A 57,671-nucleotide genomic window follows, 5' to 3' on the forward strand; every position below is an offset into this window, starting at 1 on the left:
TCCATGTGCGGACATGAAGTACTCCAATACTTCAAGACCTTCACGGAAGTTTGATTTGATAGGCAGCTCGATTGTTCTACCGGTTGTATCAGCCATCAAACCACGCATACCTGCTAACTGTTTAATCTGTTTATCAGAACCACGGGCTCCGGAATCTGCCATCATGAAGATGTTGTTGTATTTATCCAGACCGGAAAGCAGTGCTTCTGTCAGCTCATCATCAGTCTCTTTCCATGTTTCAACAACTTCTTTGTAACGCTCTTCCTCTGTAATAAGACCACGTTTGTACTGTCTTGAAATGCGGTCTACCGTATCCTGAGCCTTTGCAATCATTTCCGGTTTCTGAGGCGGTACTGTCATATCTGAAATAGATACGGTCATAGCTGCTCTTGTAGAGTACTTGTAACCCATGGACTTAATATCGTCTAATACTTCAGCGGTCTTGGTTGCTCCGTGTGTATTAATAACTTTTTCCAGAATCTGTTTTAACTGTTTCTTTGCCACATGGAAATCGATTTCCAGTACCAGTTCATTTTCAGGCTTGCTTCTATCTACAAAACCTAAATCCTGAGGAATGATTTCATTGAAGATAAATCTTCCCAGTGTTGACTCAACGACACCAGTCTTAACAGTTCCATCCGGCATTGTCTTATGAACACGCACATGGATTCTGGAATGCAGTGTAAGTGCCTGATTCTCATATGCCAGAATTGCTTCGTTTACGCTCTTATAGTATCCACCTTCTCCTAAGGAACCTGGTCTTTCCTGTGTCAGATAGTAGATACCAAGAACCATATCCTGTGAAGGAACGGCTACAGGGCCTCCATCAGAAGGTTTTAACAGGTTGTTCGGTGAAAGCAGCATAAAACGGCATTCTGCCTGTGCTTCCTGTGACAGTGGTAAATGGGCAGCCATCTGGTCTCCGTCGAAGTCGGCGTTGTATGCGGTACATACCAATGGGTGAAGCTTAATTGCTTTACCTTCTACCAGGATTGGCTCAAATGCCTGAATACCGAGTCTGTGCAGTGTAGGAGCACGGTTCAGCATAACCGGATGCTCTTTGATGACGTCTTCTAAGACATCCCAGACTTCCGGCTGTAATCTTTCAACCATCTTCTTTGCACTCTTAATATTGTGTGCAGTTCCGTTTGCAACCAGCTCTTTCATAACAAACGGTTTAAACAGCTCGATTGCCATTTCTTTTGGCAGACCACACTGATAAATCTTAAGTTCCGGTCCTACGACGATAACGGAACGTCCAGAGTAGTCTACACGTTTTCCAAGAAGGTTCTGACGGAAACGTCCAGATTTACCTTTCAGCATATCGGACAGAGATTTCAGAGCACGGTTACCAGGTCCGGTTACCGGTCTTCCTCTTCTACCGTTGTCAATCAGGGCATCTACTGCTTCCTGCAGCATTCTCTTCTCGTTACGAACGATGATATCAGGTGCACCTAACTCTAACAATCTTCTCAGACGGTTGTTTCTATTGATAATTCTACGATATAAATCATTTAAATCAGATGTTGCAAAACGTCCACCATCCAGCTGTACCATAGGACGTAAATCTGGTGGGATAACCGGGATAACGGTCATAATCATCCACTCCGGTTTGTTTCCGGATTCACGGAAGGATTCTACCACTTCCAGTCTCTTGATGATTCTTGCACGTTTCTGTCCGGTAGCATCTTTTAATTCTGCTTTCAGCTCTGCTGCGTCTTTTTCCAGGTCAATTGCCTGTAATAACTCAAGAATGGCTTCTGCACCCATTCCAACACGGAAAGAGCTGCCATATTTTTCCCTTGCATCCTGATATTCCTGCTCGGATAATACCTGCTTTACAGATAAATCTGTAGAACCTGCATCCAGTACGATATAGGAAGCAAAGTACAGAACCTTCTCCAATGTTCTTGGAGAAAGATCTAAGATTAATCCCATACGGGATGGAATTCCTTTGAAGTACCAGATATGGGATACCGGAGCTGCAAGCTCGATATGTCCCATACGCTCCCTACGAACGCTGGCTTTGGTAATTTCAACACCACAGCGGTCGCAGACAACACCTTTATAACGAATCTTTTTGTACTTACCACAATGACATTCCCAGTCTTTGCTCGGTCCAAAAATCTTCTCACAGAATAATCCGTCTTTTTCCGGTTTCAAAGTTCTATAGTTAATGGTCTCAGGTTTCTTAACTTCTCCTCTGGACCACTCTCTGATTTTCTCAGGTGATGCCAGACCAATCTGAATTGCATCAAACTGTATCGGCTGGTAAGTTTCCTGTTTTACTGTTCCTGGCATTAATGACACTCCCTTCCTATTTATTCTTCGTCAAGAACTTCATCGGCAGCATCGTCAAAATCGAAGCCTGCGTCATCATCCTCTTCCTCTTCTTCTACGTTGTTGAGTTCTCCACTCTCAGAATCAAATTCCTGTTTGGTGAAGCCCATCTTTCCGAGGACTCGCTGTCTTCAAACGCGAAATCTTTATCGCCTGAGATAATGGAATTCAAATCTGTGTTACCATATTCGCTGGTCTCCATCAGTTCAACTTCGTTACGGTCTTCGTCTAATACTCTGACATCAAGACCAAGGGACTGAAGTTCTTTGAGAAGTACCTTGAAGGATTCTGGGATTCCCGGTTCAGGGATATTGTCACCCTTAATGATTGCTTCGTATGTCTTCACACGGCCAACCACGTCGTCGGACTTCACAGTCAGAATCTCCTGTAATGTGTAAGATGCACCATAAGCTTCCAGTGCCCAAACCTCCATCTCTCCGAAACGCTGTCCACCAAACTGAGCTTTACCACCCAGAGGCTGCTGTGTTACTAAGGAGTAAGGACCGGTAGAACGTGCATGAATCTTATCATCTACCAGATGATGCAGTTTCAGGTAATGCATGTGGCCAATGGTAACCGGTGAGTCAAATTCTTCTCCGGTACGTCCGTCACGAAGCTGAACCTTTCCGTCACGGGAAATCGGAACGCCCTTCCATAATTCTCTGTGGTCTCTGTTATCGGAAAGATACTGCATTACATCTTCACGCAATGTATCTTTATATTTTGCTTCAAATTCTTCCCAGGTGGAGTTGACATAATCATTTGCCAGTTCCAGGGTATCCTGAATATCAATCTCTCGTGCACCGTCAAATACAGGAGTCTCAATGTTAAATCCAAGTGCTTTCGCTGCAAGACTTAAGTGAATCTCCAGGACCTGACCGATATTCATACGGGAAGGTACACCCAATGGGTTCAATACAATATCCAGTGGACGGCCGTTCGGCAGGAATGGCATATCTTCTACCGGAAGTACACGGGAAACAACACCCTTGTTACCATGACGTCCAGCCATCTTATCTCCAACGGAGATTTTTCTCTTCTGTGCAATGTAAATACGAACTGCCTGATTTACACCAGGGGATAATTCGTCACCATTTTCTCTTGTAAATACTTTCGCCTCTACAATGATACCATATTCACCATGTGGTACTTTCAAGGAAGTATCTCTTACTTCTCTTGCTTTCTCACCGAAGATGGCACGTAACAGTCTCTCTTCTGCGGTAAGCTCTGTCTCTCCCTTTGGAGTAACCTTACCTACCAGAATATCACCGGCACGAACTTCTGCACCGATACGTATGATTCCTCTTTCGTCAAGGTCTTTCAATGCATCATCGCCGACACCTGGAACGTCTCTTGTAATTTCTTCCGGTCCTAATTTGGTATCACGGGCTTCTGCTTCGTACTCTTCAATATGAACAGATGTATAAACATCATCCTGTACTAATCTTTCACTCAGAAGAACAGCGTCCTCGTAGTTGTAACCTTCCCATGTCATGAATCCGATTAACGGGTTCTTTCCAAGAGCAAGCTCACCATTAGCAGTAGATGGTCCGTCAGCAATTACTTCGCCAGCTTCTACATGATCACCTTTGAACACGATTGGTCTCTGGTTGTAGCAGTTGGACTGGTTACTTCGTGAGAACTTGGTCAGTTTGTATACGTCTCTTGTTCCATCATCATTCTTCACGGTAATCTGGTTTGACTCAGATTTCTCAATAGTACCGGATTTCTTTGCAACTACACATACACCGGAGTCTACTGCAGTCTTGGTTTCCATACCGGTTCCTACTACAGGAGCTTCTGTGGTAAGAAGAGGTACTGCCTGACGCTGCATGTTAGATCCCATCAGCGCACGGTTCGCATCATCGTTCTGCAAGAACGGAATCAATGCGGTAGCAACAGAGAATACCATCTTAGGAGATACATCCATATAATCAAACATCTGCTTGTCATATTCCTGTGTCTCATCTAAGTAACGGCCGGAAACGGAATTTCTTACGAAATGTCCTTCTTCATCCAGTTTTTCATTCGCCTGTGCTACATGGTAATTATCCTCTTCATCTGCGGTCATGTATACAACATCTTCTGTAACACGCGGATTCTTAGGATCTGTTTTATCAATCTTACGATATGGTGCCTCAATGAAACCATATTCGTTAATTCTTGCATAACATGCCAGTGAGTTGATAAGTCCGATGTTCGGTCCTTCAGGAGTCTCAATCGGGCACATTCTTCCGTAATGGGAGTAGTGTACGTCTCGAACCTCGAATCCGGCACGGTCTCTGGACAAACCACCTGGTCCTAATGCGGATAAACGTCTCTTATGTGTCAGCTCACCCAGCGGGTTGTTCTGATCCATGAACTGCGACAGCTGGGAAGATCCGAAGAACTCTTTCACTGCTGCGGTTACCGGTTTGATATTAATCAGGCTCTGTGGAGAAATTCCTTCCTGATCCTGGGTGGTCATACGCTCACGAACCACACGTTCCATTCTGGAAAGTCCGATTCTGTACTGGTTCTGTAATAACTCACCTACGGCACGGATACGACGGTTGCCTAAGTGGTCAATATCGTCATCATTTCCAATGCCCCACTCCAAGTGCATATTGTAGTTAATGGATGCAAAAATATCTTCCTTGGTGATATGCTTCGGAACCAGTTCAGATACGTTTTTACGAATTGCTTCCTTGATATCTTCCAAGGATTCATTTTCATCCAGGATTTTCTTTAATGCCGGATAATATACCAGCTCAGTAATACCAACTTCCTTCGGTACTACATCAACATAGGTAGTGAGGTCTACCATCATATTGGAAAGAACTTTTTCATTTCTTTCTTCTGTAGCAATATATACTGCCGGAACAGCTGCGTTCTGAATCTCTTCTGCAAGCTCTCTGGTCAGCTCTGTTCCTTTTTCGATTACCTCTCCGGTAGTCTCAAGAACAACATCTTCAGCCAGCACTTTTCCGCGTAAACGGTTCTTAAATGCCAGCTTCTTGTTAAATTTATAACGGCCTACTTTTGCCAGGTCATAACGTCTTGGGTCGAAGAACATTGCGGTAATCAGGCTCTCTGCACTATCAACAGAAAGAGGCTCGCCCGGACGAATCTTCTTATATAATTCCAGAAGACCTTCCTCGTAGCTTGTAGCAACGTCTTTTCCAAAAGATGCTAAAATCTTTGGCTCTTCGCCAAATAAATCTATAATTTCCTGGTTGGTTCCCAGTCCTAATGCACGCAGTAATACTGTGATTGGCACTTTTCTGGTACGGTCAACACGTACATAGAAAATATCATTAGAGTCCGTTTCATACTCTAACCATGCTCCACGGTTCGGGATTACGGTACAGGAATAGAGTTCCTTACCTACTTTATCATGCGCAATGCCATAGTAAATACCAGGGGAACGAACCAACTGGCTTACGATAACACGCTCTGCTCCATTGATAACGAAGGTTCCTGTCTCTGTCATGAGAGGTAAATCGCCCATAAAAATCTCATGTTCATTAATTTCATCTGTTTCTTTGTTATACAGTCTGACTTTTACCTTCAAAGGAGCTGCATAAGTTGCGTCTCTCTGTTTACACTCCGGAATTGTATACTTCACATCATCCTCACATAATGTGAAATCCACAAATTCCAAGCTAAGATGTCCGCTATAATCCTCAATCGGAGAGATATCTGCAAACACTTCTTTCAGGCCCTCGTCTAAGAACCACTGATAGGAATCCTTCTGGACCTCAATCAGGTTTGGCATTTCCAATACCTCTTTTTGTCTTGAGTAACTCATACGTATGCCTTTTCCAGCCTTCACCGGACGTATTCTGTTTTTCTCCATTGACGTTTCACCTCTCGTTTTTTATTCTCAATCCACTAAATTTCAGCAAATTATATTCTTTGGGCTTCATTTCCTAAAAAAGGATATAGTAAAGCCACCTCACCACAATAGTGCAACGTATATGATACCACAAGTAGTTTTCTAAAGTCAAGCATTATTTTCGCACAATATGCATATATTTTTCAATATTGGGGAATAATTTTCATTCTCGCAGTGATGCAGCCTGCCATCTGCGTTTTTTTATAGCTGTCTAATATCAGAAAAAGCAGCCATGAAATGCTTTTTCTTTGCATCCCATAGCTGCTTTTTTCTTTACCCTTTTTTCTTTATTTTTCTATTCTATTACATATTTCATTATCTATTTTATTGATTCCGGTTTTATTTTAAGTCCACATCCAGTTCTGCAATACTTTCACCTGCACCATTTTTGTTGGTTACGGATATATGGATTGTACTCTCTCCATTATAAAGCAGCATAATCCGTTCACTCTGGCTTCCATCCTCATTTGGGGTAAACCGGTCGCCTAACCACCACATTGCATTGCCTGCTTCGTCGGTAATAAATATATCCGGGTCATTATATGGGTCATTGTACGGTGCGCCGGTAATATCCGGGAGCTGCATGTCAACGATCAAGACGGCACCGGTTTTGATCACCTGATTTACTGCAACACCATTATCTTCTTTATTTACTGCGATGGTCTCATTCTTGGAAGTATCCACATGCACCGGGAAGGAGAGCTGCCAGTCTCCGCTTACTTTTGTGGTGGTCTGATATTCTCCATTTTCATCCCATGCATCGGAAAGATAGCCTTCTAATGTGTCTATGCTCCAGGTTACGGTAAAATCTTTCAAGTCCGAAATATCAATCGGATTATCATTTTCATCAGTCAATGTTGATAAATCAATTTGTTCCATCTTCACATAGCTTCCGTCCTCTGCCTTTTCAAAAGGCTGCCCGATTGCCGACTGAATCAGGGTTTCATTGATAGAAACATTTTCCATCACCTTATCACTCTGCGGTCCCATAATCCAGTCTGATTCATTCAGTTCTGCATTGTCTGTGCTAAGGGTGGTTGTGTAGTAAAGCAGGTAGCCATCGCAATACACATCCGAAACGCTTATCTTTACTCCACTCCGGTCTGTTTCCAGCACACACTGATTATCCGAAACCAATTCCGTGGACTCTTTTCCAATGGTAGAATAGATATCCGAAAGTTCCTTTTCATCTTTATCTCCCTGTGTTGCGCCAATCAGTTTTCCGATTGTGTTGCTGTAGATGCTGTCTGCCAGTGCAGAATTAGAAAATCCTGCTACTCCTACTGCAACCGCACAGGCTGCTGCCATTCCTGCCGCAATTTTTCTTATATTTTTATTTTTCTTATTCCTTGTTTCCATGTTCATACGTTTTACCTCCATCCGGATTCTCGTTTTATACCGTTCCTTTTCTTCAGAGGATAACTCTTCTACTTCATATTCATTCAAATCAATTTCCGCATCATTTAACATTTCATAGATTTTATCGTCTTTCATCTCTTCATGCCTCCTTCTGTTTCAAATACATGTTTCTCATTTTCCGCTTTCCTCTGGATACCCGGTTGTAAATGACATCTCTCGGAAGTCCGGTATCTTCGCTTATCTGCTCTACAGATTCTTCCTCTACAAATAATTTCATAAATATTTTCCGGTCAAGAGGTTTCAGACACAAAAGCAATTGTTCTACTTCATGGCTTAATTCCCCTTCTATCAGTTGTTCTAACATCCTGTCATTTTCCGCCGCTGTCACATCATCCATACAAAGCTGTTCCAAGTCCCGCTTATATTTTCTAAGATAGTCGATGGCTTCGTACCGGGCAATGGCTGCTGCCCAGTTCTTGAAGCTGTTCTTCTTATCATCAAAGGATGCTGCGTGTTCCCAGATGGAAAGCAGCACATCGTTCATACATTCTTCCTGTTTCTGTGGCATGGTAAATAAGTGTTTCCGGATGACTGCCTTAAGCAATCCACCATACATATCTATGACATAAATCAATGCTTCTTCATTATGCAATTGTAATTGCTGAATATAATTCTTCTCTGTTATCTTCATTGTTATCCTGCCTTTTGCTTCATGCACCATGGTTTGCATTTTTGCAGCTACACTTATTATTACGAATCTGGTGTCTTAAATCTATCACTTTTATAAAAATATTTTCTATAAAACAAAGAACCTTCCAGCATTTCTGCCAGAAGGTCTCTTCATTGTCCATCATCCATAAAAGCTGCCAGTGCCAGCTTCTTCAGGTGGAGTTCATTTTTACCGGAAGCTGTCCCAGTCTTTCTGCATAAATAAGTATGTAATTAGTGGGCACAATACTGCGCTGATGATACTTTTTACCACTCCAACCCCGCCAAAGATATTGATTACCAGACCGATTGCTGCACATGCAATCATCAGATAGAATCCAACCTTCTTCTGTGCAAACAAAATCAGGCCGGCACCTACGATAATAAGCACTTCTGCAATGAGGCTGACAATCAGCAGTGCTGAATGAGCATTAACGGAATCATCATTACTCCGGAAATGATATTGATTACAAATACAATCCAGAGCCATACCTTAAGTCCTGTGTTCATAACTAATCTCCTATTCTTATATTGTTTTCAAGTTACGCTACTATTATTACATATTTTCTTTTTACGTCAATAGGTCTAAAGTCCTATAAACCACAAGAAAATCGGATCCATATTTCTATGAATCCGATTCCTATCATTTCTAATTCAGTTGTGAATTAAAAATTATTTTAATGTTACTTTAGCACCTTCAGCTTCTAATTTAGCTTTGATGTCATCAGCTGTAGCTTTGTCAGCCTGCTCTTTTACGATCTTTGGAGCGCCATCTACTAAGTCTTTTGCTTCTTTTAAGCCTAAGCCAGTAGCTTCACGAACTACTTTGATAACCTTAACTTTGTTTGGTCCAACTTCTGTTAACTCTACGTCAAACTCAGTCTTCTCTTCTGCTGCTGCTGCGTCTCCACCTGCTGCTGCAACTACAACGCCTGCTGCTGCGGATACACCGAACTCTTCTTCACAAGCTTTTACTAATTCATTTAACTCTAATACGCTTAACTCTTTGATAGCGTCAATCATCTCAGCTGTTGTTAATTTAGCCATTTTAATTTACCTCCGTTTTTGGTTTTGTTTTCAATAAAATTGGTTTGCAGATTATTCTGCTGCTGGAGCTTCCTCTGCAGGAGCTTCTACTGGAGCTTCTTCTGCAGGTGCTGCCTCTTCTGCCTTAACTTCTACGTCTGCTGCGCCGCCTTTTTCAGCGATCTGATTAATAACACGAGCGAAGTTTGTAATAGGAGACTGAATACTTCCAAGGAATTTGGAAAGTAATTCTTCTCTGGATGGGATTGTAGCGATTGCTTTCATTCCATCTGCATCATAGAAGGTTCCTTCTACTACGCCGGCTTTAATCTCAAGTGCAGGAGCTGTCTTTGCAAATTTAGCAATTACTCTTGCAGGTGCTGTTGCATCTGTTGTTGAAATTGCGAATGCGTTTGGTCCTTCCAATACGTCGGAAAGGCTTTCGAAATCAGTTCCTTTGATTGCAAAATTAACTAATGTATTCTTATATACTTTATAAGCAACACCAGCTTCTCTTAACTGCTTACGCAGCTGAGTATCTTCTGCAACGGTAAGTCCACGGTAGTCAACGACTACTACTGACTGTGCATCTTTAATCTGCTCAGAAATTTCCTGTACGATAGGCTGTTTAAGTTCTACTTTTGCCACGAATCGTGCACCTCCTTCTTTATTTTTCATCTTGCGAAAGACAGGTACATTACCTTAAAAAATCCTCTCTGTGGAAGACAGAGAGGATTTGAAATCTCATTTACAAATACATAAGTATCTGCATTTCCTCGGTAGGTTCTCTACGGTTACGCCTTACGGCACCTACTGTCTTCGGCAATATGCTTTGCTATTATAGCAATTAATATCTTGGATGTCAATAACAAAAACTAAACAAGCTTCAGTGGGTTGATTTTTACACCCGGTCCCATGGTAGGAGCTACAGAAACGCTCTTCATGTACTGACCTTTTAATGTAGCCGGTTTTGCTTTGTTTACGGCATCAATAAGAGTCTGGAAGTTGTCCGCTAATTGTTCTTCACTAAAGGATGCTTTTCCAATTGGCACATGGATAATATTTGCTTTGTCTAATCTATACTCGATTTTTCCGGCTTTGATATCGTTTACTGCCTTGGTAACGTCCATAGTAACAGTTCCAGCTTTTGGGTTTGGCATTAAGCCCTTCGGTCCAAGTACACGACCAAGACGTCCAACAACACCCATCATATCAGGAGTTGCAACAACAACGTCGAAGTCAAGCCATCCTTCGTTCTGGATCTTCGGAATTAATTCCTCTCCACCAACGAAATCAGCACCTGCTGCCTGAGCCTCGTCTAATTTGGTTCCCTTTGCGAATACTAATACTTTTACAGCTTTACCAGTTCCGTGTGGTAATACAACTGCACCACGGATCTGCTGATCTGCGTGACGTCCGTCACATCCGGTACGAATGTGAACTTCGATAGTCTCATCAAATTTTGCAACGGCTGCTTTCTTTGCAAGTCCGATTGCTTCTGCCGGATCATATAAAGTTGCTCTATCAATTGATTTTGCAGCTTCTAAATATTTCTTTCCTCTTTTCATTCTAAATAACCTCCTGTGGTATTATCGGGAGTGGTACCCTCCCACGTTTCCATCTAGTCCTCTACTTCGATTCCCATACTTCTTGCTGTTCCTGCAATCATGCTCATTGCAGCTTCAACAGATGCAGCATTTAAGTCTGGCATTTTCAGTTCAGCGATTTCCTGAAGCTTAGCTTTAGAAATCTTTGCAACTTTTGTCTTGTTCGGAGTTGCAGATGCACTCTTTAAGTTGCAGGCTTTTTTCAGCAGTACTGCTGCTGGAGGAGTTTTTGTAATGAAGCTGAAGCTTCTGTCTGCGTAAACAGTGATAACTACAGGAACGATTGTATCTCCCATATCTGCTGTTTTTGCATTAAACTGTTTTGTGAATTCCACAATATTCACACCATGCTGACCTAAAGCAGGTCCAACAGGTGGTGCCGGAGTTGCTTTGCCGGCAGGAATCTGCAATTTGATATATCCTTCTACTTTCTTTGCCATTTGAGGTTGCCTCCTTTAATTCATCTTCTTTACATCTGAAAAACTAATCTCGACCGGAGTCTCCCGGCCAAATAAATCCACATTAATCGTACAAATCTGTTTTCCGTGATCCATACGCTGGATAACACCGATGGTGTCCTTCCACACACCACCGATTACAACGACGGTATCGCCTTCATCGAAATCTACGACAATGTTGTCTGACTTGATTCCCAGTGGTCTCATTTCAGCGTCAGTGAGTGGTACCGGCTTAGATCCCGGTCCAACAAATCCGGTTACGCCTCTGGTATTTCTTACCACATACCAGGTATCATCATTCATGACCATATTGATAAGCACATATCCCGGGAACATTTTCTTCTGAACCTGCTTTTTCGCACCGTTCTTAAGCTCGACAACATCCTGCATCGGTACTCTGACTTCGAGTATCTGCTCTTCTAAATGCCGGTTCTCGATTGCCTTATCGATGTTCGCTTTGACCTTATTCTCATAACCTGAATAGGTATGAACTACATACCAGTGTGCCTCTGCCATAATCACCTATGCCTCCATTATAAATTCACTAGAAAATTCACACCGTACTGGATGATTGTATCCAGAAGTGTAATTATCAGACCAAGTACAACTGACACAATAACAACTGCTGTTGTCTGACGGGCAAGTGATTCTTTTGTAGGCCAAATGATTTTTTTGAATTCAGCCTTAAGACCGGCGAACCAGCTTTCTTTTACTGCTGTGTTCTTGTTTTCGGTTTCTCCCATTTTGTCACTTCCTTTTCTTTTTGCTCATTGTCACGCATTCACAAATTATTTTGTTTCTTTGTGTAATGTATGAGTCTTGCAGAATCTACAATACTTCTTTGTCTCCATTCTGTCTGGATGAGCTTTCTTGTCTTTTGTCATGTTGTAATTACGCTGCTTGCATTCTGTGCATGCTAATGTAATCTTTGTGCGCACAACTTCCACCTCCATTACTTTCTTTGTGTTTTCTATGCCTATTTTTAGGCATAAAAAAAAGACTTACTTCCAAGCTAGTCTATGATAGCACAAACCACATGGAGCGTCAACTCTTTTTTCATATTCTCTGTAAACTTGTAATCCAGTACATATATTACCACAAAATCTAGCGTTTTTACAACATTTTTTGTATATCTTGTAGATGACTTTTTCTTATTTTTATGCTATATTAGATATGTATAAATGGATTTTACTATACCCCGGCATCAAGAAGATGCACATTTCATGGAAGAAAGGAGGGGGTTATTTATGGCATCTGCTATTCTTGATAATATGTATAATTATTATCTTACAACTTATGGCAAGTCTACCGTTTCCCGGTATGATTCCCACAAGAAGAGTGAGTTGCGCTCTGTTTACAATAATATTGTAAAAATCAATAAAGAATCCCCTCTTTACAAAATAAAAGATTCTGCTGATGCACAGAAGTTTGCTATTGATATCAAAGAGCATGCCCGTGATTTAAAAAATGTCATTGCTTCTTTATCCACCGGTGACAGTCTTGCAGAGGCTTTTCAGAAAAAAATTGCCGTTTCTGATCAGGATGATATTGTTGATGCAGATTATATTGGAAACGGAGATTCCGGCGAGAATACCAACAGCTTTCAGATGGAAATCAAGAAGCTTGCTTCTCCGCAGTTAAACTACGGTAATTACTTAAAGGATGACCAGCTTGCTTTTAAACCAGGCAGTTATTCCTTTGATCTGAATACCAGCAGTGCTTCCTATGAGTTCCAGTTCAATGTAAATCCGGATGATACCAACCGGAGTGTCCAGGATAAGCTGGCAAAGCTTTTCAATACTGCCAGCATTGGCATTCATGCAGATGTTAAAGAAGATGACTCCGGCCACAGTGCCCTGGTCTTAACTTCCAGACAGACCGGTCTTAAGGATGACGAAGATTTTCTGTTCCAGATTCTGCCGGGAACTTCTAACGAATCCATACAGGCAATGGATAAGCTTGGTATTAACAAGGTTACGGATGCAGCTTCCAATTCCGTTTTTCTGTTAAACGGTACGGAACACAGTTCCTATTCCAATACGTTTACCATCAACAATACTTTTGAAGTACACCTGAAAGCGGTCAGCCCGGAAGGCAGACCTGCTACCCTTGGTTTTAAAGCAAATGTGGATGCCGTTGCCGATAATATTCAGGAACTGGTGGATTCCTATAATTCCATGGTGGATACCGCTAATGAATACCGCGAGTCGCAGCCGACCAGCCAGAAGCTGCTTTCTGATATGAGCGGTGTTGCACAGCATTTTAAAAATGATTTTGAAGCCATCGGACTTATTATAAATTCTGATTCTACTATTTCCGTTGACCGGGATTTACTGGCGGACGCTGTCGAATCGGATGATGCCACCGAGAGTTTCCATGTATTAAACCGCTTTAAGAATGCTTTAAGCGTAAAAGCCAACCAGGCTTCCTTAAATCCGATGCAGTACGTGGACAAAGTAATTGTTGCTTACAAGAACCCGGGCAAGAATTTTGCCACACCTTATATTACGTCTATGTACTCTGGTTTGATGTTGGATAAATATTTATAAGACCTGACTTTTACATGTAGGAAAAATCAGGTCTTATTTTTTTGCTGCCGGTGGCAGGTTATGTTCTTTATTTTGTGAAGCTGGTGCTTTGTGTATACAATTCATCCGGACAGATATCCTGACCTTCCGGCCATACAACAGTATATCCATCTGTTCTTACCCTTCTAAAGTAATCCGGGTTCTCCAATTTTCCATACCACGAGCCTTTTATATATGGTTTAACATCAAACCGCTTTCTTTCTCCATTATCAAATTCAACATCAAGAATATAACCTTCTTCCGCCCGAACGCTTGTAGCCGTTGGTCTAAGCATCTTCATATCCTCCTTGTTCTGTTCCATTATTTTAATGGAGCTATCCGGAAATAGCCTTCTCCCTCACTTAGCATTTTCCAATTGGCATATAATTCATCTTCATGGATTGTCATCCATGCCAATAGCATTTTTAACTGCCGATTAGGGAACTTGCCTTCCAATACTTCTCCATTCAGCGAAACTATAATTTCCTCTTCTCCATACAACGCATGAATATGTGGTTTACTATGTTTTCCACCTTTTTCACTCTGCATGCGTACAATAATTCCATAAAACATTGATAATGTGGGCATTTCATTCTTCCTCCTATGCAATTTTTCACAGGAGTTTTCTAAAAAAATCCTGCTTTTTTTGTGAGTTTAAAGCATGAATTTTTCAAGAAATATAAGATGTGTTCATTGATTCTATGAAATGAGGCATTATACGGATTCCTTTTTGCATATTGCCAAAATTATGAAAATATGCTTCGTAGCTATTGTAACATAACCGTCGAAGCATATACAATACAAGTTTCTAAAAACACTGTAAAGCGTCTCTAATTTTTTTATAAATCCACTATCTTCTACTCCTCTCCAATCTTTTCCAACATAAACTTCAGACGTTTCCGATAGCTGCAGCAGTTCTTCACTTTCTCATAACCGTTCTTTGCTATCTGCTGCCGTTCTTCCTCATGGGTAAGATAGTAGCTGCACTTTTCTACCAGTTCTGCTTCAGATTCAAAGCAAGCCAAATCTTTTCCAATTTCAAAATAATCCGGTAATTCTGCCTGATAATTGGTCAGCAGGAATCCACCTGCACCAAGTACATCAAAAATCCGTAGAGGCAGCCCGCTCTTGATATTCGGAATCGTAAAATTAAGATTGATTTTCGAATAGTGGAATACCTTCGGCATCTCCGACCAATAATCTACTGAGCCGCAATTCTTTACCCGAAGCAAAGTATCTCCGCCTGTATTTGTATAAAGGTTTACCGGGAATTTAGCCACCAGTGCCAGCAATGCACGCTGCCTCTGCAAAGAAGCAGTTTTAAATCCAAGCACCGTTGTTGCAAATACCAGCCCCAGATCAGAAAAAGAATCCTTCGATTTCTTCAGTTCAAAATATTCCGATACACGCTCTAAGATATCCGCAGTCAACATCGGTTCGATTATATTGCCGCCGCTGATATTAAGCTGTGCCTCCATGACAGCATCAAAATAACCCCGCAAATATTCCGGGAATCTTGTTTCCAGTTCATCATAGCTGTTCTTCTCATATAAATTTCCTACAAAAGAAATCCCGCCTGCAAAATCCCGCACCGAATGTTTTGAGGCATTCCCACTATCTGTTTCTGCCAACTGCATTTTATCCATAGTATCCTGTGCAAATAGCTCATCCAGCCGGTTCGTATCCACTGCCAGCGGCAGATGCCAGATATGTTTTACGCCCATTCCCTTGAATTCCAGATAATTGGTCTTATCAAAGAGAAAGAAATAATTGCAGTCCAAGAATACATTCTTGTGATACATGCTAAGCAGCGGGCTGTCACAACTCCAGGATACATACTTTATCCCCATCTGCTGACATACTCCGGAAATCACTGCAAAATAATTCACCGTAAAGACAAAGTCATAGTTTTTCTGCTGCAAGATGCCATGCAAACGTGCCGCAAACGATTCATCCTCATCATAGCTTTCCAGTTCCTGCTCAATTACATCCACCTGATGTCCCATGGATTGGAATGTTGCAATGATGTCTATGTAGTTGTAGGAATTCCAGCGGTAAACCAAAATATTCATGGGGTGGCTCCTTTTATTTTCATTGCCTTTTTATTTATAATTAGTATATAACATTTTTTCTTCTTGTCCAAATCTTTTTGCTATGTTAAAATGTGAAAAAGCATATATTATACAATCTATATGGCACTTTCTATGTTGCAAAGGTTCGTTCCTTTGCAGAACAGATGCCTTTGGATGATGCCGTACAAAAGGCTGTCACCGAATGCATTCAGGAAAATATTCTGGCAGATTTTCTTAGGAAGAATCAGGCGGAGGTAATTGCTATGAGTATTTTTGAATATGATAAAGTTGAAGAAGAGAAAAAACTGAGAAAAGCTGAATTTGACGCCGGTGTTGAACAGGGATTAAAGCAAGCTTCTACCGATACTGCCCTTCGTCTTTTAAAAACAGGAAAGTTTGATGCAAAGGAAATCGCAAAACTTTGCAATCTTTCGATAGAAGAAGTAAATCAATTAAATAATCAGAAGTGATAAAAAACAGCTCCTGCGTTACACAGGAGCTGCATTTTATGATATGCCTTCCAATGAATCTACCGGTGAAATATTTTTTCAACGATTTTTTCTTCCGTCAACGAATTTTCAGCCATGAGTTCAGCCGGCTCATATGTCCTTGGTATATCCATGGAAAATCCAAAATTATAAACCTTAATATCTTTGTCCGAATAATACTGCGCAATTTTTGAACCGAAACCACCGCTTAGTATTCCATCTTCTATGGTTACAACAATCTTGTGATTCTCAAGTACCCAGTCAAGTCTGTTCTCATCCAGGCCTGTAATAAATCTTGGATTTATAATTGTCGGCTGTATATTCTTTGTTTCTTTTATCAATGCCGCCGTCTTAACACCCAGCTCATAAAATCCGCCAAGTGCAAGGATACATACATCCTGCCCTTTTTGCATAACCATATAGGACACTTTATCATACTCTTCTGCCACATCATAATCGCTGTGCTTAACTCCGGTCCATGGCACTCTTATGGCTACCGGCTTCTCCTTCTGGTCGATGCTCCAATCCAGCATAGCAAGATATTCTTCCTTATTCACAGGCGCCAAATAAGTTAAATTCGGAATATTGGCAAGTAATGGAATATCCAAAATTCCAATATGTGTGTCATTGTGGTGTCCGAAAACAGACGCATGGGTTACAATCATCGTTGCCGGTATCTGATTGATACACATTTCCTGTTCAATCTGGTCATATGCTCTTTGGATAAAAGTACCATTCGTTGCAAATACCGGTTTACAGCCTCTTTTTGCCATTCCCACCGCCATTGTAACCGCATTCTGCTCTGCAATTCCTACATCGATATATTGTTTTCCCGCAAGTTCTCTTCTTGTTTTATCAAAGCCAATACATATGGGAGTGGATGCTGCTATTACTGCAACTTCCGGATCGTTTTGGATTCTGTTCAGTAAATGTTCTCCGACAATATTTCCATAGTTTTCGCCTATTCCGGCATTCTTATTTTTTCCGGTCTCTTTGTCAAAAGGTCTTGCCCAATGCCAGTTTTCACTATTTTCTTCCGCCGGCTTATAGCCTTTTCCCTTTTGGGTGCAAACGTGGACAACCACAGGAACTTTGGTGTCTTTTACGCTTTCCAATTCTTTTATAACGGATTCCAGGTCATTTCCGTTTTCAATCAGATGATATTCAAATCCCAAGGCTTTAAAGAAATTATCTTTCTGCTTTCCAGCGGATTCTTTCAACTGTTTTAAGTGCCGTCCCAACGCTCCGTGGTTTTCCGGAATAGACATTTCATTATCATTAATTACCACAATCAGGTTACTGTTGATTTCCGCTGCACAATTAAGTGCTTCAAATGCTTCTCCGCCATCCAATGAAGCATCTCCTATAACGGCAATCACATTTTCCGAATCGTGTTTTAAATCTCTTGCTTTTGCCAGTCCACACGCAAGACTAACGGAAGTAGAAGTATGTCCAAGGGCAAATAAATCATACTCGCTTTCTTTTGGATTACTGAATCCTGTGACATCTTTATAATTTTCTTTTTTAATAAAAGCGGCTTTTCTTCCGGTAAGCATTTTATGGCAGTAGGTCTGATGGGAAACATCAAACACAAACTTATCCTTTGGTGCATCAAAAACATAATGAAGGGCTATGGTCAGCTCTACAATGCCAAGGTTGGAAGCAAGATGTCCGCCGCAATCACTCACCTTATTTATGATTGCTTCTCTTAATTCTTGTGCCAATACTTCTAATTCATTTATGTTATATTTTTTTATATCTTCCGGAGTATTTATCTTTTCAATATACACAGGCAAATCCTTTCTTTACTTTTCTCCCCAGGAAAAATTCCATCTCTTCAGGTCGATTTCATAAATCCTGTACAAGTCTGTAATCGGTTTCCATCCCAGTTTTAATATTTTCTCTGTATCCTGAAGAATTTCCAAATGCGGCAGATATCCTGTTTCACTCTCTGAGCCTATGTCAAATTCTATATGCACTTTGTCATTAAATTTTTCAAATATCTTTTCCGCAAATTCATTTACTGTTAAAAAGGTATCCGGGTTGGTTAGATTATAGACCTCTCCCTTTTCACCTTCAAACAAGGTTTTAAAAATTCCGGAAACCGCATCCAAGGTATAAATAATACTCTTCTTGCTTTTTCCATCAGACTTCATAATCAGATTTTTATTTTCCATGATGCATCTTGTTATTTCATTATAGATGCGCAGTTCATTGTATGGCTGGTAAAGTCCCTGAATTGCAGAAATTCTGACAATTTTCGCATTGCAGCCATATTCTTTGCAATAAGAATAGGTTAAAAATTCTGCTCCTTTTTTCCCCAGAGGATAACCACTTCGAATATTCAGGCTGTCAACCGCTCCGACCTTTTTTTCATCAATTGCTTCCTTACTGTTGTATGCACCATACACTTCTACTGACGAAAGCAGTATAAAGGACGCTTTCTTCTTCTCACACAGTTCCAGCATATGTGCTGTTCCATCCACAATAACCTTATAGGTCTCAACCGGGTATTTTAGAAAAAAATCTCTTTCTGTCGGGGAAGCCGCATGAATGATATAATCTACCTTCTCTTCTCCAATGGCTTCTTCCTCTTTTCCAAACTCACACATCACTACATTTTCAGAGCCATCCATGTAATCCGGAATGTGTTTTGGATTACGGGTGGATGCAAATATTTTTGCATTCATCTGATATCTGCTATTCAGGTATAAAATCCACTTTACCATAGCCTGTCCAGTCATTCCGTTGCTTCCGGTTATCAGAAAGGTTTTATCTTTCATATATTTTGAAAAATCAAATGCCTCTATGTATCTTTTATACTCCTGTTCTTCCAGTAAACTTAATACCATTTAATTCTCCTCACCTTCGGCATTGTTGATATAATAAAGCAGTGCACGGAACAATGCGATATCATCCTTGGTTGTAATTTTAATATTGTTATTTGTTCCTTTGGAAAAATAAATCTCTACGCCATAGTTCATCGCAAGAATATTGGCATAAACAAAGTCTTCCCGATTGTCCTTGTCTGCTTTTTCGTAGAGTGATTTTATCAGTCCGTAGTTGTAGCATTGCGGTGTCTGAACTCTTACGATCCGGTTACGGTCTATCTGTTCTTTGCCTGATGTCCGGTTTTCTGTCAGGACAACCGTTTCGTAACAGGAGACAGCACTGCAGGCATTTCCATTGGCTTTTGCTTTTTCAATCAAATCATCGATAATATCCTGATATACAATTGGTCTGGCCGCATCATGGATAATTACATAGTCATCCTCCGACAATCTGTTTTTCAAAAAATAGACTCCGTTTCTGGTGGAGATATGTCCTGTTTCTCCTCCCGGAACAACATCCGTCACTTTATCAAGATGATATTTCTTTACAATTTCTTTCGTATACTCTATCCATTTTTCCAGGCAGACAATTATAATATGATCAATATTTGCATTGTCCTGAAAATTTTTTATCGTATGTACAATAATCGGACAGCCATCTATCTCTATAAACTGTTTTGGTATCGCCGACTTTAATCTGCTGCCGATTCCTCCGGCAAGTATAATCACATCTGTCATTTTTCCCTCCATACACATATTCAAACAATACTTATCTGCATTTATCCTTATTTCGTAAAGCTGTAATTGTATTTATCCTCTGTCATATCTTTGGCAACTTTCTTCCAGTCATACTCCAATGCAACCGTCCTTGCTGCTTCCACGTTCTTCTCCTGTAAATCACCCGACAGTATAAGTCTTATATTATCTATCACTTCAGATGTTGATTTTCCTGTAAAAACAGCCTCACATTCTGGCAGATTTTCTATCTCTGATGCTACTACATTTTTTCCACAGGCAAGATACTGATACAATTCTATTGGCACAGTTTTTTTATGGCCTCCAAAGATGGGAAGAATTGTCACATCAAACGAACTGATAATCTCAGGTAATTTATCATATTCCGCTTCGATATAAGTAAGATTGTCAAAACCACCAAGCCACGCCGGGTAATCTCCTATAATCGTTCCTGCAAATACAACCTCGCAATCAGAAAACTCCTCGCAGATACACTGAACCATTGAAAAATATATCCGGTTATCAATAGTTCCTGCAAAACCGATTCTCTTCTTTTTATTCTCAGCAGTTGTACTTTCCACACAGAACTTTTCGTAATCCACACCACCCATAATATGTGCAATATTCACCTTCGGATTATTTTTCATTTCCTCGAATAATTCAATGTCAACAATCCGGTATGAATTTTTCGCACTCACGCTTCTGAATTCCGGGGGTATTTCTGAAGTAATATAATATACTTTTTCTGCGCTGTTAATTTCATCCAGAAGCTTTTCTTTATCGTCATATTTTTTTCTGCTATCGATAAGATAATACTTACTGCTGTCAACATATTTTGCAATCTGTTCCGCAACGGTTGGCGGCACAGTCTTTGCATCGCTCTGGTATGGGATATACTCATCATTTAGCTTTTTAAAGTTCATAATCTGCTGAAAACAGCGTTCTGCCGAACCATCATCAGTATAATCAAATCTGTTCAGAAGAACATTATTTCTTAAATCAATATATTTATCCGGATTTACAAACGCTTCATCCAATGCACTCAGAAGATTTTTAAAATCATATACCTTCTCACCCGGCATATAAAGAGATATGTTATGAAATACAAATCCTTTTGCATTTTTATATTCTTCAAAATCAGGAAGAAGATATACAACAGGTCGGTTCAGCAAAAGATAATCATATACTATGGAGGAATAATCACTTACCATAACATCAAAGCTATTTAATATTTCATCATATCTGACATCCTTTTTAAACAACATTTCATCCGTCAGCTCGTAACAATGCTCTGACATTTCAAAACTCCTGCCTAAGAATGCTGTCTGTTCAATCGGATGAAGCTTATATACAAGCGCCGCATGATTGCGGGTTAAAAATTCATCCAACGCCTGATTGTCAAAATCATCCAGTCGAAAAATGTTGTCAGAAAAAATCTTTCCGGCATGGCAGCTCATGTTGGAACGATAGGATGGTGCAAAAAAGATGAGATGTTCATATCGCGATATCTTTTCTCCCAACACTTTTTTTAATATCCCTTTTCCATCTGACTTTTTCACGCAGTCCAGGCGGGGCTGCCCTGTAACATAAATTTTTCGTAAGTCAAAGTTTAGCATTGCCGCAAGCTTAAACCGGTCATCCAGGCTGTGTACACACATAAGGTCAACTTTTCCAAAATAATTTTTCAGTTTTATCAGATGACGTGGATTTAAATTATGGTCATAATAATCATGGGCTTTTACGCCACTTCCATGCCACACATTCACAAGCAACTGGTCTTCTCTTTTATTTACGTTAAGAAATGTATACGAATTGGCAATGAGGACATTTGCTTTCTCTATTATTTTATTAGCCTCTACCGTATCATAAACAGCACATCTTATTCCACGTTCTTTCAATATTTCATAATATGCCGGTTTCTTTATAATCCAGGCTGTTTCAAAGTCTGTGTGCTGTTTAACATATTTCCATAACGCATGACAATTACATGCGAAATCCGGCTGTGACATAAATACCATTAACATTTTTAATCCTCCACCCATGCATATAAAACAGTATCTAAATGGTTATTCTGATGGTGTCTTACTGCAAATTTATACTCACTCGAAAACTCATGGATTAATTCATAAATTCTCCAATAATCACTCGGATTGTGATATATGGATATTGCTAATCTTGGTTTATCTTTCTTTATGGTTTTCTCCGCACCCTTTAATGCATCATACTCTGCACCTTCAATATCCATCTTTATCAGGGTAACTTTTTCATCCTCCGGTATAAAACCATCGATTGTTCTTGTTTCAACTTCAATTGTTTTAATCGGTGCTAATTTTTCATTATACTGCACCGTCAAACGGCTGTCCGGTAAATAACCGCTGTCCGGATTTCCAATATCATTAAAAATAATTTTATCCGTTTTATCGGACACTGCATAAGGCGCAACAACCAGTTCTCCCGACCAGCCTTCTTTTTTCAGAGTCTGTCCCATTTCCTTTATCTTTAAAATATTATCTTCAAAGCATTCAAAAGAATATATTTTTTTAACTTTATTGCCAAAAGCCAAGACAAATTTCTCCACACTATCTCCAATATAACCGCCGCAATCAACAATGATTTCATTCCCGCTTACATTCTTATACATATCCTGATAAAGGTATTGCGGGTCTATTCTTGTTTTTAATTTATTATATTCTCCGGTTGCACCGATTATCCTGCGTCTTACCACTTCCCGATATATTTTCTTCGACCGGTCATCATACAGTGCTGCTTCCATTTTTCTGATTTTATCATAGTTATTATAAAGTTCATTGGAAAAAAATCCAAAAAACTTATCCGCAATAACATTGAGATAAAAAATATTAAAAGTATCAACTTCTTTGACTGCATTTGTAACGGAATACACACCACCGGTGCGGGCAGTTACAAGAATTATATGTGTGTCCGGACTAAGTGCATAAAGATGTTCATATGAATAAATCGGCAAGCCTTCATACCGCAAGCCACAACGTTCTGTATCACCATCAATAATACACTCAATGTTGTCAAAAAGAGACATTGCTTTTTTCACATTCTCATTGACCAGTCCTACCAGCACAATCTTTCTATTTTCAGACATTCTGTTAAAATTTTCAATTGTCTGTTTACTGATTCCCTCTATCATTTTCCGCTTCCTCTTTATATTATTCTAACAAACCTGCATCAAAAACATCTGTTTTAAAGAAAAGAAAATCCTTTCCTGCTCCAATTCCTCTATATCTTGAGGTATATCCCAGTTCATATAATTTCATATAAAGTTTTCTTGACTCTTCCTTCTCGAAGTCCATTTCCAAAAGGATTACATCGATATCATACCAGTTAAAGTCAATTGCATTCACAATACGCGCACCCATGCCTTCCACATCAACCGACATAAAATCAATATGTCCGTCCTTAAAATTCTCTTCCAGAATGTCACCAATGTACTTCATTGGAATCTTTATCTCCTGAACTTCCAGCCCTCTGCCTTCATATGTATCAGCCACTTCCTTTACAAAGGTATTATATCCGGCATGCTTGGTCTTATAATAAGTCCATTCTTCCTCACTTCTTACATCAGAGCAGCCACACATAATCGCATTATCTCTCGGACGGTTCCTCTTAATCTCATCCACAAAATCAGGATTTGCTTCTACCAGCACACCATTTGAGCCAGCACGATAAAACATATATGAATTGTTGTAAAGAAGCCATGTATTAGAACCAATATCCAAATATCTTATTTTTGAAATATCTCTTCCAATGCTGTCAAACAAAGTTTTTACTTTCTTATCCATTCCATTCTGCGAAAAATAATCTGCTGAAACATTTAACAGCTTCTCTGCCAATGGTCTTATATGAATAATCTGCTCTCTCTTTAAACCCAATTCCATTAAATTATTTGTAATATTATCGAACCGGTATGGATATATGCAGGAAACCAGTACTACTGCATTATCTGGAAATGGTACTACGCTTTCAGCCAGTTCATATTTATGTCCTGAGTACTCATAACCGATAAATCTGAGATCCTGATGAATCAGTGTTATATCAAGTTCATCCTCAAAATTTAAAATACCACCACATATCTGCAGTTCATGACCATAGATATATATTTTTAAATTTTCCGCATTCTGTTTGAAGTTTTCCTTTAAATATTCTCTGAAAATCTCTTTTACTTTGTTTTTTGTATCGCTCATATTCTATCCTCGCCTTTCTTTATTTAGCATATCTTTTACTTGTAACATAATTTTATTTCCGGTTGTTCCGTCAATGCTGTCTACTATCTTCGAAAGAAATTCAAACCGTTTCTCCTTATAGCTGGTCAGCAAATCAATATTATCTAAAAACAAATCCAGAAAATTTTCATATCGTTCCGAGAAAAACATACTTCTCTCTGTCTGCTTAAGCAGCATCTCTATCGTAGCCTGCTGGCTGCTGATATTGTCCGGATATTTATATGCCGTTATTAAAATCGGTTTTCCGGTTACTGCATAGATTGGTGCCAGCGAACCACCTGAACCAAAATAGCAGTCCGAAAAATAAATTGCCTCATATGCTTCCGAATTCGTATCGATTACTCCCAAGCCATCCTTCACAAAATCTGACCTGATTTCATAATAGGCATCTCTGATTTCCGGCTTCATGGATTTTAAGGTTGCCTCCGTCAAAGGATGCTCTCTCCATATTACAAACACATCTCCCCGACGCTTAAATATGTCAAATATTCTTCTTAAATTATCAATAAATTTATCTTTATTATTCAATATCAGGCTGATATTGGTATTCATAAATACTTTCTTTTTATTTACAGACACTTCTTTCCAGATATCCGGAACAGGAATTCCGTCTTTGCATATTTCACAGATTTTATCAATCTTTGGTGAACCTACTGCAAATACCTTTTCTAACACCTTTTCATTACCGACTATTTTCGCCTGATTCACATATGCTTCTTTTACTTCTTCATTTTGTACAAAGATGCTGTCCACATTTTCCAGTGCAAAAGTATCGATTAAGTGCGTCTGCGGTTCTTTTGGAAATAAAAAATATGGTATGTATATCAATAAGTTCGTGTAATTTTTTAATATATTAGAATAAAATTTCGGTTCCACGCTTGTAACCAGATTTCCCAGGTCATATGGATTATGTATAAAAATTGCATCCGGCATCCGTTCCGCAAAATTATAATCCTCATAATGTGTTATCGGTACATCAGCAGGGAACAGTTTTCCCTCATAATGGTATTCGCCAAAGGTTCGGTCCGGATTTCTGTCATAATAAGGAATCGGCACCACATATGTATCAAAATCATCATCTTCAAAAGCCCGTTTCCATATACTTTCCAACGAATCCCACATGGACACTTTATATGGCAGAAATACAATTTCCCATTTGCCTTTTATATCATCCCTTACACTATCTTCTATGACATGAAGCTGTGCATTTAAGTTTTCTTTTATCTTCTCATATATTCCATTTGAAATATTTACAGAGGTCGTATAAAGCAATTCACAATACGCTTCTAAATATTTCACCGTGATAAAATTCTCACCTTCTGACTGCTCAATGCTTTCTCCGATATGTATTGCTGCATTCTGACAATCCTCTAAAAGTGCACAAACACTCTGATTATCTTTTTCTTTTATCAGTGCTTCCGCATTGCTGTGTGCTTCATAGAGAGTCTGTATTAATTCAAGTATATTTTCTTTTATATTATTTCTCATATGCCCTGATTCTCTCCTGTGCTTTTGCATAATCTCCGCATTTCCGATAATATTCCAGTGCCTGTCCGATGTCTCCGAGGCACTCCCGGATTACGCCTGCATTGTAATATGCCAGATAAGAATTTGTTCCTGTCATCCGTGCGCTCTTATACTCCGTTGCCTTTAAGAACTCAGCTACTGCTTCTTCGTAACGCTCATTATTCATATAGATGAGTCCCATCAGAAACTTGAAATCCGCACAGTCTCCAAACTCTTCATAAATCCCCTGAAACTGCAATGCCGTTTCAACCCGCCCGGTATTCAAAAGTGCGTATCCATAGCTTTCTACCATGTCAATTACATATTCCAGCTTTGGATTCAAGTCATAGCCCAATGCTTTTTCAAAATACCGGATTGCTTCTTCATAATCCTCTGCCATATAATAGCTTTTTCCAATCTGATACATGAAATAAGTATCATCCGGATGGTTCTCCAACTCTTTTAACAATAACTTCAGATTACGTTCTGCTTTTTTCCTCCGCTCCTCTTCGGTGCCTTCATAACCATCATGCAAGATAACAACCGGAGCAAGGTAAGTTTCATACTCTTCTTTATTTTTCGCTGTAACCTGTTCGTGGATACTGCCCGAATATTCATATTGCTGTCTGGAGAATATCCGGTTAATCCGTTCTATGTATTCTGTTTCCTGCTCTCCTACGGAAACGCGGTTAATTCTTTTGATTCGCCCTACCATAGAAGGATGCTGCTTTAACAGTTTTTCCAGCTCGCCTGTATCTATTTCCTGTAAATATTCATCACTGTCTATCATCATAACAATGTCATTGGACGCCTGAGTCAATGCATAATTCCGTGCTGCGGAGAAATCATTGCACCAGCTGAAATAACATACTTTATCTGCATATTTTTTCGCCATGACAACCGTATCATCCGTAGAACCGGTATCTACTACAATAATTTCAAAGCCATACCCCATCAGTTGTTTCAGGCACTTTTTCAATTTTTCTGATTCATTTTTCGTGATGATACATACAGAAATTTTTCTCATGCTATAAGTCCTCAAGTATTACTTTCATCCGTTCTTCAAATCGAAAATCTTCTTTTACCCTCTGTAATCCTCTATCCGCAATTTCTTTCCGTTCTTCTTCATGCTGCAAATAGTAATTTACCAGATAATAAAGCTCTTCTATATCTCCATAAGTGATGATTTCTTCACCCAGCCGGAAGTACTCTGCCAACTCTTCCTGGAAGTTTGAAATCACAAATCCGCCACTGGCAAGAATGTCAAGTACACGCAGCGGAATTCCTGTCCGGATTGTTTTCAGCGAAATATTAAGATTCACTTTAGAGCATTTAAATACTTTTGGCATCTGGGTATAATAATCGATATAATTCTTCTTTCTTATCTTTGGTATGGCTACATTCTGTTCTCCGGAATAGAGCGCTACATCAAAATGATTGGAAAGAAGCGTTAATATTTCCTGCCGCTCTCTTCGTGTAATCTCACTGGCCAGCAGAAATTCAATTTCACGATGATTTACCGTAATCTCTCCATTCCACTGCTTCTGATAAACTGCATTCATTCTCTCTATCAAATCATCCGTTATAAAATCCGGCAGGAAATAGCCGCCATATACTTTTTTCTGAGCCGCAATCACACCTTCCAAATATCCTCTGTCATACTCTTTCAAAGGTGCCATATACTGTGGATAGACAGTCTGATATAATTTTCCTACCAGTGAAATCTCTGCTCCATATTCCTTTTTATCTGCTTCTGTAACTGTAATCGGATAAAATGTTTCCACGTCTGCTGCCAGCGGTAAATATCCGGCATCAATTCCCTGTCTTCGATATTCTTCTGCCTGTCCCCTGTCAAAAAAATATACCTTCGTATAAGAATTCTTCAACGCCTTTGTATTACGGATATGAATCGGAGAATCATAGACCCACGCACGATAAGGCAGTTTATGATTCTGGCATACGTCTGATATAATTGGATTAAAATTAATAGAAAATACTACGTCATAATCCTGTTGCTGAATCTTTTTTTCCAGCTGTTCTGCAAATCTGTCATCTTTTTCCCAGTCATTCATCTGATAAAAGAATGTATCATATGCAACACCCAGTCTGTGTAATGCACGTTCGATTCCTTTTCCCATAAAAGAATGCCATTGCCAGAATAATATTTCCATCGTTCTCTCCTGCTTTGCAACGAAAAACACTGATACCTTTCGATATCAGTAGTTTTTTAATTCATTTTAACTTTGGCTGCTTCTTCCAGTTTTTCAAAAAATGGTATCATTTCCTTCTCAAAGGCTTCTGCAAGCTTCGCATCATCTTTTTCCTGATATATTTTGCTGAAATTTACAAACAGATTATTTGCCGCCTGCTTATCAATAAGCTGCTCTGTTTCATTGAGATAGTCCATTGTTCCATTTAAGACCTGAATTTCCCAGTTCATACCTTTGATAATGCTCAAAAGATATTCATCGGTATCCGGCTGACGATTTCCATGTAATTCTTCCATTACATTTCTCATAGATTTTAATAATTTCGGGCTGTACTCCGTCAATACTTTTAACGCTTCTTTTTCTTCTCTTCTATTATCTTCCATGATATTTTCACCCTGGCACATCCTGTGCCGCCTTTCTATAGAATGTATATCGGTTCATTCCTTCATTTTCACAAGAGTATTTTCACTTTTCACTGCATTTTCTTTCCTGGGCATCTATTTCATCAATAAATGCAAGAAGCTTTTTTGCGCTCTGCTCCCAGGTATAATTTTCCTTTGCTTTCCTATAAGCATTCTCTGCAATCATCTGCAGGTTATCTCTTCCTGCCCCTTTCAGATAATCCGCAAGCAGTTCCGGAATCTTATAAAGTTCATTCAACCGGTACATGAGAATATCTTTCCCATCTGTAAACTGCTCTTTCAGATAAGTGCTTTCATCGGTAAGCACCACGCTATGCTGTAACATGCTGTTTGCAATCCGCTCCGTAAATCCATCCTTATGCCAGGCCATCACATTAAAAGATATAAGGCTTTTTTCCATGACTTCAAGGCTTTCTCTCATATCCACCGCTTCATGAATACGAAGATATGGTGAATCCCCAAACGGGCTCTTCTTCCAACTGTCCCCAAATACTTCCAGTGTAATGCCTGCTTCTAAAATTACCTTTACTGCTTTTTCCCGGTAATAGGACATGATGCAATAAATCATTGGCTTGACACCATCTAATACTTCTAAAAATTCTTCATCCGATAGTACAATTCCATCTTTTCGTAAGGATTCTTCCAATGCTTTCTCCGCAGTCTCTTCCGGGTGCTGTTTCATCTGAAACAGAAAATGGGCTGCTATCTTTTTAATGATTCCCTGGCTATTTCTGATCAGTGGCAGATAACTCCGATAGTCCGTATAGGTGCCAATAAAGGATATCTGATATTCCTTTTTATCCTGCACCCCCCTCAAATTCCGCTCTGCTTCCTGTTTTCCATTCTCTCCTGCTGACTTCTCACAACCTCCCGGAAAGATAATGGAACTTCCTGCAATTCTCGGATAATACTTTTCTATAAATGCCGCATAATTTCTGTCATGGGTTGCACTATAGCAATGCTCCGGCATTCTGATATAATGATTCTTCATCCAGATTGGATGGTCAAACTGGAAATTTATTTTTGGTCCCTTTATCAAGTCATGTAAATAAATGCCTGCCTTCGGAAGATAAATATCAAAAAGATAACTCTGAAAGCCAATTACCGCCTGATATGTTTTTCCTGCATAAGCTGCCAGAGCAGCTTCGCCGCTCTGCTTCACATCAAAATATTCTACCTCTTCTCCAAGCCTCTGTAACGCTTCTCCCAGCTGCTCTGCAAATGTATTTAAAATGTTATAGCAGATTGGTTCTCCCTTATAGATTAAAATTGTCCCTTTTGCTTCTCTTGTTCTATGCTCCATGTTATCTCCCGTCCGGATGCTGTACCTGCTTTTCCTGCCTTATCGTATAAGTTTCCACAAATTCACATAACCTTCGATAGTTTTCTTTTTCATCTACTGCAAGAATTTCCTCTGCTTTTCTGCGGCATGCTTCCTTCTTCTTCTCCATGAATCCTTTATCTTCACAATATTGATGTACCAGATTTACCATCGACTCAATAGAATCACAGGTGAATACCTTGCCCACATTTACCTGCACATCGCAGTTGTCCAGTGTCACTACCGGAATTTCCTGTAAAATTGCATACATGGCTCCGGTACCGCCGCCCTGTCTTGGCGGGTTCAAAAACAAATCTCCTATGGTCATGGTTTTCTGTAATTCTTCGGTATATCCAAGGAAATAAAAACGCTCCCGATATGCTTCTGCTATCCTTTTTTCCAGTGCCTCGCAATTTCCAATAACCGCCAGTACTGCTTTTGGATTTTCCTCTAGCATCGTATAAATCGTCTTAAGGAAATCCTCTGTTACTTCCTGCACCAGCCGGTTTCCCACCAGTAAAATTACGAACTTGTCTTCTGGGATGCCATAATTTTCTTTCTTCTCTTTTTCCACAACCACTGTATTTCCCACAATGGAATGTTTTACTTCCACAAACTGCTGGTACGGTTTCAGCCAGCTCTGATATCGTCTTTCTTCCGCCATGGTATAATCCGAAGCCAGTACGATAATCGGTGCATTGGTTACCGGAATTGTCTTAACACACCTTCTGGTCAATACGGTGGTAAACTGCCGGCATAAATCTGCCAATATTGTTTTATCACCGATTTCAAGCACCCACTCAGGTGCTTCCTGCCATATCATTTCCGCCGCATCATAAAGCTGTTCCGGATAATTTTCCTGTGTAAAAAGCAGATTATAACCCTTCAGTTCCTCTCCTTCTATCTCGCCCTGAAATGCTCCGGCTGTATTCATAAAATTATTCCACAGACACTGCTTATACCACAACGGTGCTGTATTCCGATTTGGCATATAGGCGACATATAATACCACTTCGTAACCCAGTTCCTTTAAATAACGGTTCATCTGCAATGTTATTTCCGTCGGTGCATGCTGTCTTCCGATAAACTGTTTTGTTATCAGAACAATTTTTTTATTCCGTTTTTCCCACGGCAGATAGGAAAATTCCTTTTTATTCCGCTGTCTGATTTCATCCATCAATGCAGTATAAGCGTCACTGTTTCTCTTATATTCTGCCTCGTCATCCTTTATCATTTCACTGGCAAAAATTGTCCGCTGCAACTGATTCATTAATTCCACTTTCTGCCATAAATTCAAAGAGTCATCTGCCGTTAATTCTCCCATATAAGGAATGATTTTTTCATCCCGAAGAACCGCCAGCAGGGATGACCAGATGTAAATCTGCAATGTTATTGGAAACTTTGCCAATGACTGTTCTATTACGCGCAGCATATTCTGCTGCATCGCTGCATCAAATTTCTGGTAGCTTTCCTTTAACTCCCGCAGCGTTCCTTCTTCATATTCCCCTGTTGCATCCAGCTGCCCCAGTCCTCTTTGTAAAATCATAAAAAACTGTTCCATATATTTTCTTTTCGTCCTGCGACGATTTCTCCTTATTCTAACCTTGTTTCTTTCTTTCGATTTCGTTACAATAGTTATAGTTATTATACTCTATATCCAAGGAAGAGGAAAGTTTATCATGAAAATACTATTCTACCGTTATGGAAGCATTTGCGAACCGGATATTATCGAAGCCATGAAGCATTTAGGGCATGAAGTATTCTGTATTAATCTTGAAATTACCGATAAAAATATTCCCACACAGACAGTCATCAAGCATGTTTCTGATACACTGTTATCATCTTCCTTCGACTGCATTTTCTCGATAAACTTTTATCCTGTTTTATCGGAAATCTGTAATATCATGAAGCTTCCTTATATCTGCTGGACGGTAGACAGTCCTGTCATGGAATTATATTCGGATTCCTATTCGAATGAGTGGAACCGTATTTTTCTCTTTGATTCCATGCAATATCAGGACTTTGCGCCATATAACCCGGCTCATACCTTTTTCCTGCCGCTGGCAACCAATGTAAACCGTTGGAATTCCGTTCTTACTGATGTCAATCCCGATTCCTACAAAAGTGATATTTCCTTTGTAGGCTCGCTTTATACAGAGAAATGTCCTTATGATTCCATCCAGAATCCTTCCCCTTATCTCGAGGTTATCTGAATGGAATTATGGATGCACAGGAACAGATTTACGGTGCGTTTCTTTTAAATGAATTGCTGCCGGATTCTATTGTCAAAGAATTTATTGACTGTATGCCGGATTATTATATTCCGCCGGAAAAAGCCAGACGGGTTGACCGGGATATCATTGCACAGCAGTACCTTGGCATGAAGGTAACTGCCAATGAGCGGAAGCACCTATTGTCCCTTCTTGGCTCCCATTTTTCAGTAGACTTATACACCGGAAGTGATGCAGACGCTCTTCCTGTCCACAATCGTGGACGGGTTAAGACTTTAACAGAAATGCCTCAGGTCTTTGCCCACAGCAAAATTAATCTGAACATGACCTGCAAATCCATCCGGAATGGTATTCCCCTTCGTGTCTTTGATGTTCTTGGATGCGGTGGCTTCTTACTGACAAATTATCAGAATGATTTAAGTGAATGTTTTACCATTGGAGAAGATTTAGACATCTTTACCAGTCCTGATGACCTTCTGTCTAAATGCGAATACTATCTTTCCCATGAAAAAGAACGGAAAGAAATTGCTGCAAACGGCTATCAAAAAGTATTAAATCATTATACTTATGAGAAGCAGCTTCAGAAAATGTTATCATCTGCGATTTCTCTTTAATGAAAGGAACTCTATGAAAATATTATTTCTTGATTCACCGGCTTTTGCCAAAAAAGATATGTTAGAAGCATTTCATAACTGTAACATTGAAACGGATTTATTTATGCACGAGGATTATAATGTCCGCAAAAGTGCTGCCTATGATGCGGCTTTTGATGCCGCTGTAGAAAATACTTCCTACGACTTTGTATTTTCCTTTAACTATTATCCGATTCTTGCCACCTGCACTCATCGGCATAATCTCCGTTATGTTTCCTATGTTTATGACAGTCCGCTGGTGGCTTTGTATTCCTTTACGATTACTTATCCCACCAATTATATTTTTCTTTTCGATTATCCGATTTACGAAGAGTTAAAGCAGGGGGGCATTGACCGGGTATTCTATCTGCCGCTTGCTGCAAATGCAAAAAGACTTTCCACCATGCAGGCAGCAGATTCTATCCTTGATAAAATCTCTTCCGAGATTTCTTTTGTCGGTTCTCTTTATAACGAAGACCACCTGCTTTATGACCGCTTATATCAGAAGCTTCCTGCCTTTACGAAGGGATACCTCGATGCAATTATTGCCGCCCAGCAGCAGGTATATGGTGAATTCCTAATTCCCGGTTTATTAAATGATACCATCTTAAGTGATATGCAAAAATCCGTTCCATATGCGCCAAATGAAGACGGCATCGAAACACCGCGCTATATTTATGCCAACTATTTCCTTGCCAGGAAACTGGCAGAATTAGACCGCACTGCAATCCTAAAAAAGCTTTCCGCAGTGCATCAGGTAAAGCTTTATACCAATAATCCTACTCCGCAGCTTCCCAAAGTAGAAAACATGGGAGCCATTGACTATTATGAAATTATGCCTCTGGTTTTCCAACATTCAAAGATTAATCTTAACATTACATTGCGCAGTATCCAAAAGGGCATTCCTCTGCGGGCATTCGATATTATGGGAAGCGGTGGTTTCCTGCTGACCAATTATCAGGAAGATTTTCTGAATTACTTTGTTCCGGGAGAAGATTTCATTTATTATTCTTCCTATGAGGAAGCAGAAACTTATGCCGACTATTATCTTTCCCACGAAAAAGAACGTCAGCAGATTGCTGCCAACGCCCTTGGTAAAATTTTAGATGCCCACACCTTTGAGCACCGGATTCAAACCATGTTATCTGTTATAGACGGTCAATAAATTTTTCATGTAAATCTGCTATGAGTCGATCTACCGCAGATTCATAGCCTTTGTACCAGGCTTTTGCACGATTGCATAAGTCTGGTATTGTTAAATCTGCAGATAATACATCATCCCCAATGGAAAATTCTATTTCACTGTTATAATATAGTAACAAATCCTGCACCGGCTCTTTCTGGATTTCTTCATTAAGATTTCCAAATTCTGTCAGCAGCTTCTTCTGCTCCTCTATATTTCCATCTTTGGATGCCTGTTCTAACTGCTCTGCAACTTCCCTTGCTTTCTTAATATTTTCCTTTACTTCTTCCAGACGCTTCGGCTCTTCCTTTATCTCATGGATAATATCCTGCCGTTCTTCTTCTGAAAATGCCAGTGGTACTTCCTGCAATAATTTTTCGAAATCAATTTCTTTCGTGCAGGAATCAATGACTTCTTTTAATGTCATCACTTTTGCGCCTTCTATTTTTGCACCGCCCTCTGTTGCATTGATTACCGTAATATCCTCCGGCAATTTTAAAATTTCATTTTCAATCCATTTCCGGTACATATCCATCTGATAGTCTGTATCCAGCATGGTTCCATCATTGCCCTTTACCTGCACAATGACACGTTTCTTCTGATGCTGCTCATTCTCTTTTTCATCCATTTTCAGACCGCTGTTATAGCTCTGTCCTCCGGTAAAAGCAAGGTCCTGGCCGATAAATACAATTTTCTTAAAACCCAGTGCCTTTACCAGCGAAAATGCGCTGGTAGAAATAGAACCTCCGGTTAAAATATCATCCAAGACATAGCCTTTTCTTTCTATTACAGCCTTTGCAAACATATTACACGGAAATTCATCATAGAAATGTTTGCCGGTATGTCTCTTTACGATTTCTTCTCTGGATATTGCCTCAAATACAAACGGAAATGTGCTGATATCAATTCCTTCAAAAAAGCGGTCTGCAACTCTTGCGTCTACCGTCATTCCCAAATCTGGTGTAATTCCGGCATTTACTACTGCCCGGAGTGCTGCATCCACCACAAGAATCAATGCTTTTCCTTTCGCCCGCTTCAGTTCCTGCACATTTTTATTTAAGGATGGTCCTGCCGCCACAATAATTGCCGGTACATCGCTCAAGTCCTCCTCCGCAAGACATTCTTTCAGATAATGGGTATCTGTCTGCCAGAGATAATCATACATATTACTGAGAGCATGTGCCGCAAACTCATCCCGGAAATTATAGATGGTATTCCGATATGTTTTCGTCTTATTCATGAAATATATCATAGTCTCTAACATATGTTTACATTCCTTCGGATAAATGGAATCATAATTCGGAAGAATACCAAGACGCAGCATCCGGATATTGTTGAAGCTGATACCGGATTCTAAATAATCCTGCAGCATGTTCTCTGACTCTACAATCAAATACACATTTTTCTTCTTTAAAAGTTCAGTATAATCAAAGGTCTCTAATGTTTTTTGGAAAATAGCAACGGATGGTTCATATACAATAAGTGTCATGGTCTCATCCAGCGTCTGCGCCAATGCTTCTATACTTCTTCCGTCTCCAAATCCCAAAAGAAAGAACACACTGTAGGAGCCTTCTTTTTCAAACTGGCTGACATACTGCATGGATGCTTCCTTTGGATTATATTTACTATTTAACCGGTATTCCAATCCGCCCTTTGTCACAATCGGATAAAGCATTTCATCTTCCGCTGCTTCATAGCGTATCTCTACTGATTGCTCCGGCTGTGCCGTTTCCAGATATTCATGAAGTCTTACATGGTGTTCCCGGATTGCCTGCATATTCTTTTCGTATATCGTCATATTATATCTCCCATCCCATATATCTGCCATATTCATAGTTCAGGCAATCTGCCAGTTCCATGATCTGATGATTCTGATATGCATGAATCAAATGTTCCAATATAGTAACTGCCTGTTCCTGTATTGCTACGTCGGTTTCACCTTTTTCTGTATAATATGTAATTTGTTCTAACAGGCTATCCTTTATCTCCTGAATATGTGCACCAATCCATGGATAAGTTTCCTCCTGCTGGTTCTGATACAGCTTCCGGATTACTGCTTTCATTTCCTCTTGTAATTGACTATACTTTCCTGCTTCCACTTTAGAGTACCTCGTCTTATCTCTTTTCTTCTATTCTACATGATACTAATCTTTTCGTCACTAAGAAAATAATTATCACTACCCGTGTAACAAAGAATGTGCCTTAGCACATTCTCGCGCCTGCGCCATCTAGCTTATACGCCGCAGTGCGCATCCTCGCAGAGCGTTTTTTTACTTTACAGGAAAGCAATTTCCTGTAAAGTAAAAAATAAGCCGACCCTTTCGGGTCAGCTTTACTTTTATGGTTGAGTACTTATGATTACTGAAGTAAGGATAATACACCCTGAGTAGACTGATTAGCCTGTGCTAACATAGACTGACCTGCCTGAGCAAGGATGTTATTCTTGCTGTATGTAACCATTTCAGAAGCCATATCTGTATCACGGATACGGGATTCTGCTGACTGAGTATTCTCAGATGTGGTATCCAGGTTGGCAATTGTATGCTCCAGACGGTTCTGGATAGCACCCATTGCTGAACGCTGTTTAGAAACAACTTCGATTGCATCCTGAACTGATTTCATGTAAGAACCAGCTTTTGTAAATGTACTTACACTTAAAGCAGCCTTAAGACCAATCTTTGATGCGCACATATTAGCAATTGAGAAGTCGATAGACTGTCCGGAAAGGGCACCTACCTGTAATTTCATCTTGTTTGTTGTTCCAGAGAAAGTACCATCTAACAGGTTCATTGTGTTGAACTGTGTGGTAGACTGGATACGGTCGATTTCAGATGTTAACTGATCCAACTCAGCTTTGATAGCACTTCTATCAACAGTTGTGTTAGTTCCGTTAGCTGCCTGTGTAGCAAGTTCGTTCATACGCTGTAAGATAGAATGTGTTTCATTTAATGCACCCTCAGCGGTCTGTACTAAAGATACACCATCCTGTGCGTTTGAAGAAGCTTTGTTAAGACCACGGATCTGGCTTCTCATTTTCTCAGAAATGGAAAGTCCTGCTGCGTCATCTGCTGCACGGTTGATTTTGTAACCAGAAGATAATTTTTCAGTTGATTTTGCCTGTGCGCTTGTTGTGATACCTAACTGTCTGTTTGTGTTTGCTGCCTGTAAATTGTGCTGTACTACCATAATTAATTCCTCCTTGAATTTAACGTCGCTTCCTTGCGACTACTTGTTTTTTGTTGCAGATATCTTATCGGCCGTACGCTCCTCAAATCCATCTGCTAAGTAACAATATCTTGTTTACTTGTTATATATATCGGACGGTCGTCTCGATACTTTATAGTAAATGGAAAATTTTTTTAAATTTTTCCAGTCTACTTCTTATCATCCAGAAATGTGGAACCCGGAGTTCCCATTTTCATCATATTTCTGTAATAGGAATTCACCGCCTGTCTGGATTTCTTTACTTCCTTAATCTGTTTCTTCACGGAAGTAAATTTCTGCTGCATCAATACCTGATTGCGTTTTTCCTGGCTCTGGATTGCAGTGCTCTTGTCCATGATTGCGGTAATATCCCGCTTCATCTGAGCAATGTCTTCCGAATATGCCCCACGGTTCTCTGTCAAATCAGCTCGGACCCGGTCATAAATCTGACTGAATCCGTCATCTAACTTTGATAACTGCTCTACCAGATCTGCCTTACGGTTCAGATTTTCTTCCAGTTCATCCGGATCTAAATCCGGATTTTCCAGCATATCTTTCTGCAATACATTTAATGCCATAATTGTATCCAGCAGTTCTATTTTTTTCGTAAGGCTCTGTTTTAAGATTTCAATATAGCTGTTATTTGCTGTGTGCAAGCTTCATTACCTCTTTCCAAGTATCACGCATGGTGCGAAGGTGTGCCAGTACTTCCTCTAAGATTTCTTTATCTTTTTTCATGTTTGCTTCAACCAGGCGTTCCTGTAAGTACCTATACACATTTTCAAAGTCCTTTGCAACCGGATACTTATGATTTAAGGTTGCCTGAAACTCTTCTATGATATTTTCTACTTTTACAATATTTGTATGGGCTTTCTGGATATTATTCTCCTCAATTCCCATGATTGCAATATTACAGAATTTGATGGCGCCTTCATAAAGCATCAGTGTCAATTCTGCCGGAGAAGCAGTCATAATCTTACTGTTCTGATATGCTGCATATCCATTGTTCATTGTCATCGTGTTACCTCCATGTATTTTCACATTATCACAGGTCTATGCCTGTGACTGACATTTATCGGCTCTTATGAACCTAAGAGACCTGACAGTGAGGATGTAGACTGCTGTAATTTTGCCAGTGCAGTTTCCATTGCTGCAAATTTCTTATAATAAGAATCTTCCATCGAAGTAATCTTATCTTCCCACTTCTTAATGGTGGTAGTATAATTGCTATACTCTTTTGCCATCTGCTTATCATTATAAACAGTCATTGCACTGCTCAGAGAATTAGAACGCATCTTGGTATCAATTTCATTGTATACACCAGTAACAAGCTGCTGCATGAATGCCGTAACTGTATCTGGGTCTTCCTCTATCATCTGTTTGAGCTTATTGGTCTTAGAGGAAACTGCAGAATCATCTGCATCACCGTCAATATGATAAGCATTTTCCTCATTCTCATCTGCATTGAGATATCCCAGGGTTGAAATACCAAAGCTGGAAAGGCTGTAACTCTTACCATTTACAGTATATCCCTTATACATCGCATTGGTCATGGAATTCAAAAGAGTTCCTAATGTATCATCACGACGAAGCAATGCACTCTTTACCTTCTTCTCCCATTCCTCTACTTCAGAATCTGTCATGGCATCTTTTTCTTCCGTTGTCAACGGCTCATATCCTTTGGCAGAATCTGCGTTATAAAGAGAAGTCATCTCATTAATCAGGGAATTATATTCTTTTAAGAAATCTTTTATTTTCTTGTATACACCGTCTACGTCATTCTTTACCGTCACATTAATCTCACTGCCCTCTGTTGAAGCCAGCGCCTCAATCTTCAGTCCGTTAATACTGAAGGAGTTAGAGGATGACGTATATTTTGCATTATTTACATAAATCTCTGCATCCTGGCCATCTACGCGGGTTGCATCCGTATTGTACTGTGTCTTGTCAGCTGCATTGGCAAGCTGTTCTACCGCATAGGAAATACGTGCCTCCAATGCCGCCTGATCTTCCCCGTTATCTAACAGGGCATATTTTTCAAGAACAGCCTTATTGTCACTGATAATCTGATTCTGGGCAGTAATACTGTCCTGCTCTTTCGTAATCTTATCATTGTATGCATTGGTAAGTTCTTCTATGGATGCATATTCTGAATCTGCTGCCCCCTTATAAGCATGCTGTACACTGGTAATGAAATCATTCATATCCGCTTTTTCATCAGCTGTCAGGGTGTCATCAGCTGCCTGGGCATCATACTTGTCTACTGCTGCCTTTGCCGCCGCAAATTCTGCAATGGTAACCTGTTTTACATCTTCTCCGGCATTTTCATCCTTCTTCTCAACAAGACCTGCTTTGGCTGCAAGGGCATTCAGGCGGTCTGTACCGGTTGCTTTTTTATCATCTGCGACTGTATCGTCTGCTACAATCAGCTTTCCTTCTGAATCTCTTTTAAAGTTTCCATCATCATCCAATTCATATGTTTTGGATAAATCAGCTTTGGACATAGCTGCCAGTTCATCCAAATCACGGATTTCTCCTGCATTATCAAGTCCTTATATGCATTCATCATGGTCTCATAGGAAGATGCATAATTTACCTTTGTTGTATAACCGGAAATCTTAGAGCGCGACTGTGTAATGCTGTTATTGGCTGCTGAGATTGCATCCTTGGAATTCTGCAGATCCGCAAGAATCTGCGCTATATCCTGTCCATCATACGCTGCCCATGACTTATAATTCTCTGTATTGCTCTTGGAAGCTACCCTCAAGCCCAGTGCCTTTAATGCTGTACTTCCATTGGCATCTACTCCTGACAGACTGAAATCATTGGCTGCTCCCGTGCCGGATGCTGCCACATAAATTCTCTGGTTGGTAGCATCATAAGAAGCCTTTACTCCTGCCTTATTTAATTTAGATACAAAATTACTTACGGTTGTATCTGCTGTCACTTCAATAGTGCTGGTCTTTCCGGCAGATGTCACTTCAATCTTTCCACCGGCAAAGCTGTCATCACCCAATAACTCGCTAAGCTTGGTTGCTCTGGTTGTAGAAGCTGCTAACTGGCCGCCGGTAAGATAACCGGACTTTGCCACCTGATTAATCTTTAAGCTGTAGCTTCCGTTTACAGCAGTACCCTCTGCACTGACACTTGCCTTAGTAGTATCCGACACCGACGCCATCTTGGTCTTATACGCAGAACTGTACTTTAAGCTTGTCATGTTACTGTAAAGACTCTTTACCTTTTTATTTAATGTCTTCCATGCATCCTGCTTCCAGGAAAGCTTGGTCTGTGCTTTTACATATGTATTTTTCTTTACATTATATGCAGATACGAGCTGTGTAACAATCGACTCGGTATCCATTCCTGACGCTAATCCTGATACTCGAATTGCCATCTTAAGTACCTCCTATCTCTTCTCGTCTACCATCAGCCCTGCCATCTCCCAGAGCTTCTGTATCATGTCAAGTGTCTTCTCCGGCGGATATTCTTTAATCACTTTCTTGCTCTCTTTATCCACAATCTTAATGGTAACACGATTGGTTCCTTCATGGATGCCAAAGATTGCTTCTGTATGAGCTTGGCTGCGATTGATGCTCTCCACCGCCTTCTTAACCTGTTCCGAGGAAGAGGCAGTTGCTTTTTCTTCTTCTGCTGGATTCTGACCCTGTGCTGCTGCATTTTCTAATACACTGGCATTTTCCTGCTGCATTTCATCTGCACTTGTCTGTAATCCTTCTGTTGTTACTGCGGAACTTTCTCTTATTGTTCCCTGAACCGGAGAACTTCCCTGATACACCGATCCACTGTTTCTGATTGATTCAATTGACATTGCTTACACCTCCATGTGCTTCTTGTCATTTCCGTTTACCATTGTTCTAACTTTTATATCGGTAGAACCCATAAATTTATTTAGCGGTTACAGTAAATTTTTCAAAGCTTCTAACCCATCGGCTTTAAGAGAAGCTTCATTTTCTTTCTGAATCTGTAAATATACTTCTTTCCGGTATACCGGCACATTCTTCGGTGCTGAGATGCCGATTTTAATCTGGTCTCCTCTGATTTCCAGTACTGTTATCTCAATATTGTTATTGACAACAAGGGATTCTCCCTTTTTTCTTGTTAATGCCAGCATCTTATTCACCTGCCTTCTTCTTTGCTTCTTCTAAAATTTCATAAATTCTGTATCTTACCGGCAGGTCATCCTCTACGATTATCTGACTCGCTTTTCTTGTGTCTGTATTAATTACAATCGGTGCTTTTAAGTTCACTGCAAGTTCTTTGATATTCTGCGGCACGGTAACTGTTACCAGTACATAAAGGTTATCCTCTTTTATGGTTCCAAGGTTCTTTAACAATTCCTCTTCCACACTTGGATTATATGTTTCACAAACGAACAGCGGATCCATTACCGGAAATGCTATCTCTGGCTCGTCCATGGACTGTAACCAGGAAATGGATGGTCTGCCCTCTTTTTCTTCATCGAAGATTAAGGTAAACTTCTTCATATCCGGAAATCCAATGATTCCGTCCTCAAATGTTATGATTTTGCTTTCGTCAATTTCTATTTCCCCAAACAATCTTGTTGCTGCTTTCATGCCAGTTTCTCCTTTCTTACAGATAATCCAGTAAAGTCTGTCTTTCTAATTTAGCGGCCGCCTGTAAAGATGCCTGATATGCAGTATAGGAAGAAGTATAGTCAATGATAATCTCTGATAAATCCTTATCCTCATTGTCTGATTTTAACGCCTCTACCGTCTGCTGCTGATTAGACATGCGGTTCTTTGTAATATCAAGCTGCTGTCCCTTGCTTCCCACATCCGTGATTGCAAGGTTTACATCTGACATATAGCCTTCGAATTTCGTCAATCCCCTGTTAAATACTGTCTGCAGCTGATGGTCTGCATAATCTGCCTGTTTCTGGGCAGCAGCCAGACAGCTTTCTAAATATTCCTGGTCGTCCTTTGAGGAATACTGGCTTAAGCCTTTCATTTCCTTAATGTTATCCACTACACTATGTGCGTCAATCGCTGACTGCACAATGGAAGTAAGATTATCTAAATCTCTTGCGATATCAGAATTGAACACTGTGCTTGCCTGTGTATTTACCACCAGTGTCTGATTCGATGCAATGGTATATTCAATATCCTGCCGGACTCTCTTTCCGTTTTCAAAATTAGTATATTGGATTGGATTAGCTGCATCTGTATTATTGGTACAGTCAAAATAATTCTCCGGTCGTAATTCTCCTTTGGAAAATCCGGTCTTATCATAATTTACAGAAACCGTTGCTCCGAATGATTTCAGATTTGATGCCAGCGTTTTTCCCATCAGGAATTCACCGGTGTCTTTATTAAATACGATGTCATTATCTGCTATTGCATAAGAAGACGCTTCTAAATCACTGGTGGTAACAGTGGTAACATTCAGCTCTTTCGTGGTCATCTGTCCGGTTGCTGTGTCTTTATAACTGTAACTGATTTTTCCACCAGTAATATCGGTAATATTATCATAGGAAAGGCGCAATCTGTGCAGTGTAGTATTCTCCGGTGTACCCGGTGCTGTCTTTGCAGCTATGTCTGCAGCTGTCGGGGTCTTAACATTTCCATAGGAATAATTATATTCTTCGATTTTATCTGCGGATAAATACTCGCTGATATTATAAGCCTCTTTGCTGTCTGCCTGGAATGTCAAGGTTGAATTCGTCTTATAACCGGTAAATACCGTTCTTCCCGCATAATCTGCATCACCTTCAGAATAAATCTGGTCACTTAAGGACTGTAACTGTTTTAAAATAGTCTTACGGTTTTCTTCCGTCAGCGTTCCATTGGCTCCTGCATCACACTGGGTGTGAATGGTAGTCAGCAGCTTTTTCATGTTAGTAAGAGAGGTTTCGGTAACATCTAACCATGCCTCTGCATCAGGAATATTTTTTTCATAATACTGATTAATCTGGCTTAAACTGCTGCGCAGCCGAAGTGCACGGATAGCAATAACCGGGTCATCGGATGGCCTGCTGATTTTCTTCTGTGATGTCATCTGATTATTCAATGTATTCACATTGGTCTTGTTTCCATTGATATTTATTTTGGTATTGCTCATGATCATGTTATTGGTTACTCTCATTCTAACAAACCTCCTTATACTCCGGTCTCTAAGATTAATCTGTCATACATCTCTGCCATAACAGAAACCATCTTGGATGCCAGATTGTATGCATTCTGGAATTTTACTAAGTCCAGTGCTTCTTCATCTTCATCTACACCGGATACCGACTGTCTCTGCATATCGATAGTCGACTCTATATTGGAATAATTCTTGCTGAAAAGCTCCGCTTCTTCTGTATCTACAGAAATATCCGAAAGCAGACACTGTAAGAAATCATCTGCCCCCGTTCCACGGTAAAGCTTGGTATCACTCTCTAATTTCTTCAAGCTATCCAACAATGTATATTTATCCACACCATCGGTGTACTCTGACCTGGTTACTGCTGCAAATCTTCCCGGGTCTGTTATGGACTCTGAATTTACAGCAAAGTTTAATGCTGTCAGCTGATAATAGGTATTGGAACCGGAGGATATCTGTGTATCTGTAAAATCATATTCTCCGCCTAAAGCTCTCTTTCCTACAAAGAAGCTTCCCATTTCTTTTCCATTTAAATCTACTGCCGGATCAGCTGCGTCTCCACGTTCAATATCATTAAATGCTTTGGTAAAGCTCCTTAAGAACTGGTTCATCTGGGACATATAGTACGGGATTCCCATGGCATCCACACTCTTTCCAATGCTGACACTTTCTCCTAAGAACTTGCTTCTCTGGGATGCATTTAACTCCTGTTTTAATGTAAAAGTATAACTTCCATCTGCATTCATGGTAAAATCGGAATAAAGGTAATCATTGTTTAATACGGTTATGATTCCCTGTTCTGCAATGGATAATTTCTCTACATCCGTCATAGATGGATTCTTTACGGTAATCTGTGTTACAGTTCTTCCATCTACCACAGTATTCTGGATACTTCCGGCTTCTGTTCCTATTTTACCGGTAAAGTTCTCTGCATTATTTCCATCCCTCATTTCAAACAAAGCTCTTAAGCTTCCACCCATGGATGCACTGGCTGCATTGAATTTTACTCCGGTATCTGACCAGGTCAGGTCGTATAATCCATCAATATCAGTCTGGTTAATCTTCTGCTCTCTCGCTTCATAAGAAAGGGTACGGTAATCGTATCCGTCCACCATGGTCTGTCCATTGATTTTCACGGTGTATTTATTAATTCCAAGATCCATATCCGGATAGTTACTGTTGGTAATCGGCACTTCTGATATTTCAACTGGAACAATTGCGGAAAGTTCATCCACCAAAAGTGCTCTCTTATCTCTCAGCTCATTGGCATGTCCACCATTGATTTCCACCTGATTAATCTGCTTATTAATCAATGCAATTTTCTCTGCAATGGAGTTTACATTATCTACAGTAGACTTAATCTCATTGTTTAAGGTTCCCTGTAATTCCTGAAGGTTCGTAGCAACTCCGTTAAAATAGGTAGCAAGACTCTGGGCGCTTCCGATAAACTGCTTTCTTACATTCTCATCAAAGTTCGTATGCTGTGTGGTATCCAGATTGTTAAACATGGTTTTTAACAATGTGGAAAAACCCTTTTCCGTATCATCATCTGTAAAATATGTCTGAATCTGTTCCATATAGTAAAGACGTTTCTGATACAATCCAAGGTTTCCATTATTATTCCAGTATTTCGTGTCATAATAGCTGTCCCGGAGCTGTGTGACAGAAACCGCATTTACTCCGGTTCCGGTGGTTCCGTATTTTGCATTGACACGCATTCCTTCACCGGCTTCTTTATTCGTTACCTGTTTACTGTAACCCTTGGTCTGTACATTGGATACGTTATTGGCAGCAGTATTTACAGATGCCTGAAATGCATTTAATGCAGATGCTGCTATATTTAATCCAAAAAATTGTGACGGCATATTCCCACCTCTTCTATATTACAATCCGTTAATTAATGTCTCTATCATGTCACTTACCACATTCATAAAGCGGCTGGCTGCATTGTAAGCATTCTGGAACTGAATCATACTGGTCAGTTCCTCGTCAGAAGAAACTCCGATTACCTGCTGACGCTTATTATCAACGGTATTTACCGTGTTATTCAGTGTCTCTGACATGGTATTGTAAACAGAACCTGCTGTTCCTGTTTCACCAATCATCTGTGCATAATATTCCATAAAGGTACATTTACTGGTAGCATTCGGATTCAAAGAAATCTCACTCTTCTTCCACATCTCTGTAAATGCGGTACCAAGCTGCTGCGCTACCTGTTTATTATTACTATCCTGTGTCAGATGCGGGATGTAAGATGGCTGGCTGATAATTTCATCATTTACCTTAAGGCTGGACAAGGTATACATTTTAGAAATATCTGTTGCACTTTCCTCATTGTATACATAGTATGTCCTGGTATTTCCAGCCGCATCCGTTACATTCACCTCTGTATAGCGATCCGTTCCTACCCTGGAAAACAACTCCTGTGGCGGAAGCTTTCCATCACTTCCTACTGCGCAGTTATCTGTATCTAAAACTTTCATTCCCTGTGTAATGGTAAACGCATTTCCATCTGCTGTTGTTCCGGTTAAATCTGTGCCGGCATATTTTACATTCGGACAGAAGATATCATTGATTGCTGTAACCAGTTTATGTACCAGCTGGTCTAATTCTGCTTCTGTAGAAAGCATTACAGACATTCCTGCACCATCATTATATTCCTGACGGGATTTTCCTTCTATATCACGGTAATCTGCCACATAATTTCCACGCTGCATTACCAGTGCCTTCAATTCTCCGATGTCAGTGTTATAAGCAGATGAAATATCTACATTAAAGTTAAATACATTGGCTGTCTGTCCACGATTCGTATCTGACATCTGCGGCCAGTATGGTGTAATATAACCGGTCTCGTCATCTACGCTTTTTCCCATCTCATATACCTGGGCACGATTTACGAAATCAACACCTTCTATTGAAACAAATACAGTTCCATCGTATTTCTCATCATAGTCGATATGAACCAGACCTGCCAGTTCGTCCAGTGCGTTATCCCGCTGGTCTCTTAATTCCATTGCAGTCTCGACTCCACCAGCCTCGATTTTTACAATGTTTTCGTTTAAATCATAGATTTTCTTTCCCAGTTCATTAATCCGGTCAATATCTTTGGAAATTTTTGTATTTAAATTATTCTGATAGTTCTGTAAACTTGTGTAAACGGCTTTCGCCCGGCTGATAAACAGACTCGATTTCTGCATTACAAGGTTCTGGTTTACCGAATCAGACGGATCTTTGGAGAACTCTTCAAATGCAGTATATAAAGACGAGATACTATCCTGGAATGCTTCTCCCTCCAACTCCTGAAAATAAGTATAAATTTCATTGGTTGCAGAGTAGCATGCGGAATAAAAAGACTGTCTTCCAGTCTCTGTACGATATGATTTATCTAAAAATATATCTCTTGAATGAATGACATCTGCAATACTTACACCAAGTCCGGACTGCTGATTACTGATTGCTGCATTTTTATCAAATGTATTGTAATGGCGGTCCGCCTGAATGACCTGCTGGCGCACATATCCGGTTGTGTCAACATTCGCAAGGTTATTTGCTGTCGTATTCAAGGCATTCTGGCTTGTCCGAAGTCCAGAAGAACCAATATATAAACTTCCCATTCCATTTGCCATGGTACTTTTCCTCCTGCCTACTGTTTCGTGTCAAAAGCGCTGCTTCCTAACAAATCTCCGGTATTGTATGCAGATTTGTTATAATTTGCCGTTTCCGGTGCCTGCCGCAGGCTCTTAAACAAGGTCAGGTCAAACTCCACCATCTCTAAGGACTGTTTGATCAGTGCCTGATTCTGTGTGTTTAGCTGTGCCATTTCCTTTAACGTCCTGTGAAGTTTATCCCGAAGTGAAATAAGGCGGCTTTGTTCTTTTGGCTGTGATTCCAGTATCTGTATCATGGTCTCAATGGTAAAATCATCCTTTGATTTACCCAGTACATCTGCCATATCCTGTAAGATGGTTCTGCGGCGCACTTCATATCCATGAAGCACATCTGTCATTTCCTGCTCCATTGCAGTAATTTCTTCCAATCTCTTTACATTTCCGGCAACCAGTACATCTGTCTTCTCTTTTGAAAGAACAATCAACTCCTGATATTGTTTATCTTCCTGCAGAAGTACATCTGCCAAATCCTCCATCAAACTAGCCACGGCTTATCCTCACTTCTTACTTCTTCATTTCGTTATATTTTGCCAGTAACATACTTGCAAAATCTCCGGAATCCACATCATATTTTCCTGACTGGACACTTGTTTTCAGTTCTGCTACTTTATCTTCCCTGATATCCGAAGCTTCTGCGACTGCCTGTTTTGCGATCTGGTAATCTCTTCCCAACCGGGAAATCTGCACTTCATCTCTGCCTGTGCTTACACCATATGGCTGCTGTACTTTACCAGTCTTACTTGTTTTATATATGGATGCGATCTGGTTATAAGCTTCTATACGCATAACGGCATCTCCTTTCTTCCTTGAAATGATTCGCATTTCTGCTGTCTAATCTATTTATCGGACGTTTCTTTGGAAAACTTAGTGCAATTTTAAGAAAATATTTTTTCCGTTGGTTTTTCCTCCTGTTACCGGTCTGTAGTGCCTGCCTGCAGCAACTTCTTGCGTAAAATAGCCCCGGCATCACTGACACCGGGGTTATCTCTTTTATTTTCATTCTTATATAATATCCTTAATGGATAAAATGTGACGTTTCATATTTTCAAAATACTGATTCATCATGCGATATGCATTTTCCATGCTGCAATAATGATTCTCTGCAAGATTAAGAAGCGCATCCTCCACCTGGTAAATTATCTTGTCATTGATATGGTACTGTAATGCTCCATTTTCTACCTGAAGATACTTTGTCTTAATCTCAGGCAGTCCCAATGTTGCATTAAGACTGCTTCCTCTTGCATCTTCTTCCAGTAATATGGAGAGGTTTCTTCTGGAAAGGTTATAGATATGAGCATGTACACGAAATCCGATATGTAAATCGCAGTCATCATATACTTTAAATTCTTCATCACTGCCTGATATATCCATAAAATGCACATTCAGTTCCTTCATAATCGGATCTATTCCAAGTCTTGCATCCGGGAAGCCTCTATGACAGACAAAATATATTTCACAGTTTCCAAAGAATCTTCTAACAAACTGGGTCAATTCTACTGCCAGACCCCAATTCGCCATGTTTCCGCAATCCGAAATACAGATTTTCCGGCAGGCTGTCAATCCCTTTCCGGTATAACGTGCAATTCCAATATGTTCCAAATCATACCATGCCGGACAACCTGTCATCACTATATTATCGTAACCATTGTTGCGCAATACATTCACGGTTGCAATATCCCTGCATCCCATCTTCAGACCTTTTTCCGTTGCTTTCTGAAACAGTGCCATCATAGGTTCTTCAAATTGATAACTATACTGGCTGACCACATCTGAATTGTGTTCCCACCATCCCATGCCAAGGAGCATAACTGGGATTTTAATTTTATTTAAATCATCTGTAACTGGTGCCATCCTTGGATAAAATCCATTACAATATCCAGGTCCACCGGCAAACACTAAAATATCGCAGGCATTTATTTCTGGAAGTTTTTCTTCCAGACTCTGATTTCGATAATATTCCACGATTTCACTGTCTGGATAAAAATATTTCAGTAATGAAATTGCCCGGTTCTTTATCAAAAAATCGCCGGCATTAATAATTGCTCCGTGTAATACAGCTATTTTCATCTCCGTCACCTCTCTTCTTTTATTTTACGTTTCCTTTTAATAGTATCTGTAACTTCTCACCGGATGGCTTGCAGTATACACGATTGACAGAATTAAAAGCAGTACACTGATTCCCGCCAGCACAATGGTTGCAATTGCAAGTCCTTTTTTCTTCGTCTGTAAGCCCTGGAATCCACACCAGAATTCCAGCACAATTATAATTGCTCCGTATGTAATACCAAAGAAGGATAACAGCAGTCCCACCAAGCTGATTACAAAACCTGCAATCGTCCAGTTCTCCCTTGTCTTTCTGGATTTCTCCACAAACTGATTGGCACTGTTCTGTGGCGGGATATACCCCTGCTGTGGTGGCATGCCCTGCTGCATCGGTGCTCCCTGCTGCATTGGCATTCCCTGCTGCATTGGCATTCCCTGCTGTGGTGCCATACCCATCATATCAATGCGATGCAGTTCTACAAACAGCGGTTCTAAATCATCCCGGAAAGATTTCTTTGGAATGGCACCCACAAAGCCTTCCAGCCCTCTTGGTTTCTCAAAAGTTCCCATATATGCCAGCACAATCACTTCTGTTCCATGAATGTAATATTCTATAGAACGTTTTCCCTTCATCCACGGGTCATTAAAGAAATAATAATTGGCATTTGGCTTTGGTATCTGTACATACTGGTTGGCTGCCAGATAATTCTGAATCACCTGGTTAATCACCGCCGGTGCCGCATGCACGTTAAATCTGTATTCTGTTTTTTCTTTGCTCATTTTTTCCTTCTCCTTTATATTATGTAAACCGCCTTTATTCCATCGGGCATCCCCGGCGTTCCGGTCCTTCCATGCCGCTTACATACCGGGCATTGAATTCCATATTAATCTCCCGGAGTTCCTTCTCTCCATCAATGTATGCCTGATACATTTCCACGATTCCGGCACTGCATCCATCGCAGGTTGCAGAAATATTTCCCAAGGATTCTGCAACAATTGCCTCACGTTCTTCTTTTGTTGTATCTTTGATTAAATATCCGCTCATCCTAATTCTCCCTCAGTATATATTTTTAAGTTTCTAATTAATTTCTCATTTTCCTCAAATTTACGAATTGCAAGACGAATATACTGTTTTCCATCTGCCACTTTTGCAGTCAGATCTTTGATTAAAAATCCTTTTTCAAACATTTGGACACACAGCTCCTCACTTGTTCCCTTTACCACCTCACACATTACATAATTTGCCTGTGTTGGAATAATACGAAGATATGATATTTGTGCCAGGTATTCTATCATCTGACTTCTAGCCTTTCTAAATTCAGTCAAGGCCTCCGCATAAGTCTTTTTATACTTATTAATGATCTGCATAAAGAACTCTCCATAGGAATTGATATTCCAAATTGGCAATTCTTTTCTCACTTTATTGAGTAAATTCATATCTGCCGAAGCCAGAATACCCAAGCGTATACCCGGAACACCATAAGACTTTGATATACTTTTTATCACATACAAATCAGGATATTTTTCCAGAATACTGTCTTCTATAAGAGTAACATTTTCTGATTCTGATATTTCTTCTGTTTCCACAAAATCAACGAAGCTTTCGTCTACTATCACCTTTATATTTTTCTTTTCTGACCACCTTATAATTTTTATCATTTCTTTTACCGGAATATAATTGCCCGATGGATTATCCGGATTAATCAATACCAAAATACTTATTTCCTTATCTTCAAAAAACTCCATCAGTTCTTCTGCGCCATAATGGAAATCTTTATTTTCCGGGTAATAAATCACTTTTTCGCCACTATATCTATTTGCATATTCCTGAAACGTTGGCATGATTATCCCCATTTTTCCATGCAGGATATCCAGCAAAGCTTTTATTAATTCTGCTGCTCCATTTCCCAACACAATATATTCATTTTTTACGCCAAATACATTTGCTGCTATAATGGAATCTACTTCTTGTCCAGACGGATACTGTGTAAGTAATTTTTCAAAACTAGATATCAATTCTATTTTCATTCTTTGGGGTGGAAAATACGGATTTACAAGATAACAGTAATCTATCAAATGAGGATATCTCCAAAATCCTCCATATCGGTACATTAATTTTCTGTAACGTGCTCTGGCATCTGTCTCAAACATGGATTCTGCGATATCTAAATCCTGCATATCATCTATTTCATACCACTTCTGCCCGGTCAGTCTCTTGACGCGAATTTCATTTGTATCCAGCATTGCAATTAATTTAATTACCGATTCATAATATTCATTTTCTCCCATTGCTTTCTCGTACGCTTCCAAAAAAGGCACATATACGTTCTCTGAAAATCCAGCGCTTAATTTATAAATATTTACCGTCTTGTAATACTTCTCCTTTTCGGCAAAATCGAAATATTTTCCGGGAATAAAGTCCAAAATTCTGTCATCTGCATCTATTACCATACAGCTTCCATCCATCCAGCTTTCAAATTTATCCACTAAAGCTAATGATTGTCTTTCATCCTCAAGTAACATATCTATGACTTTTTCTTCAAAAACAAGATCTGATTCCAGCAATATGGTATCTTCCTGGCACAAATATTTTTTTGCCAGAGACAATGAATATATATTATTTGTCTTTTCATAATCTGTATTCCAAACATACTCTATAGAAGTATCAATTTCTAATTCTGCAATAAAATCAATCAGCTTTTGACCTTCATAACCAACAACAATCACTATCCGGGAAAATTGTTTCTTATCCAATATTTTTAATGCACGTTCAATCATGGAACTCCATTTACTTTTACCATGCACTTGGTATTATTTTCAGTTAAATGTTTTAACCTTTTTCCCATTCCTGCTGCCAAAATCATTGCCTGCATGCTATTTCTCCTTGTTATCTATTCATAAATAATATGTTCCCGTATTCTTTCTATAAAAATATTTTCATATTCTCTTAATATAGCTTCATCTTCCACTTTTTCCCCATCCCGGTATAATCCATATACTTTATAATCTCTCAAATGGAATCTGCCCTCATTATCTGTAGCCTCAGAATTCACAAAATATATCTCATATTCTTTTGTATTTGCTACTGCAGTATATACATCTCCCGGATGCAGTGATTCTGTAATTGTATATTTTCTTTCTTTTCCTCCAAACGCTTTGGGTAATCGCCCATCAATTTTTGCATCACTCATTTCAATTCCAGCAAGTTTACACATGATTGGAACATAATCCGCTGTAGAAATCATTTCATCTGTTATCTGTTCTTTCACCCCGTCGCCCCGAAACATAAATGCCACTTTCGTTCTTTCCTTTGAGAGAAAATTTTTATCCGGTGATGCAAGATAACCCTGTCCATGATCGGCAAAAAGACTGATTACCATTTCATTTTCTTTATAATTGTTTTGAATGTATGAATATAAAAATCCAAACAGCATATCAAAATACTGTATCGTTTTCTTATACATCATACTCTTTTTCGGACTATACTTCTGTTTTACTGATGTAAGACCTTTATCATCTAATGAACGTTCCTCCAATGTCAGATTTTTCTGGACTGCCAAAGATAAATCCCAGCCATCTGCCACATCATGCAAATCTCCTACTGTCATCCACAGATACTGGTCTGTTTCTTTAAATGTTTCTAAATGCTCTATCACATTCATGATTTCCTGTTCTGCCCTTGCACCCATTGCCTGTATGTGGTAAACATACTGGTCTACACCTCTTGCAAAGCCATAGGAATAGATGCATCTCCAGTCACCATCCAGTTTGCAGGTATAATAGCCTGCTTTTTTCATATATTGTGATAAAGTCGGAACTGTTTTTGGCAATTCACCATCTATTTCCCCATGAAACATCATATGGTGCAATGTATTCAATCCACTTTCATAAGTTGCCAGGCTTGGGAAAGTCCATTCTGAACAACTAAATGCATTTGTACATATTGTACCTTTTTTAAAAATCGATAAGTATTGGGCATTAATTTTTCAAAATCAGGACCATTAATCACTTCCTGTGCCAATCCATCCACAAAAAAACTTAAAACTAGTTTTCTTCTCTTTGGATTATGTCCTAATGGTATAGGCACTTCCTGTGCCAATCCATCCACAAAAAAACTTAAAACTAGTTTTCTTCTCTTTGGATTATGTCCTAATGGTATAGGATAACCATAATAAGCATTTTTTTAGACTTTATTAAAGTATCTTTTTTTACTCTATAATAATTAAAATGTCTTGCATCATATTGCGGAATGCTGTACTCTTTACCATCTTCCTTAACAAAATGAATATTATTTTTTTCAGTACTTGCAATCGGTTGTAAATACTCTTCCGTGCTTCCTGCAATTTTAGTATATGTTCCACATTTACTATATTTCAAGAATTCCGCCTGTGTCCGAACTAAACTTAAATTTTCTTCTCCAATATATAGTTGTATAGGTGCCCTATATATTCCTATATAACGCTGTTCATCATCTTCAACCCAATATTCTTTTCCAATAATATTATCTTTAATATTTCGTGGGGCAGTCACATATTTTCCAAAATAGCATGTAGAACGGTCAATAAAAGAAAGCATTTTCCCCATCTGTTCCGAATTATTTCCATCTTCAATTGTGTTCTGTACGCTTGTTTCAAACTGCGGCTGCAAGATTTTAATCTGTTCCTCTGTATCCCTATATATTTCGGTTTTTTCCAGTTTAAAATAATTACAAAGAAAATCCGTTATCATATAATTCTTCAAGGCATCTAATATTTCTCCCTTTTCCTGATAAATACAAGCCTGATAATAATATGCTTCATAACTTGTAGGGAAGTTACGCAGACATTTTTCTATAATCTGCTGTGCCAGTTCCAAATCACCTATACTCATTGCCTCAATGCACTCATAAAACCATAAATCCCTGTCATACGGACATTCTTTTCTGTATTCCTGCAAATCATCTGCTATCTGTTCTAATCTACCCTCTTCAAACTCTTTTTCAATTCTGCTTTTTAAAGATTTTTTCATTGGATTTCCTTTCCTTTACGCGAACAGCTTCTTCACATTTTCAGCATCAAAGGTTACGGATGGCACATGGTCTACTTCGATCTGATAAAGGGCATTGGCTGCTAAATGTTCCGCTGCCTGTTCTAAATCACGGATACCGGAAGTATGCTTAAACTGCTCTACAATTGCATCCAGTCCATCCTCTGTTACAACACATTCACCCTGATGCAGGCCGATTCGTTTTAATACCTTCGGCAGTGCAAACCGGGAGAAGATAATCTTCTTTTCTTCTGATGTATAATCCGGGATATCAATTACTGCAAAACGGGATAAAATCGGTGCACTGATATCGGCTTTATTGTTAGCAGTAGCAATCGGATAAACTCCCACGGTCGGAACCATACATTCCATATAGTTGTCGGTAAATCCAAGGTTATCTAACAAGGTTAACAACACATCTGCCGGGTTTCCGTTTCCTTTGCCGGATGCTGCTTTATCTAACTCATTGATAATAAATACCAGATTGGATTCTCCTGCCATGGAAAATGCTTCCATGATAATTCCAGGCTTTGCATTGGCATAGATACGGGAGCTTCCGGTCAACTGCTCCGGGTCATTGATGGAACTCATATCCAGTGTTGTCCAAGGCAGCTTTAAGATTCTTGCTACCGCATAGGCTATCTGGGATTTTCCGGTTCCTGCCGGTCCCACCAGAAGCAGTCCATATGCCGGCAGGGTATGGGTTCTGTTAATCTGAATGATGGTTTCCATGATACGCTGTTTTACTTTCTCCATGCCATATAACTCTTCATCGAGAATCTTTCTTGCTTCTACCGGATCAATTGCCTCAAAATAATTGCTCTTCCACTGGATATTCATCATAATAGACAATGCTCTCTGGGCATGACGGCGTTCCTCCGGTGATACCTCATGGGAGCGTGCTACTGCAAGGTTTCTTCTCGCCCAGAGGCGGATATTATCCGGCATGGTTCTGCCGGCGCAAGTCATAAAATCGGAAATGCTCTGTAAGCTGGTCAGCTTCATATCATCTCCATTTTCATCCTCTTCTTCCTCGTCCATTTCCTCTGTCGGTGCACTGCTGGCAAGAAGTCTCTCTATCATAAACTGTAAAAATCCATCCTCTGCCGACAATTTGGTTCCTGCACCAAAGGTTGTCTCCCGAATCTTGTATACAGCATACCCATCTTCCCGGTTTTCTCCGGAAAGGCGCACACTGATATGATTTTCTCCCAGCCATTTAATCAAGCTGACGAAACGTGCATCTATTTTTAAAATATCTGCGCTGTAAGTCTCGCTTTCCTCTTTAAATTCAAAAGCAGTCTGCTGGCTCTGGTTTGCAAACACTCCTCCGGAATGATGTTTCCACTGACGTTTTTTATTATCTAATACAAGAATCGGCTCATCCGCCGTCTTCTCCTTCTCATTGGACTGAAACGTTGTATAAGTGCATACGGACTCTGTTTTCTTCTCACCCGGTGCATTGCTAAAGTCAAAAACTGGCATTTTTCTCTCTCCTGTATTTTTCATTTGTCCTCTTAAACTGATAAAAAGACCTTTTCTCTCAGAATACCACAAGGGTTCTGAAAAGAAAAGGTCTATTCATCCACTTATTCATCCACTTATTCTCCGCTTACTCTACACCTTTTAAGGTTTCTACCATATTGAGACTGCGGATTCGTTTTGAGAACATAAAGCTTACCAGCATCGAAATTATCATAACCAGAATACCGGCTATGATATAATCCACCGGTGCCAGTGACAGATTATAATCGAAATTCTCTCCATTGGTATTTATCATCGCATTTAATGACACATTTCCAAGCGGCGCTCCAATAAGGATTCCGATGATGCTCAGCCACAGATTCTGTATGCTCAGTATTTTTCTTATTTTAGAAGATCGTAAACCCAGTACCTTCAATGTTGCAAATTCTTTTACTCTTTCATGAAAGGAAAGGACTCCGGAATTATACAATACCACAACTATCATAAGTATCGAAAATGCCGCCATCATAACAACCATCATATTGATTACCGACATGCTGTTTTCATACGCCGCCTGCATCTCACTTTTACTGTTCACCCCGGTTACATAACTAAGGTCAGCTTTTTCTTCTGCCGCTCTTTCATTTGTCATCAGAAATCCCGGTGTATATTCTGCCCCTGTTTTCTCATAGTCTTCTCTCAGATATGCGATTCCCTGGGACTCAAGGCTCCGGTAAATGGTTCCAACCTTTGCTTCATACCAGGTATTTTTCGTATAAAGATGCCAGTATACGGTATCTCCTACCTTTACATCAAGGTCGGCTGCCAGCTTACGGCTGATGCATTTTTCTTCTTTGCCACTTCTACCTGATTTACCATTACCACTTCGCCATCCAGTTCCTCTGCCATATCGTCTACATCTTCCGTCTTGGCATCTTCTGAAAATTTAATCTGGTACTCACCTACGGTTACGCGATTAAAGTTAATCTCTATCATACTGCCTAAGAGTTCATTACAGCCGACTGCATATATCATCAGCAACATACCGACTGCCGTTCCAATTACACACATAAAGCTTCTTAACTTGGCTCTGGAAATATCCCTGAGATTGTACTGGCTGGTAAAGGAAAGTTTTTTCCAGAATGGCAGTCTCTCAAAAATGCATTTCTTTCCCTTCTTCGGTGCTGCCGGCCGCAATGCCTCTGCCGGCTTAATATGAAGCAGTTTCCGGCAGCTCATATAGGATGCAAGCACACATACTGCCACGATGCCTGCTGCAATGATAAAATACATCGGATGGAATACCGAATGCAGACCCGGCACGATATACCAGTTTGCAAACATACCAATGACTGCCGGGCTTCCCCACAAAGTTCCTGCCAACAGTCCAAGAACGACTCCAACTACCGAAACAACAAGACTGAAACTGATATAATGCAGCATGATTTTATGCCGTTTCAAACCAAGGGCATTCATGGTTCCTATCTGGGTACGCTGCTGTTCTACCATTCTTCCCATGGATGTCGCAATGACTAAAATTGCGATTCCCACAAATATAATGACAAATAAATAGGAAAATGACTGATGTTGTTCTAATTCACTGTCTAATCTTGCCAGTCCCGGAATGGATTTTCTGTCTACAATGGCTGAATAATCACGGTCGATGCTTTTATCTATCATCTGACCTAACTACCGTCGATTTTCCTGCTCCTGACTGTCCTAAAATCACCACAAATTCTCCCTCGTTAATGGTAAAGTTCACATGATTGACTGCATATTGTAGTGCTTCTCCTTCTTTCGTGAAAGTTAGTCGTGCCTAATCGGAATTATAGCACAAAAATAAGGATAACCAAGTTCCGGTTATCCTCTTGAAAAATATTATCACTAATTTTTAAATAAATTTATTCTGTTAATCCTTGGATTTCATCCACAGATAATCCTGAAATTTCTGCTATCTGCTCCAAAGAAAAGCTACCCATCCGGAGCATCCGGGTTGCTGCTTTAACAGATGCCTGTTTTTCACCTTGTTCTACCCCTGCCTCAAACTCCGCTTTGCGAAGTTTCTTTTCTTCTTCCACTTTATCATATTCGAAAATACTCATCGCAACTACCTCCGCACGATTCTTTTTCAGGAAATCAGCAAGTATATTCTCCCGGATGCATTCTGTAACCGCTCGTTCCACAGCATCCTCCAACGGAAGCTGCTCTGCATACTTTCTGACTTTCGCTACATACTGCGCATACTCCTTTAATTTTCGGCAATGCTGCATTAATTCGCAATTATGTCCTTCATTGATATTTAATGTTGTCACAATCAG

58 protein-coding genes, 1 pseudogene and 1 other annotated feature (2 of these 60 cut by a window edge) are annotated in these 57,671 nt (G+C 39.8%); of the genes and pseudogenes, 5 read left to right on the top strand and 54 right to left on the bottom strand.

Annotation, left to right across the window (positions count from 1 at the left end):
• From rpoC to rpmG, 12 genes and pseudogenes are all read right to left on the bottom strand, one after another.
• A protein-coding gene (gene rpoC, locus DW059_RS02070) for a DNA-directed RNA polymerase subunit beta' (protein WP_117697278.1) crosses the window boundary here: on the bottom strand, positions 1–2,301 show its 5' portion. 1,371 nt of this gene lie to the left of the window's left edge; only the first 2,301 of its 3,672 coding nucleotides appear in the window; its start codon is at positions 2,299–2,301; its stop codon lies beyond the left edge, outside the window.
• 20 nt (positions 2,302–2,321) lie between these two features.
• A pseudogene (gene rpoB, locus DW059_RS02075) lies at positions 2,322–6,178 on the bottom strand (DNA-directed RNA polymerase subunit beta).
• 378 nt (positions 6,179–6,556) lie between these two features.
• Entirely contained in the window at positions 6,557–7,711 is a 1,155-nt protein-coding gene (locus DW059_RS02080) for a DUF4179 domain-containing protein (RefSeq protein WP_117697280.1), read from the bottom strand.
• A gap of 4 nt (positions 7,712–7,715) precedes the next feature.
• Positions 7,716–8,267: a sigma-70 family RNA polymerase sigma factor gene (locus DW059_RS02085; RefSeq protein ID WP_117697282.1), complete on the bottom strand. Its 552-nt coding sequence runs from the start codon at positions 8,265–8,267 to the stop codon at positions 7,716–7,718.
• Between the two features lie 207 nt (positions 8,268–8,474).
• Positions 8,475–8,774, bottom strand: a complete 300-nt coding sequence (locus DW059_RS02090; protein ID WP_117697284.1) for a hypothetical protein — start codon at positions 8,772–8,774, stop codon at positions 8,475–8,477.
• A gap of 182 nt (positions 8,775–8,956) precedes the next feature.
• The gene (gene rplL / locus DW059_RS02095; RefSeq protein ID WP_117697286.1) at positions 8,957–9,331 is read right to left on the bottom strand and encodes a 50S ribosomal protein L7/L12; all 375 of its coding nucleotides are present in this window, start codon (positions 9,329–9,331) and stop codon (positions 8,957–8,959) included.
• Positions 9,332–9,382: 51 nt separating this feature from the next.
• Positions 9,383–9,958: a 50S ribosomal protein L10 gene (gene rplJ / locus DW059_RS02100; RefSeq protein ID WP_022242927.1), complete on the bottom strand. Its 576-nt coding sequence runs from the start codon at positions 9,956–9,958 to the stop codon at positions 9,383–9,385.
• Between the two features lie 47 nt (positions 9,959–10,005).
• Positions 10,006–10,151, bottom strand: a sequence feature (ribosomal protein L10 leader region).
• Positions 10,152–10,185: 34 nt separating this feature from the next.
• Positions 10,186–10,878, bottom strand: coding sequence for a 50S ribosomal protein L1 (gene rplA / locus DW059_RS02105; protein ID WP_022242926.1), 693 nt, complete (start codon positions 10,876–10,878; stop codon positions 10,186–10,188).
• Between the two features lie 53 nt (positions 10,879–10,931).
• Entirely contained in the window at positions 10,932–11,357 is a 426-nt protein-coding gene (gene rplK, locus DW059_RS02110; protein WP_022242925.1) for a 50S ribosomal protein L11, read from the bottom strand.
• A 15-nt stretch (positions 11,358–11,372) separates the two neighbouring features.
• The gene (gene nusG, locus DW059_RS02115) at positions 11,373–11,891 is read right to left on the bottom strand and encodes a transcription termination/antitermination protein NusG (protein WP_022242924.1); all 519 of its coding nucleotides are present in this window, start codon (positions 11,889–11,891) and stop codon (positions 11,373–11,375) included.
• 17 nt (positions 11,892–11,908) lie between these two features.
• On the bottom strand, positions 11,909–12,118 hold the full coding sequence (gene secE / locus DW059_RS02120; protein ID WP_022242923.1) for a preprotein translocase subunit SecE: 210 nt from the start codon (positions 12,116–12,118) through the stop codon (positions 11,909–11,911).
• A gap of 45 nt (positions 12,119–12,163) precedes the next feature.
• The gene (gene rpmG, locus DW059_RS02125; RefSeq protein WP_117697288.1) at positions 12,164–12,313 is read right to left on the bottom strand and encodes a 50S ribosomal protein L33; all 150 of its coding nucleotides are present in this window, start codon (positions 12,311–12,313) and stop codon (positions 12,164–12,166) included.
• A 309-nt stretch (positions 12,314–12,622) separates the two neighbouring features.
• Here rpmG and fliD (DW059_RS02130) point away from each other — a divergent pair, with 309 nt between their 5' ends.
• A complete protein-coding gene (gene fliD / locus DW059_RS02130; RefSeq protein ID WP_117697289.1) occupies positions 12,623–13,924 on the top strand; it encodes a flagellar filament capping protein FliD in 1,302 nt (433 codons plus the stop codon).
• A gap of 67 nt (positions 13,925–13,991) precedes the next feature.
• Here the strand turns inward: fliD (DW059_RS02130) and DW059_RS02135 are convergent, their stop codons facing one another.
• From DW059_RS02135 to DW059_RS02145, 3 genes are all read right to left on the bottom strand, one after another.
• Complete coding sequence (locus DW059_RS02135; protein ID WP_117697423.1) at positions 13,992–14,237, bottom strand: DUF2442 domain-containing protein; 246 nt, start codon at positions 14,235–14,237, stop codon at positions 13,992–13,994.
• Positions 14,238–14,263: 26 nt separating this feature from the next.
• Complete coding sequence (locus DW059_RS02140) at positions 14,264–14,530, bottom strand: DUF4160 domain-containing protein (RefSeq protein ID WP_117697291.1); 267 nt, start codon at positions 14,528–14,530, stop codon at positions 14,264–14,266.
• Between the two features lie 269 nt (positions 14,531–14,799).
• Positions 14,800–16,014 carry a CgeB family protein gene (locus DW059_RS02145; protein WP_117697293.1) on the bottom strand — a complete coding sequence of 405 codons (1,215 nt, stop codon included), beginning with the start codon at positions 16,012–16,014 and terminating at the stop codon, positions 14,800–14,802.
• Positions 16,015–16,277: 263 nt separating this feature from the next.
• Between DW059_RS02145 and DW059_RS02150 the strand changes: the two genes are divergently transcribed.
• Entirely contained in the window at positions 16,278–16,484 is a 207-nt protein-coding gene (locus tag DW059_RS02150) for a hypothetical protein (protein ID WP_147326018.1), read from the top strand.
• Between the two features lie 59 nt (positions 16,485–16,543).
• Here DW059_RS02150 and DW059_RS02155 read toward each other — a convergent pair whose 3' ends face one another.
• The 12 genes from DW059_RS02155 to DW059_RS02210 form a co-directional block, all read right to left on the bottom strand.
• Positions 16,544–18,292, bottom strand: coding sequence for a 1-deoxy-D-xylulose-5-phosphate synthase (locus DW059_RS02155; RefSeq protein WP_022242917.1), 1,749 nt, complete (start codon positions 18,290–18,292; stop codon positions 16,544–16,546).
• A 15-nt stretch (positions 18,293–18,307) separates the two neighbouring features.
• A complete protein-coding gene (locus tag DW059_RS02160) occupies positions 18,308–19,354 on the bottom strand; it encodes an NAD-dependent epimerase/dehydratase family protein (RefSeq protein WP_117697297.1) in 1,047 nt (348 codons plus the stop codon).
• On the bottom strand, positions 19,355–20,071 hold the full coding sequence (locus DW059_RS02165) for an IspD/TarI family cytidylyltransferase (protein WP_117697299.1): 717 nt from the start codon (positions 20,069–20,071) through the stop codon (positions 19,355–19,357).
• 47 nt (positions 20,072–20,118) lie between these two features.
• Positions 20,119–22,092, bottom strand: coding sequence for a CDP-glycerol glycerophosphotransferase family protein (locus DW059_RS02170; protein WP_117697301.1), 1,974 nt, complete (start codon positions 22,090–22,092; stop codon positions 20,119–20,121).
• A gap of 2 nt (positions 22,093–22,094) precedes the next feature.
• On the bottom strand, positions 22,095–23,228 hold the full coding sequence (locus tag DW059_RS02175) for an FkbM family methyltransferase (protein WP_117697303.1): 1,134 nt from the start codon (positions 23,226–23,228) through the stop codon (positions 22,095–22,097).
• A gap of 19 nt (positions 23,229–23,247) precedes the next feature.
• Positions 23,248–24,282 carry an FkbM family methyltransferase gene (locus DW059_RS02180; protein ID WP_117697305.1) on the bottom strand — a complete coding sequence of 345 codons (1,035 nt, stop codon included), beginning with the start codon at positions 24,280–24,282 and terminating at the stop codon, positions 23,248–23,250.
• Positions 24,283–24,285: 3 nt separating this feature from the next.
• On the bottom strand, positions 24,286–25,809 hold the full coding sequence (locus DW059_RS02185) for a hypothetical protein (protein ID WP_117697307.1): 1,524 nt from the start codon (positions 25,807–25,809) through the stop codon (positions 24,286–24,288).
• Positions 25,799–26,854, bottom strand: a complete 1,056-nt coding sequence (locus DW059_RS02190; RefSeq protein WP_117697309.1) for a glycosyltransferase — start codon at positions 26,852–26,854, stop codon at positions 25,799–25,801. The genes DW059_RS02185 and DW059_RS02190 overlap by 11 nt, the downstream gene beginning before the upstream one ends.
• A gap of 1 nt (position 26,855) precedes the next feature.
• Positions 26,856–27,998 carry a CgeB family protein gene (locus tag DW059_RS02195; RefSeq protein ID WP_117697311.1) on the bottom strand — a complete coding sequence of 381 codons (1,143 nt, stop codon included), beginning with the start codon at positions 27,996–27,998 and terminating at the stop codon, positions 26,856–26,858.
• A gap of 56 nt (positions 27,999–28,054) precedes the next feature.
• Positions 28,055–28,420, bottom strand: coding sequence for a molecular chaperone (locus tag DW059_RS02200; RefSeq protein ID WP_117697425.1), 366 nt, complete (start codon positions 28,418–28,420; stop codon positions 28,055–28,057).
• Between the two features lie 82 nt (positions 28,421–28,502).
• Positions 28,503–29,762, bottom strand: coding sequence for a glycosyltransferase family protein (locus DW059_RS02205; protein WP_117697313.1), 1,260 nt, complete (start codon positions 29,760–29,762; stop codon positions 28,503–28,505).
• A gap of 1 nt (position 29,763) precedes the next feature.
• Positions 29,764–31,341: a glycosyltransferase gene (locus DW059_RS02210; protein ID WP_117697315.1), complete on the bottom strand. Its 1,578-nt coding sequence runs from the start codon at positions 31,339–31,341 to the stop codon at positions 29,764–29,766.
• A 118-nt stretch (positions 31,342–31,459) separates the two neighbouring features.
• Between DW059_RS02210 and DW059_RS16890 the strand changes: the two genes are divergently transcribed.
• The 3 genes from DW059_RS16890 to DW059_RS02220 are packed head-to-tail and all read left to right on the top strand — an operon-like array spanning position 31,460 to position 33,808.
• Entirely contained in the window at positions 31,460–31,993 is a 534-nt protein-coding gene (locus tag DW059_RS16890) for a DUF3880 domain-containing protein (RefSeq protein ID WP_330408218.1), read from the top strand.
• Positions 31,994–32,001: 8 nt separating this feature from the next.
• On the top strand, positions 32,002–32,625 hold the full coding sequence (locus DW059_RS16895; RefSeq protein WP_330408219.1) for a glycosyltransferase: 624 nt from the start codon (positions 32,002–32,004) through the stop codon (positions 32,623–32,625).
• Between the two features lie 13 nt (positions 32,626–32,638).
• Complete coding sequence (locus DW059_RS02220) at positions 32,639–33,808, top strand: CgeB family protein (RefSeq protein ID WP_117697317.1); 1,170 nt, start codon at positions 32,639–32,641, stop codon at positions 33,806–33,808.
• Here DW059_RS02220 and DW059_RS02225 read toward each other — a convergent pair.
• The 27 genes from DW059_RS02225 to DW059_RS02355 all read right to left on the bottom strand — a co-directional run.
• Positions 33,792–35,624, bottom strand: a complete 1,833-nt coding sequence (locus tag DW059_RS02225; protein ID WP_158551970.1) for a motility associated factor glycosyltransferase family protein — start codon at positions 35,622–35,624, stop codon at positions 33,792–33,794. The two genes, DW059_RS02220 and DW059_RS02225, sit on opposite strands and share 17 nt — an antisense overlap.
• Position 35,625: 1 nt before the next feature.
• Entirely contained in the window at positions 35,626–35,889 is a 264-nt protein-coding gene (locus DW059_RS02230) for a hypothetical protein (protein ID WP_117697320.1), read from the bottom strand.
• 295 nt (positions 35,890–36,184) lie between these two features.
• Entirely contained in the window at positions 36,185–37,012 is an 828-nt protein-coding gene (locus DW059_RS02235; protein WP_117697322.1) for a flagellin N-terminal helical domain-containing protein, read from the bottom strand.
• A 188-nt stretch (positions 37,013–37,200) separates the two neighbouring features.
• Entirely contained in the window at positions 37,201–37,686 is a 486-nt protein-coding gene (flgN, locus tag DW059_RS02240) for a flagellar export chaperone FlgN (protein ID WP_022242368.1), read from the bottom strand.
• Complete coding sequence (fliS, locus tag DW059_RS02245) at positions 37,670–38,047, bottom strand: flagellar export chaperone FliS (protein ID WP_117697324.1); 378 nt, start codon at positions 38,045–38,047, stop codon at positions 37,670–37,672. Before fliS ends, flgN begins: the two co-directional genes overlap by 17 nt.
• A 65-nt stretch (positions 38,048–38,112) precedes the next feature.
• Positions 38,113–39,552, bottom strand: a complete 1,440-nt coding sequence (fliD, locus tag DW059_RS02250) for a flagellar filament capping protein FliD (protein ID WP_147326019.1) — start codon at positions 39,550–39,552, stop codon at positions 38,113–38,115.
• Positions 39,456–40,424, bottom strand: a complete 969-nt coding sequence (gene fliD / locus DW059_RS02255) for a flagellar filament capping protein FliD (RefSeq protein WP_117697328.1) — start codon at positions 40,422–40,424, stop codon at positions 39,456–39,458. Before fliD (DW059_RS02255) ends, fliD (DW059_RS02250) begins: the two co-directional genes overlap by 97 nt.
• Positions 40,425–40,436: 12 nt before the next feature.
• A complete protein-coding gene (locus DW059_RS02260) occupies positions 40,437–40,859 on the bottom strand; it encodes a flagellar protein FlaG (protein ID WP_022242365.1) in 423 nt (140 codons plus the stop codon).
• A gap of 87 nt (positions 40,860–40,946) precedes the next feature.
• Positions 40,947–41,162, bottom strand: a complete 216-nt coding sequence (gene csrA, locus DW059_RS02265) for a carbon storage regulator CsrA (protein WP_022242364.1) — start codon at positions 41,160–41,162, stop codon at positions 40,947–40,949.
• A gap of 1 nt (position 41,163) precedes the next feature.
• Positions 41,164–41,625, bottom strand: a complete 462-nt coding sequence (gene fliW, locus DW059_RS02270; protein WP_022242363.1) for a flagellar assembly protein FliW — start codon at positions 41,623–41,625, stop codon at positions 41,164–41,166.
• Between the two features lie 16 nt (positions 41,626–41,641).
• Positions 41,642–43,153 (bottom strand): flagellin N-terminal helical domain-containing protein, encoded by a 1,512-nt coding sequence (locus tag DW059_RS02275; RefSeq protein WP_117697330.1) that lies wholly within the window; start codon positions 43,151–43,153, stop codon positions 41,642–41,644.
• A gap of 14 nt (positions 43,154–43,167) precedes the next feature.
• Positions 43,168–45,018: a flagellar hook-associated protein FlgK gene (flgK, locus tag DW059_RS02280; RefSeq protein ID WP_117697332.1), complete on the bottom strand. Its 1,851-nt coding sequence runs from the start codon at positions 45,016–45,018 to the stop codon at positions 43,168–43,170.
• A gap of 18 nt (positions 45,019–45,036) precedes the next feature.
• Complete coding sequence (gene flgK / locus DW059_RS02285; protein ID WP_117697334.1) at positions 45,037–46,779, bottom strand: flagellar hook-associated protein FlgK; 1,743 nt, start codon at positions 46,777–46,779, stop codon at positions 45,037–45,039.
• 17 nt (positions 46,780–46,796) lie between these two features.
• A complete protein-coding gene (locus DW059_RS02290; protein WP_022242359.1) occupies positions 46,797–47,309 on the bottom strand; it encodes a flagellar protein FlgN in 513 nt (170 codons plus the stop codon).
• 16 nt (positions 47,310–47,325) lie between these two features.
• On the bottom strand, positions 47,326–47,607 hold the full coding sequence (gene flgM, locus DW059_RS02295; protein ID WP_022242358.1) for a flagellar biosynthesis anti-sigma factor FlgM: 282 nt from the start codon (positions 47,605–47,607) through the stop codon (positions 47,326–47,328).
• Positions 47,608–47,823: 216 nt separating this feature from the next.
• A complete protein-coding gene (locus tag DW059_RS02300) occupies positions 47,824–48,888 on the bottom strand; it encodes a polysaccharide pyruvyl transferase family protein (protein WP_117697338.1) in 1,065 nt (354 codons plus the stop codon).
• 36 nt (positions 48,889–48,924) lie between these two features.
• Positions 48,925–49,644 (bottom strand): DUF4190 domain-containing protein, encoded by a 720-nt coding sequence (locus DW059_RS02305; RefSeq protein ID WP_117697340.1) that lies wholly within the window; start codon positions 49,642–49,644, stop codon positions 48,925–48,927.
• 34 nt (positions 49,645–49,678) lie between these two features.
• Complete coding sequence (locus DW059_RS02310) at positions 49,679–49,909, bottom strand: hypothetical protein (protein WP_022244117.1); 231 nt, start codon at positions 49,907–49,909, stop codon at positions 49,679–49,681.
• Positions 49,906–51,642: an aminotransferase class I/II-fold pyridoxal phosphate-dependent enzyme gene (locus DW059_RS02315; protein ID WP_330408220.1), complete on the bottom strand. Its 1,737-nt coding sequence runs from the start codon at positions 51,640–51,642 to the stop codon at positions 49,906–49,908. Before DW059_RS02315 ends, DW059_RS02310 begins: the two co-directional genes overlap by 4 nt.
• Before the next feature lie 113 nt (positions 51,643–51,755).
• On the bottom strand, positions 51,756–52,847 hold the full coding sequence (locus DW059_RS02320) for a sulfatase-like hydrolase/transferase (protein WP_117697342.1): 1,092 nt from the start codon (positions 52,845–52,847) through the stop codon (positions 51,756–51,758).
• Complete coding sequence (locus DW059_RS02325) at positions 52,739–52,963, bottom strand: hypothetical protein (protein WP_147326020.1); 225 nt, start codon at positions 52,961–52,963, stop codon at positions 52,739–52,741. Before DW059_RS02325 ends, DW059_RS02320 begins: the two co-directional genes overlap by 109 nt.
• Before the next feature lie 50 nt (positions 52,964–53,013).
• Positions 53,014–53,733 carry a tetratricopeptide repeat protein gene (locus tag DW059_RS02330; protein WP_147326021.1) on the bottom strand — a complete coding sequence of 240 codons (720 nt, stop codon included), beginning with the start codon at positions 53,731–53,733 and terminating at the stop codon, positions 53,014–53,016.
• Between the two features lie 153 nt (positions 53,734–53,886).
• The gene (locus tag DW059_RS02335) at positions 53,887–55,374 is read right to left on the bottom strand and encodes an AAA family ATPase (RefSeq protein ID WP_117697427.1); all 1,488 of its coding nucleotides are present in this window, start codon (positions 55,372–55,374) and stop codon (positions 53,887–53,889) included.
• A gap of 127 nt (positions 55,375–55,501) precedes the next feature.
• Positions 55,502–56,005: an ABC transporter permease gene (locus DW059_RS02340; protein ID WP_117697348.1), complete on the bottom strand. Its 504-nt coding sequence runs from the start codon at positions 56,003–56,005 to the stop codon at positions 55,502–55,504.
• Between the two features lie 155 nt (positions 56,006–56,160).
• Positions 56,161–57,033, bottom strand: a complete 873-nt coding sequence (locus DW059_RS02345; protein WP_117697350.1) for an FtsX-like permease family protein — start codon at positions 57,031–57,033, stop codon at positions 56,161–56,163.
• On the bottom strand, positions 57,023–57,115 hold the full coding sequence (locus tag DW059_RS17495; protein ID WP_197420783.1) for an ATP-binding cassette domain-containing protein: 93 nt from the start codon (positions 57,113–57,115) through the stop codon (positions 57,023–57,025). The genes DW059_RS02345 and DW059_RS17495 overlap by 11 nt, the downstream gene beginning before the upstream one ends.
• 139 nt (positions 57,116–57,254) lie before the next feature.
• On the bottom strand, positions 57,255–57,671 hold the final stretch of the coding sequence (locus DW059_RS02355) for a hypothetical protein (protein WP_117697352.1). It continues 447 nt past the right edge of the window; the window shows 417 of its 864 coding nt (coding positions 448–864); its start codon lies off the right edge, out of view — the gene reads right to left on this strand; the stop codon is at positions 57,255–57,257.

It is taken from the genome of Roseburia sp. AF42-8 (genome assembly GCF_003435965.1).
In the GTDB taxonomy this organism is placed as follows: Bacteria; Bacillota; Clostridia; order Lachnospirales; family Lachnospiraceae; genus Roseburia_C; species Roseburia_C amylophila.

Bases quoted from the DNA above. Each gene is read 5' to 3' on its own strand.
- DW059_RS02335 (WP_117697427.1), bottom strand. From the start codon at position 55,374: ATGCCAGTTTTTGACTTTAGCAATGCACCGGGTGAGAAGAAAACAGAG.
- rplA (WP_022242926.1), bottom strand. From the start codon at position 10,878: ATGAAAAGAGGAAAGAAATATTTAGAAGCTGCAAAATCAATTGATAGA.
- DW059_RS16890 (WP_330408218.1), top strand. From the start codon at position 31,460: ATGAAAATACTATTCTACCGTTATGGAAGCATTTGCGAACCGGATATT.
- rplL (WP_117697286.1), bottom strand. From the start codon at position 9,331: ATGGCTAAATTAACAACAGCTGAGATGATTGACGCTATCAAAGAGTTA.
- DW059_RS02310 (WP_022244117.1), bottom strand. From the start codon at position 49,909: ATGAGCGGATATTTAATCAAAGATACAACAAAAGAAGAACGTGAGGCA.
- DW059_RS02340 (WP_117697348.1), bottom strand. From the start codon at position 56,005: ATGACAAATGAAAGAGCGGCAGAAGAAAAAGCTGACCTTAGTTATGTA.
- DW059_RS02210 (WP_117697315.1), bottom strand. From the start codon at position 31,341: ATGGAACAGTTTTTTATGATTTTACAAAGAGGACTGGGGCAGCTGGAT.
- DW059_RS02345 (WP_117697350.1), bottom strand. From the start codon at position 57,033: ATGATAGATAAAAGCATCGACCGTGATTATTCAGCCATTGTAGACAGA.
- DW059_RS02275 (WP_117697330.1), bottom strand. From the start codon at position 43,153: ATGAGAGTAACCAATAACATGATCATGAGCAATACCAAAATAAATATC.
- DW059_RS02315 (WP_330408220.1), bottom strand. From the start codon at position 51,642: ATGATTGAACGTGCATTAAAAATATTGGATAAGAAACAATTTTCCCGG.
- DW059_RS02225 (WP_158551970.1), bottom strand. From the start codon at position 35,624: ATGACGATATACGAAAAGAATATGCAGGCAATCCGGGAACACCATGTA.
- DW059_RS02145 (WP_117697293.1), bottom strand. From the start codon at position 16,014: ATGAATATTTTGGTTTACCGCTGGAATTCCTACAACTACATAGACATC.
- DW059_RS02135 (WP_117697423.1), bottom strand. From the start codon at position 14,237: ATGCTTAGACCAACGGCTACAAGCGTTCGGGCGGAAGAAGGTTATATT.
- DW059_RS16895 (WP_330408219.1), top strand. From the start codon at position 32,002: ATGGATGCACAGGAACAGATTTACGGTGCGTTTCTTTTAAATGAATTG.
- DW059_RS02165 (WP_117697299.1), bottom strand. From the start codon at position 20,071: ATGACAGATGTGATTATACTTGCCGGAGGAATCGGCAGCAGATTAAAG.
- flgK (WP_117697334.1), bottom strand. From the start codon at position 46,779: ATGGCAAATGGAATGGGAAGTTTATATATTGGTTCTTCTGGACTTCGG.
- DW059_RS02205 (WP_117697313.1), bottom strand. From the start codon at position 29,762: ATGGAGCATAGAACAAGAGAAGCAAAAGGGACAATTTTAATCTATAAG.
- DW059_RS02170 (WP_117697301.1), bottom strand. From the start codon at position 22,092: ATGTTAATGGTATTTATGTCACAGCCGGATTTCGCATGTAATTGTCAT.
- csrA (WP_022242364.1), bottom strand. From the start codon at position 41,162: ATGCTGGCATTAACAAGAAAAAAGGGAGAATCCCTTGTTGTCAATAAC.
- DW059_RS02140 (WP_117697291.1), bottom strand. From the start codon at position 14,530: ATGCCCACATTATCAATGTTTTATGGAATTATTGTACGCATGCAGAGT.
- DW059_RS02235 (WP_117697322.1), bottom strand. From the start codon at position 37,012: ATGGTAGTACAGCACAATTTACAGGCAGCAAACACAAACAGACAGTTA.
- DW059_RS02080 (WP_117697280.1), bottom strand. From the start codon at position 7,711: ATGAAAGACGATAAAATCTATGAAATGTTAAATGATGCGGAAATTGAT.
- DW059_RS02160 (WP_117697297.1), bottom strand. From the start codon at position 19,354: ATGGTATTAAGTTTACTGGAAGAACAGGAGTATAAAAGATACATAGAG.
- DW059_RS02195 (WP_117697311.1), bottom strand. From the start codon at position 27,998: ATGGAAATATTATTCTGGCAATGGCATTCTTTTATGGGAAAAGGAATC.
- DW059_RS02330 (WP_147326021.1), bottom strand. From the start codon at position 53,733: ATGAGTATAGGTGATTTGGAACTGGCACAGCAGATTATAGAAAAATGT.
- rplK (WP_022242925.1), bottom strand. From the start codon at position 11,357: ATGGCAAAGAAAGTAGAAGGATATATCAAATTGCAGATTCCTGCCGGC.
- fliD (WP_117697289.1), top strand. From the start codon at position 12,623: ATGGCATCTGCTATTCTTGATAATATGTATAATTATTATCTTACAACT.
- DW059_RS02150 (WP_147326018.1), top strand. From the start codon at position 16,278: ATGAGTATTTTTGAATATGATAAAGTTGAAGAAGAGAAAAAACTGAGA.
- DW059_RS02260 (WP_022242365.1), bottom strand. From the start codon at position 40,859: ATGTCAATTGAATCAATCAGAAACAGTGGATCGGTGTATCAGGGAAGT.
- DW059_RS02175 (WP_117697303.1), bottom strand. From the start codon at position 23,228: ATGATAGAGGGAATCAGTAAACAGACAATTGAAAATTTTAACAGAATG.
- flgK (WP_117697332.1), bottom strand. From the start codon at position 45,018: ATGCCGTCACAATTTTTTGGATTAAATATAGCAGCATCTGCATTAAAT.
- flgM (WP_022242358.1), bottom strand. From the start codon at position 47,607: ATGCGTATAGAAGCTTATAACCAGATCGCATCCATATATAAAACAAGT.
- secE (WP_022242923.1), bottom strand. From the start codon at position 12,118: ATGGGAGAAACCGAAAACAAGAACACAGCAGTAAAAGAAAGCTGGTTC.
- DW059_RS02305 (WP_117697340.1), bottom strand. From the start codon at position 49,644: ATGAGCAAAGAAAAAACAGAATACAGATTTAACGTGCATGCGGCACCG.
- DW059_RS02085 (WP_117697282.1), bottom strand. From the start codon at position 8,267: ATGAAGATAACAGAGAAGAATTATATTCAGCAATTACAATTGCATAAT.
- DW059_RS02180 (WP_117697305.1), bottom strand. From the start codon at position 24,282: ATGAGCGATACAAAAAACAAAGTAAAAGAGATTTTCAGAGAATATTTA.
- DW059_RS02090 (WP_117697284.1), bottom strand. From the start codon at position 8,774: ATGGCTCTGGATTGTATTTGTAATCAATATCATTTCCGGAGTAATGAT.
- DW059_RS02230 (WP_117697320.1), bottom strand. From the start codon at position 35,889: ATGAAAGCAGTAATCCGGAAGCTGTATCAGAACCAGCAGGAGGAAACT.
- fliD (WP_117697328.1), bottom strand. From the start codon at position 40,424: ATGGCAATTCGAGTATCAGGATTAGCGTCAGGAATGGATACCGAGTCG.
- DW059_RS02185 (WP_117697307.1), bottom strand. From the start codon at position 25,809: ATGAGAAATAATATAAAAGAAAATATACTTGAATTAATACAGACTCTC.
- DW059_RS02200 (WP_117697425.1), bottom strand. From the start codon at position 28,420: ATGGAAGATAATAGAAGAGAAGAAAAAGAAGCGTTAAAAGTATTGACG.
- fliS (WP_117697324.1), bottom strand. From the start codon at position 38,047: ATGACAATGAACAATGGATATGCAGCATATCAGAACAGTAAGATTATG.
- DW059_RS02190 (WP_117697309.1), bottom strand. From the start codon at position 26,854: ATGAGAAAAATTTCTGTATGTATCATCACGAAAAATGAATCAGAAAAA.
- DW059_RS02220 (WP_117697317.1), top strand. From the start codon at position 32,639: ATGAAAATATTATTTCTTGATTCACCGGCTTTTGCCAAAAAAGATATG.
- fliW (WP_022242363.1), bottom strand. From the start codon at position 41,625: ATGAAAGCAGCAACAAGATTGTTTGGGGAAATAGAAATTGACGAAAGC.
- nusG (WP_022242924.1), bottom strand. From the start codon at position 11,891: ATGGCAGAGGCACACTGGTATGTAGTTCATACCTATTCAGGTTATGAG.
- DW059_RS02300 (WP_117697338.1), bottom strand. From the start codon at position 48,888: ATGAAAATAGCTGTATTACACGGAGCAATTATTAATGCCGGCGATTTT.